This window comes from Nocardioides luteus, from assembly GCF_014648595.1.
Taxonomy (GTDB): domain Bacteria; phylum Actinomycetota; class Actinomycetes; order Propionibacteriales; family Nocardioidaceae; genus Nocardioides; species Nocardioides luteus.
In genome coordinates, this window is record NZ_BMRK01000007.1 from 56,441 (window position 1) to 112,747 (window position 56,307).

The following is a 56,307-nucleotide window of genomic DNA, read 5'->3' on the forward strand; positions in this document are numbered from 1 at the left end:
CCCCGCCCGCGCCCGCACCCCCGGCAGCGGCCTGGGGCTGGCGATCGCGGCGGAGAACGCCCGCCTCCACGGAGGCACCGTCACCGCAGCGAACGCACCCGGGGGCGGAGCGGTCTTCACCCTCCGCCTCCCGGCTGTACCGACCCCCGAGGAGGGCCGATGAGATCCGTACGCAGCACCTGCCTGGCGGCCCTCGCGCTGGCGCTCCTCACCGCCTGCGGGACGCAGACCTCCGAGGTGGAGACCGGCGCCGACGCACCGACCGGCCTCGCCGCCGGCACCTCGCTCTACTTCCTCGACGGTGACCGGCTCACGCTGCAGGTGAGGAAGACCGGCCGGCTCGGCACGATTTCCGACGCCGTCTCGTTGCTCCTCACCGGCCCCGGCGACTCCGGGCTGGAGACCGGCGTCGAGGAGGTCAGCATGACTCGCACCGAGGTCACCGTGACCTCTGGCGTGATCACGCTGCGCCTTCCGCTCGCGACGAGCGAGGTCGAGCCGCTCGGCGTCGACCAGATCGTCTGCACCGCCGCAGCCAGCCACGTCCAGGCCGGCGGCTCGCCCGACACCCGGGTGAGGCTCCTCTTCACCGACGTCGCCGACGAGGCCGGCCCGGGGCGCACCTGCCCGCTCTGACCTCACAGCTCGCTGATGTCGATCCTCGGTGTCGCCGGCTCCGGCAGGGCCAGCCAGAGGATCAGCATCGCGACCGAGACGATGGCGAAGACGACCGCCCCGCTGCGGCCACGCGCCCAGCCCGCGCGGAACCGGATCGGCGCCTCGACCAGCCGGGTGGAGACGGTCGCGACCACCAGCGCCGCACCGATCGCGGCGGCTCGCACCGCGACCGTGTCTGCACCGGCCACCACAGGGAGCAGCACGATGAGCGGCCAGTGCCACAGATAGAGGCTGTAGGAGATCTCCCCGAGCCACCGCAGCGGCCGCACCTCGAGGACGCTCGCACCGGAGTCGGCGACCCAGCCGATCAGCAGCGCGCACGCAGCCGCGTGGAGGGCGAGGCCGCCGGTGAACAGCCACCCCGTGGAGACGCCGTCGGTGAGGAACCACGTCGTCAGGATGCCGGCGATCAGGACGCCGGCCAGGGCACGGCGGGCCGGGAGGAGGCGGGTCAACCGGCGTACCGGTTCGGTGGCCGTCGCCGCGCCCAGCAACAGCGAGAACGCCCTGGTGTCCGTGCCCGTGTAGACCCGGGTCGGGTCCGCCGGGTCCCAGAGCAGGGCCATCGCGAGAGCCGACGCGACGACCCCCGCCACCGCGACCACAACCACTCTGACCTGCGCAGACACCGGGCCCCGGCCCGCGAGCACGAGGGCGAGCAGCAGCGGCCACACCACGTAGAACTGCTCCTCGACCGCGATGCTCCACAGGTGCTCGAAGACCCGCGCCTGCCCGAACGCGTCCCAGTAGCTCGCCTCCTGCGCGAGCAGGTGCCAGTTGACCAGGTCGAGCTGGCTCCACACCGCATCGCTGCGCGTGGTGCGCACCAGGTCGGCGCCGACGCCGGCGATCCCGACGCGCTGCAGCACCCACACCGTCAGCGTGACCACGACCAGCATCCCCGCGACCGCCGGGAACAACCGCCGAAGCCGCCGTCCCCAGAACCCGACGAGCGAGATCCGCCCCGCCTCCGCCTCCCGCAGCAGCAGCCCGGTGATCAGGAACCCGGAGAGCACGAAGAAGAGGTCGACCCCCAGGAACCCGCCGGAGAGGACGCCGGCATGGAAGAGGAGTACGCCGCCGATCGCGACCCCGCGCAGACCATCGAGCGCGGGCACATGTGTGGAACCAGCCATGGCGCCGACCCTGCCGACGCGCCGTCATCGCGAGGTCGCCGGAATGTCGCAGTCGTGTCGCGAGCGCTCAGGCGTCGTAGTGCCATAGTCGCGACCACGGCACGGAGGCTTTCTCACAGACGTGCACCGGAGCCCTGGCCTCCTCGTTCTCGGCCCCGGCTCGGTTGCGCAGCCGCGTCATCTCCCGGCAGCCCCGGAAGAAGCCGTCCGGGCGCTCGAAACCGACCAGCACGACCGGCGACGCGTCCGCGGGTGGCTGCTCCCAGAACCGCCACCCGTTGTGCCCGCTGTGCACCGGCACCCCGACGCCGTACCACTCCAGCGCCCCCGCCTGCCCGTAGTTGGTGGTGAAGACCACGGCCGTACGCCGTTGCTCGGCCGGCAGCCCGTCGATCACCGCCTGCACCTGAGCGACGTACTCCGGCCATCCGATCGTCGCAGCCTGGTCGTCACCGGCCGCTGCGTAGAACGACGAGGTGTACGTCGCCGCCGGCAGGACCGGCAGGTTGATCGGCCACGCTGGGATCGTGAGCAGCACCATCGCCACCGTCAGCCACCGCACCGACAGCCACCGGATCGCGGGCGCCCGCTCGGCAACGACGACCGCACCGGCCGCCACCAGCGGCGGGAGCAGCCCGGCGAGGTAGTAGCCCTTGCCGCCGGCCACCAGGAAGAACGTCGCCACCACCACGAACGCGAACCCGACCGGCCGCACCCGCGCCCACGCCGGACGCCGGAGGAGCGCGACCAGCCCGACCGCCCAGACGGGCGTGATCACCGGGCTCAGCAGGATGAGCAGCTGCACGACGTACCCGGCCCGGCCCCCGAACCCGCCGTACTCCTCACGGATGTCCCCCGACAGATCGAGCACCGGCCAGCCGTGCGCCGCCTGCCACAGAAGGTTCGGCAGCCACAGCGCGAGCGCCGTCAGTCCCGCCAGCCACGGCCACGGCGTCAGGAGCACGCGGCGGGTCGCCGGGGCGAGCGCGATCCCGACCACGATGCCGCCGAGCAGGAACGCCACCGCATGCTTGTTCTCCAGCCCGACGCCGGCCACGACCCCCGCAGCCAGCCAGAACGCGGCACTCCGCCGCCACCCGGTCGCCGTCAGCGCGTGCGCGACCAGCACCAGGATCGCTGTCCAGGCGAGCGTGTCGAATGTTGCGGTGACGAGCCAGTGACCCAACGTCATCGTCATCACCCCGACCGCCACCAGGACCGCCGTCATCAGCTGCGCCGCCCGCCCGCCGCCCAGCAGCCGCGCGAACTCGACCGCCAGCAGCACCAGCGCCGCCATCGCGAGGATGCTCCACAGCCGCAGCACCACCAGGTCGTACGCCGCGATCTCCGTCGAGACCCGCGCGAGCAGCGCCACCAGCGGCGGCTGGTCCGGATACCCCCACGCCAACCTTTGCCCCGCCGAGACGAAGTAGAGCTCGTCCCGATGCGGCCCGTATCGCGGCGCCAGCACCAGCAGCACCACGACCTGCACAACGACGACACTCCCGACGATGGGGGAGTACCGCGGCCGGCTCACGGGTCGAGGCTAGAGCGACGCCCGCCGACGCGCCTCTGAATTCGGCAAGTGGATGTAGCGGCCGACCGGACCCGAGCATCGGGGTCTTCGAATGCCGGAGCGTCTGCAGCCCGAGGCACTCCCTGGGGCTAGCATGCCGATCACCGGGGCGAACGGCTGAATCTTTACGTTTAGAACGTCGTCAACGGGGTATGAGGTCGTCGTAACCACCGCCGAGGGTCTTGGGGGCCGCATGAATGTGCAGATGATCGAAGCAGATGTCAGGAAGTCTGCTCAGAAGATCCAAGCCGCAGCGAACAACGTCAAAGGGATCGACTTCTCCGACTCGATCAGTGCGATCACCTCGGCGTTGCCGGGAAGCACGTGCATGTCTGCCGCGAACAAGCTCAAGACCGAGTTGAAGACCAATCTCGACGGCTGGGTGAAGTCGGCCAACAGCCATCACGAGCTCACCAACAATGCCGCCGACCACATCGTCGAAGCCGACCACACCAGCGAGCGGACAGGAAACCGGCTGAACCAGCAGGTGGGGCAGCGATGACCGTCACCTACGAGAAGCTGCAGAGCTGGAAGCCCGACGGTCTCAGCGACGCTGCCGACAAGTTCAACAAGCTGCGCAAGAAGCTCATCGATCAGCAGGACGAGATGGACGCCGGCAAGCCGCCGGACACCTGGCAGACCCCGAACAGCTCTGAAGCTGCCCGCGATCGCCACAAGCGACTGGTCGAAGATCTGAACGACATCGCCGCGCCGCTGTCGGCGATCGTCGCCGGTCTCGACAGCGCGGCCTCGTCGATCCGCAGCGCCAAGGAGTCTGCCAAGACCGCGTACGACGGAGCGGTCGGCAAGGGATGGACGGTCAAATTCCCTGGCGGCACCCAGGTGGAGATCGAGGACCCCACCCCGCCCGAGTCGAAGGCCCCCGGCCATCGGGGCCGGCACGTCCCCACCGGGCACCCCGAACAAGGCACGATGGATTCGTACGCGGACACGATCTCGAAGGCGCTGGCTGATGCCACCGAGGCGGAGACCGAGCTCGAGAGCGTCCTCAACACTGCTGCCGCCGGTGGGTACGACGGTGGTGACGGCGAGATCGCCGACGCCATCCCGCCCGAGATCGGCAAGATCCTCGCTTCAGGCATGGAAGATCGCGACAAGCCTGACAAGGCCGCGATGGAGCGCTTCGCCGCCTACATGAAGGAGCTCGAGGACGAGCCGGAACTCAAGCGCACGGTCCTCGACCAGATGGGGCGTGAAGGCATCGCGAACGCCTTCACGAACGCCAAGGATGCGGGCGTCGACCTGAAGCCCGCGCTCGGCGCCCCTGGTCGCGACCTGATCGAGGACTGGGTCGAGGAGGACATCAAGAACCAAGGCGTCAACGGCGACACCAACACCCTTCTCGGTGCGTACAAGAAGGACGAGACGTTCACCAAGGAGCTCTTCGAGAACGTCACGCCCGACGAGTGGGCCGACGCGATCAAGCACGAGAACGGTGAGGCGTTCAGCCGAGGCAAGATCGATGAGGCCGACCGCAAGATCTACTCGGAGTTCCTCCGGGCCGGAGGAACCGCCCTCGCCACCTACACCCAGGGTCACCCGAACCCGACCGACCTCGCGGACAAGTGGTTCAAGTCGATCACCGAAGGCGATGACGAGAATGCGTCTGCGTTGACGCTGATGATCAAGAAGGGCGGCGAGGACGGGGCGGAGTTCCAGACCGACTTCATGTACAACCTCACCGACGACGTCTACAACTGGGAGAAGAGCCACGACGGAGATCCGGTGTGGGGCCCCAAGGACGTCGGCTTGGTCGACCCCGATGCGGACGTCGAGTACTCCGCTCGTGGACGCGGGGCGTACGTGCTGCAGTCTGGCTCCGCAAACGACGGCATGGCCAACCTGCTCGGCGGGATGGCGCACTCTCCGGAGGCGGCACAGCAGTTCTTCAAGGACGGCACGCTCGACAACGGGAAGGAGGACGACCGGTTCAAGTACTTCATGCTCGATCGGACGTTCTCGGCGAGCGACAAGAGCGACGAGGGCGACGGTTTCGGGCTCGCACTCGAAGCAGCGACTGTGGGATCGCTCGAACACGGCGACCGCGAGTTCGCGAACGATCTTGCGGACCGCACTTTCGAGACCATTGCGAAGCACAGCGGCAGCGATGACGAGGGTTGGTTCGGCGAGGCATGGCACACATGGCCTGAGTTCAACGACAGCCTCGGTGCGATCGGCGCCGGTTATCGCGACGACATCTATGACGTCATGAAGGGCGCCGGAGGCAACGACCTCGAACTTTCGAAGAAAGACCTCCAGATCGTTCTGGGTGAGATGGGACGAGGTGAGGACAAGTCGGGTGTCGAGCTGCTCTCGGCATCCCTGGTCCAGGAAGGCAACCACCGGGTCGATGTCGAGCTGGAGAGGTATCTGAAGGACCACCCCAACGCGACCATGCAGGACGTCAGCCGTGAGATCGGTGGCTCGCTTGCGGCGATCAACACCGAAACCGGCGGCGTACTGGGGGACACCTTGGGTGCCTCAGTCCTCGTCGACCTGGACGACGAACAAAGAGCCGCTGAGAAGGCTGCCTTCATGCAGAAGGCTTTCAGCCTCGCGACGGGGTTCATCCCAGGGCCCGGGGACGCGGCTGTCGGAATGCTGCAAGAGGGTGCTGGAGATGTCACCAAGCATCTCGTGAAGACTTCTGTGGACACCGCCACCAGCGAGGGCCTCGACGCGATGAAGAACGCGATCGGGTCGACCCCGCCGGCGAGCTCATGGCTGGCTGGCCAAGAGGATTCCGGAGCACAGATGCTCAGCCGAAACCTGATGAACACCTATCTCGACGCCGGGCTGCTTCCGGACGACCTCGTGAAGGACATCACTGTCGAGACGGAAGAGGGCAGGATCTTCCGGCCGGACATCTACACGGCAGACGACATCAACAAGATCGAAGGGCTGTCCGAGGCTGAGCGGGACCAGCTGCGCGAGTCGTGGCGTACGTGGGACAACAGCAACCCGTCCCGGTACCTCGAGGATCTCGGTACCAACGGCCTGCAACAGTTCGACCAGCGCATCGAGGATGCAGCCAAGGATGCGAAGGAACTTTCCGATATGGATTACGACGATCGACAGAAGTGGAGGGAACAGTGATCCGGTCGAGCCTGACCGCGCTTTTGACCCTCCTGGCACTGACCCTGTGCGGCTGCGGCGAATCCGAGCCGCCTTCGACTAAGGAACCGGACATGTACTGCGGAATCTTCAGCCAGCAGCTCGTTGAAAATCTGATCGGCGACCACAAGGCGAAGACCGCCGACGAGGACCTCACGGCAGAACGTGCCACGTGTGTGTTGCATGACATGGACGCCGGAGACTCTGCGCGACCCGTCGTCAACGTGATTGCGATCCCGGTGCGTGACGAGGTCGCTCGAGACAGCGCCCAGAAGGAGAACGATGAGTTCGTCTCGATGGGCGGCGGACGCGAGGTCGACGCGGAAGCCCTTGCAGACCTCGGGAGCGGGCGCGTCGCCGTTTCTGAGTACGACGCCTTGAGCGGTCAGCGGATGACGAGTGTGAGTCTGGCGGTGATCACCGAGGGCCAGTCTCTTCGCATCATCTACAACCCGACATCGGGAGCAGCCGATGGCGCGGTCGACGCCGCGGTGGCCATCGCGAAGGACGTCGACTCGAACCTCGCTGAGCTGCAGCCGAGCGCCGAGTCGTCCACTGCTGGATCAAGAGGCGCTCCGAGCGGGACCGATGATTCCGTCGTGATCAGCGCGTCCAAGTTGGCAAGCCGACTCGGATAGGCGCCAGGGACAGGGCGCCGCCGCGAGCCTGCCGCCCGCGGGTGGATGCTTTGCGTCGGCGTGGATCTGCGCGCCTCTGTCGGTCACCTGGGATAGGTTCTCGGACGACGTGGTCCGCTCGAAACGGGTTGGAGCGGACTGGAATCGACATGATGGGAAGTCTCGGGATGTCACACCTGGACGAGGTGGAGAACGCAGGCTCGACCGGAGCGGTGGTGACGGCGCTGCCGACGGCTGCCAACCGGTCGCAGAACGGGGGACGGGCCGGCCGCATCGCGCTCGTGCTCGCTGCGGGAACCCTGACGTTCTTCGTCGCGACGCGGGTCCTCGCCGGGATCCCGAAGCTGACCCAGACCTATTACGACGCGCTCAACGGGTTCGGCGAGCGTCCGGTCATCTGGTTCGTCCTCGGCCTCGTCCTGCTCGCCTCGATCGCTCCCGTCGCGGCCTCGATCGTCCTCGGCCACCGCAGCATGGGCCGGGCGAAGGTCGCCGGGGTTCGGCCGGTGGCCTCGGCGATCGCGCTCGGCATCGGTTACACGCTCGTCGTGTTCTGGGGCGTACGCCTCATCAGCGCGATCGCCAACGCGGGCGAGCTGGGCGGTGGGTTCCGGATCTTCGTCGAGTACGTCGGCCTCTGGGCGTGACCTCTGCGTCACAGGGTGGCCCCGAGCGGATGCCGACCCTGGTCGTCGGCTCCGTGCTCGCACTGGTCTACGCCGTCGGTCTGCTGATCGCCGCGCTGTGGGGCATCGGCATGGTCCTCGAGGACGAGGGCTCGCGGCTCAGCAGCGGTGAGCAGTCGGGGTTGGTCGTCGCATGCATGGGCGCGGCCGTCTCCGTATTCGGGATCTTCTGCATCCTGCGCGGCCTGCAGCGTCAGGTCTGGGCGATCACGCTGGTGGCGACAGGGCTCGGCGTCGGCGTGCTGGTCGCGGTCGGCATCACGGTGACGATCTTCAGGGGCGACGACGACGGCGGGTTCAACTTCGGTTGGGTCTCACTCGTGGCGACGCTCGTCATGATCGCCCCGGTCGTCCTGTTGAGCATCGCGATCTCGAAGCTGCCGTCGCCGCACGATGACCAGGCCGACGGGCTCTGACTCAGTCGTCTCGACGTACGCCTGCCCAGAACCTCTCCAGCTCCGCATCGAGCTCGGCGGAGACCTGCATGGGTAGGGAGTGGGTGGTCTCGGGCCAGATCTTGACCGTCGCGTCGGGGAGCCGCTGGGCACGCTTCGCGGCGTCCTCGCCTCCGGCGAGCGACTTGTCGCTCGCGATCGCGACGTAGACCGGCATCTTCAGGTTGCGCATCTGCTCATCGGTCAGCCGCGAGGGGGTCGGCAGGTTGCCGGAGTCGAAGTGGCGGGTGCCGGCGGCGATCATTCTGGCCATCGGGTCCTCAGGGTCGACCTCGGAGTCCTCGACGCCGCCGATGCGGTTCAGTGCGTGGTCGCGCAAGGACTCCGGCAGGAAGGGGAGTGCGGCCACCGCCGACCAGGCGATCGCCCAGACGGGCAGCATGCCGAAGGTCATGATCGGTTCGAGCAGGGTCAGGCTGGCGAGCCGCTCCGGGTGGCGTACGGCGACAGCCGCCGCGAGGCCGCCACCCTGCGAGTGGCCGACGAGATGGATCCGGTCCAGATCGAGAGCATTCAGCGCCTCTTCGACCCAGCGGGCGTTGTCGGCCATGTCGCGCAGCGGCAGGGTCTGCTCCGACAGTCCGCTGTCCCCGATCGCATCGAAGGCGTAGACGGTGCGGTGAGCGAGGAAGTCGCGCAGGTTCTCACCCCACATCGGTACGCCGCTGGCCCGTCCCGGCACCAGCACGACCGGGACCTCGTCGACCGGGCGTGGGTTGACCCAGGCGTACGTCCGCACGGTGCCGAACGTGGTCTCGACGTCGCGGGTCTCGGTCGGCTGCGGCAGAGCGGCGAAGGCCGTCCGATAGGCGTCGGTGTAGGTCTGACGTCCGGCGGGGGTGCGGAAGTGGCCGACGCCAGGACCGTTCGTGGTCAGCACCATCGCCAGGCACCCGGTCGAGACGAGCGCGACGAGCGTGAGGAGGACGATCGGCCACCGCCGCCTCCTGCGTGCTCGAGACCCTTCATCGATGTCCTTGCTCATGTCGCCCCCGATGACGATGCGATCGCATTGGAATCATTACGATGCGACTGTATTGCTAAAGTGGCGCCATGCCAAGAGCCGTCGACCACGAGCAGCGCCGGTTCGAGATCGTGGCCGGGCTCTGGCAGATCGTCGCCGAGCAGGGGATCGAGGGCATCAGCCTGCGCAGCGTCGCGGCTCGCTCCGAGGTCTCGATGGGCCGCGTACAGCACTACTTCGGCACCAAGGACGCACTCGTCGTCGCCGGGATCGACCTGCTCGTGAAGCGCGCAGTGATCGAGTACGAGACCACGGCCGGACGGCCGCCGGACGAGCGTCTCCTCCACCTCTTGCTCCAGCAGATCCCGGCCACCGAAGCCGGCCGGATGGGCGTCACCGTCTGGTACGCCTACGTCGCCAAGGCCATGACCCACACCGCCGTGCGCGAGATCCTCGCGGAGGCGACCCGGGTCGGCGTCGAGGAGTGCACCCGTCACATCCAGGAGGCCGACGGCCTTCCGAAAGCCGCGGCGCGCGAGCGTGCCATCGAGCTGCTCGCCCTCTCCGACGGCCTCACCCTGCGCGTGCTCGTCGGCGACATCACCGCCGCGGAGGCCGAGGCTTCGATCCGGGACCACCGGGCCCGCCTCTAGGATCCGGACGTGGTCGAGGACGAGGATCTGGGGTCGCCGTGGAAGCCGGCGGCGCGCAGGGTGGGCTGGAGCCTGATGAGCCTCTTCAACCTGCTGTTCGGCCTGCTGCTGATGGTCGGGTTCCTCGCGCTCGACGGCGGGGAGACCGGCCCGTACCTGATCGGCGTGACCTGCGGAGCGCTGTTCGTCCTGCTCGCCGCCTACGGACAGCTGACAAAAGGCGTACGCCTCGGCCGCCGACCCGCCCACACCAGGATCAACCGTCTGGAGGGCGAGCCGGGGATCGAGATCAGGCTCCGCCGAGCGCCGGGGATCTGCGGCGAGCTGATGCTGGTGTGCTTCGTGGTGCTGCTGTGCCAGGTCGCGGGGCTCTCGTTCCGAGGAGGCAGCGCGGTGCTCGGGGTGGTGTGGACAGTGATCGCGGCGTTCTTCGCAGTCGTGACGACGGACCACCTGCTGACGATCACGGCACGCCGAGCGCTGCTGCTCACGCCCGAGAAGCTGACGGTCGAGATCGCTGGAGAGGTCGTCTCCGTGGCGTGGTCGGAGGTCCGGTTCGGTGTCTTCGAGCAGACCTCGACACACAAGGGCATCACCTCCACAAACCGGTTTCTCGAGATCACCCCTGATCACCGCGCACCGACATGGTCGAGCGCCCGCCGCCGGATGCGACTGACGCCGAAGCTTTGGCGGCAGGAGATCCTCAGGGTCGGATTCTGGCTCTTCGACCACCCGGATCGGGTGCTCGCGACCCTGAAGGCGCTGCAGAGGCGACGCGACGACGACGCCCGCCGCGTTCTCCTCTCGAACGACGCCACCCTGGCCCACCTGGTGGGTGACCTCGACGTTGCACCTCTGCCGGCCGGCCGGGTATGACGGGGAGTTCGACAGGGGTGCCCGGCCGGTAACCCCTGCCGAACTCCCCGTCGTACCCCGCCGCCCCCTCAGCCCTGGTGCACCGGGCAGCCCGGCGCGAACGTGCCGAGGTCCTCGGTGTTGAAGCCGTGGGGGTAGCTGCGGACGCGGGGCATGTCCCGGACGTACGCGGGCTTCCGCCGCGCGGGCAGCAGCGCGACCACGCGCGCCCGGGCCTTCAGGGCACCACGGGACACCGCCCGCGAGAGACGCCCCGGTTCGGGGTAGCCGAAGGCCTCCAGCAGATGCGGCTCCATCAGGGACAGGGAGAAGCGGCGGACCAGCGGGGCGAGCGGGCGGGGGTAGAAGGTGGTGAGCAGCTCGAGGGTCGCGTCGGCGACGGCGCGGCCGCCCTCGTCGTAGCCGAAGTGCTCGGCCTCGTAGGTGTCGAGCAGCTCTTCGAACTCCTCATATGTCGGCGGGATGTCCTTGATCCCCATCCGCCGACCGAGCGCCTGGTAGTAGCGCAGCGCGGCGAGCTGCTCGTCGGGCGTCGAGCGCCGCCAGCCGAACTCCTGGTTCCAGCGGCGGGGGATCACCACGAAGGTGGAGAGGACGTAGCGCATGTCGTCGTTGGAGATGTCGTACATCCGGTGCATCTGGTTGATCCGTCGCACCGCCGCCCGGCCACGAGGGCTGTCGAGGTCCTCGATCGCCGCGTCCTCCATCAGCAGCGCGGTGTCGTCGTAGCGCTTCTGGGTGTGCTCGGTGAACTGGTGCGTGTCGGCCAGCAGCCCGCCGATCGACGGCACCGCGTAGGTGCGGAACAGCGCGAAGCTGAGCGACTGCATCGTGTCCCAGGGGAACTCGTAGAGACCCAGGATCCTGGAGATCTTCTCGAAATCGGTCTCCGGGTCGAGCCCTGCCGTACGCGACTTCTTGACCATCGTGCCTCCTCGTTCGATACAGAATCGTATCGTGATCTCGGTCACTTTGGTGGCTCCCGACCGTAATGTCTTCGTCATGGAGACCTCCGGAACGCAGACGCCTCTGTCCCTCGCCGCCGCTCGTGCGATCCGGACGTACGCCGCCACGACCCGCTCCGTGATCGGCTCAGCCGAGGCCTCGGTCATCTCGTACGCAGGTCTGTGGCTCCTCCTCGCCTCGCTGGCGACCGCGTCGGAGACCGAGACCGAGGACGTGCTGGGGCTGAAGCGGGCCGACGCCCGCGCCGCCGCGCTCGCGCTCCTGGACGAGCCGCACCCGACGATCGCGGCTGCGGTCGCCGGGTGGCTGCGGCCGGGCGTCCAGCTGAACAAGAGCCTGCCGGTGGTGCTCGACCGGCTGCCCGACCAGGCCGGACTCGACGCCTGGGCCGCGGACAACACGCGCGGGCTGATCGAGCAGTTCCCGATGGAGATCGACGAGGACACGCTGCTCGTCCTCGCCTCCGCCCTGGTGGTCTCGCCGCGTTGGAGCGAGCCGCTGGAGCAGGACGAGGACGGGCTGCTCCTGCTCGAGAGCGGGTTCCAGGCGGTCGTGGACACCGAGGCCGCCGGTCCGGTCGCGGTCGCCTGCCCGCCGAGCGAGGACGGCATCTCGGTCTACTCGGTCATCGCGGCGGAGGACGTGACCGCGGCCGACGTGTGGCGCGCCTGCGACGAGGTCGTCGCCAGGATCGACGCGGGCGAGGTCCGCGACCAGACTTTCGCGGCCGACGATGAGGACGGCCACGCCTGGCAGGTCCGGGAGGTCACGGCCTACGGCAACCCCTCCGACCGCTGGCGCAGCCACCTGCCGGAGTGGCGGGCGGAGGATCTGCACGACCTCGCGGCTGCTCCCGGCGTCGCCGAGATCGCTCGCGGGGTGATGGCGGCGATCAGCGGCGACACCGAGGCGGCCTGCGTCCAGAAGGCGGTCGCGGCGTACGACCGGGAGGGCTTCGAGGCGGCCGCGGTGACCGGGATGATGATCCGCGCGGCCGGCGCCGCGCCGCGTGAGGCCACGGTCCGACAGATCGACCTGAGGTTCGACCGCCCCCACGCCGTGGTGGCGGTGGCGCGCGGGGGAGCGTGGGAGGGCATCCCGCTCTTCAGCTCGTGGGTGACCCCGGCATAATTTCCCGCATGGACGCACACCGCCCTCTTGCCGGCCGATACCGGCTCCTCGACCAGCTCGGAGCCGGCGGCATGGGGGAGGTCTGGCGGGCCCGCGACACCGTCCTCGACCGCGACGTCGCGGTGAAGCTGCTGCGTGATGTCAGTGACCCCACGATGGCCGAGCGCTTCCGTCGCGAGGCCCACTCGACGGCCCGGGTGGTCCACGACGACGTGGTCAAGGTCTTCGACGCCGGCGACGACGACAACGACGTCTTCCTGGTGATGGAGCTGCTGCCCGGCCCGACCCTGGCCACGCCGCTCGCGGAGCAGGGCGCGATGCCGGTCGACAAGGCGGTCGAGTACGCCCGCCAGGTCGCCGCCGCCCTCGGCGCCGCCCACCGGGTCGGCGTGGTGCACCGCGACATCAAGCCGGCCAACCTGATGTTCGACGGTGACGGCCGGCTGACCGTGCTCGACTTCGGCATCGCGTACGCCATGACCGGGACGGACCCCGGGCTGACCCAGACGGGCCATGTGATCGGAAGCCCCTCCTACCTCTCACCCGAGCAGGCGTCGGGAGACCCGGTCGGGCCGCCCGCCGACGTCTACTCGCTGGGCTGCGTGCTCTTCGAGATGCTCACCGGCAGGGCGCCCTACACGGCCCCGCACCCGGTCAAGATCCTCCACATGCACCTCAGCGAGCCGGTGCCGCGCGTGACCGACTTCCGCTCGGTGCCGCAGCCCCTGGCGCGCCTGCTCACGCGGATGCTCGACAAGAACCCCGCCGCCCGCCCGTCGATGGATCAGGTACGCCACGAGCTCGGCTACGTGCTCAGCGGCCGCGACCCGGACGCCACCGACCGGCTCGCCGAGCATGCCCCGCCGCGGCCGACGCAGGCGATGCCGCAGCGACCGCTCGACGAGCCGATGGCCCTGCCGGGTTCCCGCACCGGCGTCATGCCACGGCCTGCCGCCCCGCCGCCCGCCCGCGGTCCGCGCCCGGGGTCGTTGCGCAGGTTCCCGACCGGCCGCCTCCTCGGCGCGGTGGCGATCGTGATCGCCTGCCTCTTCGCCGCGTCCTGGCTCGGTTCCTACGAGCCCGCGCGGGCCGACTCCGACCAGTCCTCTCAGGGCTCTGACGGCTCCGGCAGCTCCGAGACCAACAGCGACGACGAACCCGACAGAGGCCCGGAAAAGGGCCCGCACGAGGGGCCCGGCAAGGGCCCGGGCAAGGGCCCTGACAAGGAGAGCAAGACCCTCAAGCGCCTCGACAAGCTCGACGAGTGGCGCGAGAACCTGGAGAGCTGGAACATCATCGACGAGGGTCAGTCCCAGGAGTGGGAGGGCCAGATCCAGCAGATCCGCGACCTCGTCGAGAAGGGCGAGAGCGCCAAGCGCGAGATGGAGCAGCTGCGCGACGAGTTCGACCAGCTGGGCAAGCGCGACGGCAAGGACGGCGAGAAGATCCTCGACGGCCTGCTGAAGGGTCACTGACCCCGGCGACTCGCCGTTCGATCCGCGGGAGCTCCTCCAGCGAAAGTCTCGACCGCGGGGTCGCCAGGGTGCAGACTTCGCGTCCATGACCCGACTCCAGCAGGCCCGAGCGGCAGTCTTCGTCGCCTTCGCGATCCAGGGACTGACCTTCGCGTCGTTGATCACCCGCCTGGAGTCGATCGCGACGAAGCTCGACCTCAGCGCGGGTGACGTGTTCGTGGTGCTCGGCGTGACCACCGCGGTCGGCGCGGTCGGCAGCGTCGTGGCGGGTCACCTCGCGACCCGGATCGGCAGCGCCGCCTCGCTCTCGATCATGCTCGCCGGCGCGTCCCTGGCCGCGGTCGTACCGGCCTTCGCGCCGTCGATGGCGACGCTGCTGGCCCTCATCGGGTTCTACGGGTTCTTCCTCGGCGGCGTCGACGCCTCGATGAACATGCAGGGCACGGCCACCCAGGACGCGTACGCCCGGCCGCTGATGAACGGCTTCCACGCGATGTGGAGCGCGGCGGCCGTCCTCGGCGCCGTCTACGCGACCGTGACGATCGCGCTCGGCGTACCGCTGGGTCTGGACATGATCCCCATCGCGATCGTGGGCCTGGTGGCCAACGCCGGCACGTTCCGGCTCCTGCTGCCGCCCGAGGCGGTCGACGCGGTGGAGGAGCGGACGAGCAGCACGGACGCCCCGAGGCCCCGGCTGCCCTGGCTGCCGCTCCTCCTGGTCGCGGTGCCGACGTTCGCGATGTGGTTCATCGACTCCGCCGCCTCGGCCTGGGGAGGGATCTATGTGGTCGACGGCTTGGGTGCGGTCGCCGCGGCCGGGCCGGCGATCTACGCCGGCTACCAGCTGGTGCTCCTGGCTGTGCGCCTGCCCGGGGACCGTCTCGTCGCCAGGTTCGGCCCCGAGCGGGTGATCCGGACCGGCGGGATCGTGGGCGTGGGCGCGCTCGTGCTCATCGTCGCCGCCCCGCACTGGGTCGTGGCCGCGGTCGGCTTCGCGATCCTCGGCGGCAGCCTGGCGATGGTGCCGCCGCAGTCGTTCGTCGCCGCCGCCCACATCTCCCCGGACAACGCCGAGGAGGCCATCGCCCGGGTCAACCTGGCCAACTACGCCGGCTATCTTGCAGCCGCCTCTCTGATCGCCGCGGTGGCCGAGATCTTCGGCGAGCGGTCGATGTTCGTGATCCCGCTCGCGGTCTGCGTACTGATCCCACTGATGGCCCGCCGGTTCGCCACCCGGCCGGCGCCGCAGACCGTGAAGTCGCTCTAGAAATTCACCGCCCGTTTCTTGACTCATTCAAGATTTCGCGTAGGCTCTGAGACGTGGGGAACGCGGACTACGAACAGCTGTTGAGGGGTGCCTCTCTGCGCGTCACTCGTCCGCGAGTGGCCGTCCTGGGGGCCGTCACGGAGCATGCTCACGCCGACACCGAGACGATTCTCGGCGCGGTGCGCGAGCGGCTCCCGGACGTCTCCCACCAAGCCGTCTACGACTCCCTCGCCGCCCTCTCGGCGGCCGGGATCGTACGCCGCATCCAACCGTCCGGCTCGGTGGCTCGTTACGAGACCCGGGTCGGTGACAACCACCACCACGTGGTCTGCCGCTCGTGCGGTCGCATCTCCGACGTCGACTGCGCCGTCGGCCATGCGCCCTGCCTGACGGCATCGGACGACAACGGCTTCGTCGTCGACGAGGCCGAAATCATCTACTGGGGCACCTGTCCGCAGTGCCAGGCCGCCCAGCTCGAGAACTGAGCAGCGCAGCAAGTGATCCGAACAAGATTGGATTGGAACCTAGATGTCTGAAGAGTCCGTGAGCAAGTGCCCGGTCATGAACGCCGGCCGCGTTCACCCGACCGTCGGCAGCGCCAACCAGGAATGGTGGCCGAACAAGCTCAACCTGAAGATCCTGGCCAAGCACCACCCTGCGGCCAACCCGGTCGACCCCGACTTCGACTACAAGACGGCCTTCGAGGCTCTCGACCTGGACGCCGTCAAGGCTGACATCGCCGCTGTCCTGACCGACTCCAAGGACTGGTGGCCGGCCGACTTCGGCAACTACGGCCCGTTCATGATCCGTCTCGCCTGGCACGCCGCGGGCACCTACCGCAGCCACGACGGCCGCGGTGGCGCCGGCAGCGGTCAGCAGCGCTTCGCGCCGCTCAACTCCTGGCCCGACAACGTCTCCCTCGACAAGGGCCGCCGCCTGCTGTGGCCGGTCAAGGCCAAGTACGGCCAGTCGCTGTCCTGGGCCGACCTGTTCGTGCTGGTCGGCAACGTCGCCCTGGAGACCATGGGTCTGAAGACCTACGGCTTCTCCGGCGGTCGTGAGGACGTGTGGGAGGCCGACGACGACGTCTACTGGGGCCCCGAGAAGGTCTGGCTCGACGACGAGCGCTACTCCGGCGACCGCGACCTGCAGGCTCCGCTGGCCGCGGTCCAGATGGGTCTGATCTACGTCAACCCGGAGGGCCCCAACGGTGAGCCCGACCCGATGAAGTCCGCGGTGGACATCAAGGAGACCTTCCGCCGCATGGGGATGAACTCCGAGGAGACGGTCGCGCTGATCGCCGGTGGCCACACCTTCGGCAAGACCCACGGTGCCCACCCGGACGACAAGATCGGCCCCGACCCCGAGGCCGCTCCGCTGGAGAACCAGGGCCTGGGCTGGAAGAACGGCTACGGCACCGGTGCCGGCCCCGACACGGTCACCTCGGGCCTGGAGGTCACCTGGACCTACCACCCGACCCGCTGGGACAACGAGTTCTTCCACATCCTCTACGCCTACGACTGGGAGCTCACCGAGTCCCCGGCCGGCGCCAAGCAGTGGAAGCCGAAGAACAACAGCGGCGCCGACCTGGTGCCCGAGGCCCACGGTGAGGGCAAGCGCGAGCCGCGCATGCTCACCTCCGACCTCGCCCTGCGCGTGGACCCGGAGTTCGACGCCATCTCGCGCCGGTTCAAGGACGACCAGGAGGCCTTCTCCGACGCCTTCGCCCGCGCCTGGTTCAAGCTGACCCACCGCGACATGGGCCCGAAGAGCCGCTACGCCGGCCCCGAGGTCCCCGCCGAGGACCTGCCCTGGCAGGACCCGCTCCCGAACGGCTCCGCCGCGACGGACGACGCCGCGATCGCCGCCGCCAAGAAGGCGATCGCCGAGTCGGGTCTCAGCGTCCAGCAGCTCGTCTCCACCGCCTGGAAGGCGGCGGCGACCTACCGCAACTCCGACAAGCGCGGTGGCGCCAACGGTGGTCGCATCCGCCTGGAGCCGCAGATCTCCTGGAAGGTCAACCAGCCCGAGGAGCTCAAGCCGGTCATCGCGAAGTACGAGGAGATCGCCGCCGAGACCGGTGTCTCCTTCGCCGACGTGCTCGTCCTCGCCGGTGGCGTGGGCGTCGAGCAGGCCGCGGAGGCTGCGGGCTACGACGTGACCGTGCCGTTCACGGCCGGCCGTGTCGACGCCACCCAGGAGCAGACCGACGAGGAGAACTTCGCCTGGCTCGAGCCGGTGGCCGACGGCTTCCGCAACTACGACTCCGGCTTCCTCAACCTGCCCTCGGAGTTCCTGTTCATCGACCGCGCCAACCTCCTGGGCCTCTCCGCCCCCGAGGCGACCGTCCTCACCGGTGGTCTGCGCGTGCTCGGCAACAACTGGGACGGCTCCGACCTCGGTGTCTTCACCAAGAACCCGGGCGCGCTGACGAACGACTTCTTCGTCAACCTGCTCGACTACGACCAGAAGTGGACCCCGTCCGCCGACGAGACGACCTACACCAGCACCCTCGGCTGGACCGGTTCGCGCGTCGACCTGGTCTTCGGTGCCAACTCCGAGCTCCGCGCCATCGCCGAGCTCTACGCCGGCGCCGACGCCAAGGAGAAGTTCGTGAAGGACTTCGTCAAGGCGTGGGTCAAGGTCATGGAGAACGACCGTTTCGACCTGAAGCGCTGATCTAGGCAGCTCAGCCGGTACGCCGCGGCGTACCGCCCACACGGAGGCCGGCCCCTTTCGGGGTCGGCCTCCGTCGTCATACCCGCCCGGGTAGGATCAACGGCCGCCGCAATCAGTTGCCTAGGTCAGGTGGAGCAATGGAACACCGGAGCGCCCAGCCTCCGAAGGGTCCGACCGGACCGCCGCCGTCGTGGCGACCGCCGCCACCTCCTGCCCGTCCTCCCGTCCCGCAGCCCGCTCCGCAGTCTGCCTCGCAGCCCGTTCCGCGGATCGCTGCCGAGCCGCCTCGCGTCCCGGCGCGGGCGCCCCGGCCGGGTGCTCGGCGCGCCGACCCCAAGCCCTCGGCTGCCCGGGACCTGCTGGCCAAGGCCGAGCCGGCGAAGGCCTGGGCGGCCGAGAGGTGGGCGAGCCTGCGGAGCTCGGGCTCGGGCCGCACCGGCTCGGATGGCACTGGCTCGGGCGGCCCCGGGCCGCGTACCTCTGGGGGCTGGCGCCACTGGGGCAAGATCACCGCCAAGGCGGCGCTGGTCGGCTTCCTGGCGCTCGCGCTGATCGGGTCGGTGACGGCGATCATCGCCTACAACCGGATCTCGGTGCCCGACCCCAACGCGGCCTTCGAGGTCGAGACCTCCTTCGTCTACTACGGCAACGGCAAGTCCGAGCTGGGCCGCTACCAGGAGGGCGATCAGAACCGGATCAAGCTGGAGCCCGACGAGATCCCGGACATGGTCAAGCACGCGGTGGTCGCCGCCGAGGATCGCACCTTCTACGAGAACAGCGGCGTCGACCTCAAGGGCATCGTCCGGGCCGCCTTCTCCAACACCACCGAGGGCACCGCGGGCGGTGCCTCCACGATCACCCAGCAGTACGTCAAGAACTACTACCTCAGCTCCGAGCGCTCCTACTCCCGCAAGCTGAAGGAGGCGGTCATCGCTCTGAAGCTGACCAGGCAGAAGAGCAAGGACCGCATCCTCACCGACTACCTCAACACGATCTACTTCAACCGCGGTGCGTACGGCATCGAGGCGGCTGCGAAGGCCTACTTCGCCAAGCCCACCAAGGAGCTGTCCCTGCGCGAGGCGGTCGCGCTCGCGGCGATCCTCAACAACCCGGCCGGCTTCGACCCGGCCAGCAGCTCCTTCCGGGGCGAGGAGAAGCTGCTCGGCCGCTACCAGTACGTCCTCTCCGGGATGGTCCGCCTCGGCTACCTGAAGCAGGCCGAGGCCGACGAGATCAAGGACTCGCTGCCGAGGTTCCCGGCCAAGACCGTGCCGAGCCGGCTCGGCGGCCAGCGCGGCCACGCGCTCACCCTGATCAAGAACGAGCTCCTCGCGCTCAAGGACTCTCAGGGCAAGCAGCTCTTCAGCGAGGAGAAGATCGACAGCGGCGGCCTGCGGATCACCTCGACGCTGTCCAAGAAGGTGATGAACGCGTCGGCGTCGGCGGCCAAGAAGGTGAAGCCGAAGAACCGCAAGGCGTACGTCAAGAACGACCCCGACCAGAAGAACGCGCTGCACGTGGCGACCGCCTCGGTCGACGTCGACTCCGGTGCGCTGCTCGGCTTCTACGGCGGCCAGAACTACCTCGACAGCCAGCGCAACTGGGCCGCGACCGGCGGCCACGCCGGGTCGACGATGAAGGTCTTCGCGACCGCCGCCGCGATCTCGAAGGGCTACTCGCTGAAGTCGACCTGGGCGGGCGACTCGCCGTTCACGACCTACGCCGGCTCCGAGGTCGTCAACGAGGGCGAGCAGGCCGGGATCGCCGACGGTATGGACTACGGCCAGCACATCACCATGCTCAAGGCGCTCGAGCAGTCGGTGAACACCGCCTACATCGACATGACCGAGTCGATGGGCGGGCCCGAGGCGGGCCGCAAGGCGATCTACGACACCGCGGTCGCGGCCGGGGTCGCGCCGGCCGAGGCCGACCCGAAGTTCCCCGGGATCCCGGGCGCCACCACCGACTTCGACCACAAGACCGACGACCGGATCGCGCTCGGCCGCGCCAACGTCAGCCCGATCAACATGGCCAACGCCTACGCCACGATCGCCAACGGCGGCTACCGCCACAACGTCCACGTCGTGAAGAAGGTGCGCGACCGGTCAGGCAACGTCCTCTACAGCTGGAACGCTCGCAAGAACGCCCGCCACGCGATCTCCGAGGACGTCGCCGCCGACGTGACGTACGCGATGCAGGGCGTGGTGCAGAACGGCTCGGGAAAGAAGGCGCAGAACATCGGCCGGCCGGTCGCCGGCAAGACCGGCACCGGCACCTGCACCAGTGCGCAGTACGTCTGCTCGTCGTGGTTCGTGGGGTTCACGCCACAGGTCGCCACGGCGGTCCGCTACTCGCGCGGCAGCGGCGAGGGCAAGCTCGACGGCGGTTGGATGCCGTCCTACTTCGGCGCCGACTACCCGACCGAGACCTGGGCCGCCATCATGGCCGAGGTCCTCGACGGCAAGGAGGTCGAGAGCTTCCCGGAGCCCGTCTACGTCGACGGCCAGGACCCCGAGACCGGCCACGAGGAGCAGCTGATCGCTCCGCCTGCGCCTCCCGCGCCGCCCGAGGGCGACGGTGAGCACTGCGACCCGGTCTCGGAGTTCTTCGGCACCTGTGACGGCGATGACGGTGACGACGGCGGCGGGCCTGGCGAGCCGGGCGGTCCCGGGCCCGGCGACGACTGGGGAGGCGGCAACCCCTGGGAGGGTCGTCCGTGATCTGAGACCAACGCCCGTCCATTGAGACGGGCGTTGGCGGGCACGCGCAGGTCTCGGGCACCATCCTCGGCGACGGTCACGACTGCCAGCGTCAAGCCCCGGCTTGCTGGCGGGCAACCCTCCCACGCGGTGGGGTGCTCCGGGTGACGACCAGGCCCTCGCCGAGGTGGCGCGGGCAAGCGCGTGCTCCACCGGATCGGGCCGGGGGAGCCCAGACCCTGCGAAGGACGACCCATGTCCCTGCTCCCGCTCGTCGGCTCCGACACCCAGGTCCCGCTGTTGGACGGCACCAGCGTCACCTACGCCAATCTGGACGTCGCCGCGTCCGCACCTGCGCTGCAGAGTGTGGCCGACCGGGTGGCCGAGGTGCTGCCCTGGTACGCCTCGGTGCGTCGCGGCGCCGGCTACCTCTCCCAGGTCTCCACCGCCCTCTACGAGGAGTCGCGCGCGCGGATCGGCGCCCACGTCGGCGCGCGGGCGGACGACGTCACCGTCATCACCCGCAACACCACCGACGCGGTGAACCTGCTGGCCGGCTGCGTACCCGGCCGGGTGCTCGTGCTCGACATCGAGCACCACGCCAACCTGCTCCCGTGGCGCCGGGTCGAGGCGGGCGTCACCACGCTCGCCGGCCGGCACACCCTCGCCGCCACCATCAACGCGCTCGCCGAGGAGCTCGCCCACGAGACGTACGCCCTGGTCGCGGTCACCGGGGCCTCCAACGTCACCGGCGAGGTGCCCCCGGTCGCCGAGATCGCCACCCTCGCCCACGCGCACGACGCCCGGGTCTTCGTCGACGGCGCCCAGCTGCTCGCCCACCGGCACTTCTCGCTGGCCGCCACCGGTGCCGACTACGTCGCCTTCTCCGGTCACAAGCTCTACGCGCCCTACGGTGCCGGCGCGCTCGTCGGGCGCCGCGACTGGCTCGACGTCGGCACCCCCTATCTGGCCGGCGGCGGAGCCGTCTCTACCGCCTCGGTAGTGGGGCCTGCCGAGCCTGTCGAGACCGCTCCACCGGAGGTCGAGCTTGTCGAGACCCCCGAGCCGATCGAGACCACCTGGCAGCCCGCCCCCGCCCGCCACGAGGGCGGCTCGCCCAACGTCCTCGGCGCCGTCGCTCTGGCAGAGGCCTGCACGGCTCTGGGCGATCTGACCACAGCCGAGCTGGACCGCCACGAAGCATTTTTGAGGGAGCGTCTCGTGGTCGGCCTCTCCGAGCTCGACGGCATCAGGCTGCTGCGGCTCTGGCCCGACTCCGAGGAGCCGCTCGGCGTCGTGACGTTCACCGTCGATGGCGTCGAGCCCGCCAAGGTCGCGGCCTACCTGTCGGCCGAGCACGGCCTCGGCGTACGCGACGGCCGCTTCTGCGCCCAGCCGCTCCTCAAGCGCCTCGGGCTCCACGACGGCGCCGTCCGCGCGAGCATCGGCATCGGCACCTCGGTCACCGACGTGGACCGGCTGCTCGCCGGGGTACGTGCGCTGCTCGCCGGCGAGGTCGCGGGGGAGTACGCCGTCGCCGACGGCGCCTGGACCCTCACTCACGACCCCCGCCCGATCGCCGGACCCGCCGGGCTCAACCGTCTCGCCGACACCGCCGGCTCCTGTGGCGGCCCGGAGGTCGAGCTCGTCGAGACCCGGGACTGAATCAGCCGCTCACGGTGTTAGGTCAGTGTGAGTGAACGAGTGCATGGCGAGCGGAAGGTACGCGGCGGCAAGCTGGTCGTGGTCGACGCGACCGTCTCCGCTGACACGATCGAGGACGTCGTCCTCTCGGGCGATTTCTTCCTGGAACCCGACGAGGCGCTCGAGTGGCTGAGAGCAGCGCTGGAGGGGCAGTCGGTCGACGCGTCCCTCGAGCGGCTGACCGCGGACCTCGATGCCGCCTCCCGTGGCGCCGACCTGGTCGGCTTCACCACCCGAGACATCGCCCTGACGGTGCTGCGCGCGCTCGGCCGGGCGGCCACCTGGGACGACCTCGATCTCGAGATCGTCGAGACCGGGCCGCTGGCGCCGACGATGCAGATGGCCCTCGACGAGGTCATCGTCCGGCAGGTCGCCGAGGGCCGCCGCGCCCCCAACCTGCGGTTCTGGCACTGGGCCAGCAGCGCGGTCGTGATCGGCAGCTACCAGTCGCTCGCCAACGAGGTCGACGAGGAGGCCGCCGAGCGGCACGGCATCGAGGTCGTCCGCCGCATCTCCGGCGGTGGCGCGATGTTCGTCGAGCCCGGCAACACCATCACCTACAGCCTCGCAGTGCCCGACACGCTCGTGGCCGGGATGTCCTTCCAGGAGTCCTACGCGTTCCTGGACGAGTGGGTCCTGCGCGGGCTGCAGAGCGTCGGGATCGAGGCCGCGTACGCCGGTCTCAACGACATCGCCTCGCCGGTCGGCAAGATCGCCGGCGCCGCGCAGAAGCGGATCCCCGGCGGCGTCCTGCACCACGTCACGATGGCCTACGACATCGACGCCGACAAGATGCTCGAGGTGCTCCGGATCGGCCGGGAGAAGATGTCCGACAAGGGCACGAAGAGCGCCGCCAAGCGCGTCGACCCCATCCGCTCCCAGACCGGCCTCAGCCGCGACAAGGTCATCGCCGCGCTGCTCGATGAGTTCGAGCGGAGCTTCGGGGCTGCGTACGTCGGGCTCGATCAGGCCACGATCGACGAGGCCGCCGCGCTGGTCGAGAGCAAGCACGGGACGCGCGAGTGGATCAGCCGGGTTCCTTGAGCGGGGCACTGCTCCGCGGACGGTAGATCTCGACCCGCTTCGCGCCTTCGCGGCTTCGCCGCTCAGCCGCTGCGCTCGCTCGATCTCCAATACGTTTTGAGCCCCGGCGACTTCGTCGGCGGGGCTCAAAGTATTGGACTCCGCTGCTCGGAGCGTTCCTTGGATGAGATGGGGGGGTCCTCATTCACGACCGACATCACGAGCAGCGGAGCGCCGCCAGTCTGGCACGCTCAGATGTGCCGTCGCAATAGAAGACGGGCCCTCTGAGCGTATTTTCTGTCGGTCGATCTGCAGGGCGGAACGCATGCCCTATCGAAAGTGGTCGACCAGAGGATTTGGACCGTAATTTTCGAGTCCTCGGGCCCGCTCGCACCGCGCCCCGGAACGGGTCTCGAATGACGACGAGGGCCGCCGTCGGCTACCCTTGACACATGCAGTCGTCTGTCCTGCTTCTTAGGCAGCCGCGCTGACCCGAAGGGACACACCCCGGTCACGCGGCGACCCCTCCATGTGAGGGGCCCTTCTCATTTCTAGGGCACATTCCAGAAGCAGTCTTGACGCACGAATCTCGACAAGGACGAAAGACCAATGACGCAGGAGCAGGCTGAGCAGGCGACGTACGACGTCGTGGAGCTGCAGGACAAGTGGCGCCCCATCTGGGAGAAGCTGGAGCCGTTCAAGGCCGGCCAGCGCGAGGGGGCCGAGAAGCGTTACGCCCTCACGATGTTCCCCTACCCCTCCGGCGACCTGCACATGGGTCACGCCGAGGTGACCGCGCTCCACGACGTGCTGGCCCGCTACTGGTGGCTGAAGGGCTACGACGTCCTGAACCCGATCGGCTGGGACTCCTTCGGCCTGCCCGCCGAGAACGCCGCGATCAAGCGCAACGAGAACCCGGCCGGCTGGACCTACGCCAACATCGAGACCCAGGCGGAGTCGTTCAAGCGCTACGGCATCTCCTTCGACTGGTCGCGCAGGCTGCACACCTCCGACCCGGAGTACTACAAGTGGACGCAGTGGATCTTCCTGAAGCTGTACGAGGCGGGGCTGGCCTACCGCAAGAAGTCGCCGGTCAACTGGTGCCCCAACGACCAGACGGTGCTGGCCAACGAGCAGGTCGTCAACGGTGAGTGCGAGCGCTGCGGCGCGGTGGTCACCAAGCGTGACCTGACCCAGTGGTACTTCAAGACCACGGCCTACGCCGAGGAGCTGTACAACGGCCTGGACCAGCTGCAGGACACCTGGATCGGCAAGGTCGTCAACATGCAGCGCAACTGGATCGGCCGGTCCGAGGGCGCGCACGTCGACTTCGACATCACGCTGCCTGACGGTGGGACGAAGAAGGTCACCGTCTTCACCACCCGTCCCGACACGCTGTACGGCGCGACCTTCATGGTCGTCGCCGCCGACGCCGACCTGGCCGCCGAGATCGTGGCGCCGGAGCGGGCGGCTGCGCTGGAGAGCTACCTGGAGGACGTACGCAAGGCCTCCGACATCGACCGGCTGGCGACCGACCGGCCCAAGACCGGTGTCGACCTGGGCGTGACCGCGACCAACCCGGTCACCGGCGAGCAGATCCCGGTGTGGGCGGCCGACTACGTGCTGGCCGACTACGGCACCGGTGCGGTGATGGCCGTCCCGGCCCACGACCAGCGCGACCTGGACTTCGCCAAGGCCTTCGACCTGCCGGTGCGCCGCGTCGTGGACGTGCCGGGCGCCGACAACCCCGAGGAGACCTACGTCGCGACCGTCGGTGACGGTGCGTACGTGAACTCGCTAGAGCTGGAGGGCGTCGCCGACAAGGCCAGCGGCATCCACAAGATCATCGAGAAGCTGGAGGCCGAGGGCCACGGCAAGGGCACGGTCAACTACCGGCTGCGCGACTGGCTGCTGTCGCGCCAGCGCTACTGGGGTGCGCCGATCCCGATCGTCCACTGCCCGGTCGACGGCGAGGTGCCGGTGCCCGAGGAGCAGCTGCCGGTGCAGCTGCCCGAGCTGAAGGGCGCCGACCTGAAGCCGAAGGGCGTCTCACCGCTGGCCGCGGCCTCGGAGTGGGTCAACGTCACCTGCCCGAAGTGCGGCGGGCCGGCGACGCGCGACTCCGACACGATGGACACCTTCGTGGACTCCTCGTGGTACTTCCTGCGCTACCTGTCGCCGACGGACGAGACCCAGGCCTTCTCCACCGAGCTGGCCCGCGAGTGGGGTCCGATCGACTTCTACCTGGGCGGCGACGAGCACGCCGTGCTGCACCTGATGTACGCCCGGTTCTTCACCAAGGCGCTGCGCGACATCGGCCTGATCGACTGGGACGAGCCGTTCTCGTCCTACCTGTCCCAGGGCAAGGTCATCAACGGCGGCAAGAAGATGTCGAAGTCGCTGGGCAACGGCGTCAACCTGAGCGATGTGCTGGAGCAGTTCGGTGTCGACGCGACCCGGCTGACCCTGGTCTTCGCCTCCCCGCCGGAGGACAACATCGACTGGGCCGACGTCTCGCCGGCCGGCTCGGTGAAGTTCCTGCAGCGGGCCTGGCGGCTGGCCGGCGACGTGACCTCGGAGGCCGGGGTCTCCTTCGACGACGGCGACATCGCGCTGCGGCGTACGACTCACAAGACGGTCGCCGAGGCCGAGCAACTGATCGAGTCCTACCGGTTCAACGTGGTCGTGGCCCGCCTGATGGAGCTGGTCAACGCGACCCGCAAGGCGATCGACTCGGGTGTCGGCCCGGCCGACCCGGCCGTACGCGAGGCCACGGAGACGGTCGCGATCCTGCTCTCGCTGGTCGCGCCCTACACCGCCGAGGAGATGTGGGAGCGTCTGGGGCACGAGCCGACGGTCGCGCGCGTAGCGTGGCCGACGCCGCTGCCCCACCTGCTCGTGGAGGACTCCGTGACCGCCGTCGTGCAGATCAAGGGCAAGGTGCGCGCGCGCCTGGAGGTCTCGCCCTCGATCTCCGAGGCCGACCTGGAGGCCGCCGCGCTGGCCGACCCGACGATCGCTGCCGCGATCGAGGGGCAGACCGTACGCAAGGTCATCGTCCGCGCGCCGAAGCTGGTCAACATCGTCGTGTGACGACTGATCGTCGAGAGCCCCTGGGAACGCTCCCAGGGGCTCTCTGTGCTCTGCGGAGGGATGCTGGGGGTCAGCAGCCGCCGCAGTTGTAGTAGAGGATGTCCCAGTGGTTGCCCTCGTCGGTGTAGAGGTTCCCGGAGCCGGACTTGTACTGGTAGCCCCAGCCGGAGACGTAGCCGAGGTAGGTGAAGTTGTTCTTGATGTACTTGCCGACGCAGGTGGTCTTCGAGATGTCGAGCTTGTAGCCGTTCCAGTGGCTGTAGGTGCCGCTCGAGTGGCCGGTCTCGGTGCCACCGGTGATCGTGATCGCGCAGCCGCTCGCGGACTTCAGCGTCCTGATGCCGGAGATCGTGGTCTGCCGGACCTGCTCGAACGAGGTGCAGGTGGATGTGTTGCGGTCGCTGCAGCCGCCGCTCGAGGTCCAGCCGATCCCCGCGGCGCTGAGCTGCGAGGTGGCCTGGGAGTGGGTGAGGAACGTCGCGGCCGAGGCGGACGGGGCCACGTACAGGGTGAGCGCGGCCGCGAGGGCGGCGGCAAGGGTGAGGATCCGTCGGACGGTGCGGGGCATGATGCCTCCAGGGTGCGGGGATGGGGGGGACCTGACACTAATGGCCGCTCCGGACCTGCGTACAGAAATTCCCGGGCTCCGTCGTCGGCGGAACATGTGTTTCCGGTTGCGTAGGGGCGGCCCGCTAGGCTGCGGTCATGGCCCGGGTAGCGATCGTGACCGACTCGACCGCGATGCTTCCATCCGACCTCGGGGACGCCGCGGAGCTGATCACGTCAGTGCCGCTCCAGGTGATCGTGGATGGGACCTCGTACGACGACGGTGTTGAGGAGACCTCGCCGGAAGCGCTGCTCTCGGCGCTGGATGCGCACCGGACGGTGACGACCTCGCGTCCGTCGCCCGCGCTGCTGGCGGAGGTCTACTCGAAGCTGGCCGCCGAGGGGTATGAGGAGATCGTCTCCATCCACCTCTCCGCGGAGCTGAGCGCGACGTGCGAGTCGTCGATGCTGGCTGCTCGGGAGTCGCCGGTGCCGGTGATCACCGTGGACACCAAGCTGGTCGGTCCCGGCGTCGGCTTCGCGGTGATGGCCGCCGCAAAGGTCGTAGGGCGTGGTGGGAGCGCCGCCGAGGCGCGCGACGCCGCGCTGGAACGGGTCGCCGCCACGCAGTCCTACTTCTACGTCGACACGCTCGAATACCTGCGTCGCGGTGGCCGGATCGGTGCTGCCGCCGCGCTGCTCGGCACCGCGCTCGCGGTCAAGCCGCTGCTCACCATCGAGGACGGTCGGGTCGTTCCCCACGAGCGGGTACGCACCGCCGAGCGCGCCATCGCCAGGTTGCGCGCGCTCGGGGTCGAGGCCGGTGAGGATCGCGACGCCGTCGAGGTGGTCGTGGCTCATCTGGGCAGCCCGGACCGGGCCACGGCGATGACCGAGGGGCTCTACGAAGAGCTGGACGACAAGATCAACGGCAAGATCCGCGTCGGGGAGCTGGGTGCGGTCCTGGGGGCACACGTCGGTCCGGGGTGTGTGGCGGTCGTCGTGGGGCCCTGTCTCTAGCCTCTGGTCTAGTCTTTTCGGGCCGATCACCGTCCACAGGGTCGGTTGAGGACCGGGTTCTCCACAGGGGCCTGGATCACGCTTCTGAGTGTCGGCGTCGGCGCATACCTTCGGCGTCATGCGGACCCGACCGACCTCCGAACATGCCGACGCCGTCGCCCGGCGCCTAGAGCAGCTGCGTGCCGAGATCGACCCGCCGGACGAGGACGACGGCCAGGGTGGGGAGGAGGACTGGCAGCCGCCCTGGTGGGACGGGCCGGTCGCGACCGACACCGCTGAGCTCGATCCGACGGTGCCTGTGCGTGTGCCTGTGCCTGGGCGGCACGCGTCGCGGCGCGAGGTCGTGATCTCGCCCGATGCGGTCCTACCGGAGCCGCTTCGGGGACGGGTCAGTCTCGGACCGTGGCATCTCGTCGTGGTCTCGCTGGTGCTGGTCGTGGGCCTGGCGGTGGCGTGCTGGTGGATGATCCGCGCCGACCCGGAGGTGGTGCCTGCCGCGCGGGCGGCGCCCTCTTCCTCGGCCTCTCCGCTGGTGGAGCTGCCGACCGGATCGGCGGCGCCGTCGGAGAGTGCGTCGGCCGGGACGGTGACGGTCGACGTGGAGGGCAAGGTGCCCGAGCCCGGCATCGTCGTGCTGCCCGTCGGGTCCCGGGTCGTCGATGCCGTCGAGGCCGCTGGGGGCGCGCCCCACAAGCACCTCGCCGGGCTCAATCTCGCCGCGGTGCTCACCGACGGCCAGCAGATCGTGGTCGGCGCTCCGAACGGCGGTGCACGGGTGGCAGGGCCCGGCTCGGGAGGTCCCGTTGCGGCGCCGGGGGCGGGGACGGGGGTGAGCCTCAACTCCGGCTCCGCTGAGCAGCTCGAGACGCTGCCCGGGGTAGGGCCCGTGACGGCGCAGGCGATCATCGACTGGCGCACGACCAATGGCGCCTTCTCCTCCGTCGACGAGCTGCTCGAGGTCGACGGGATCGGACCGAAGACCTTCGCCAAGCTCGAGCCCCTGGTCATGCTGTGAACGACCTGCGACTGCCTCTGCTCGGCGCCGGCGCGTGGGCGGGAGCGCTGGCCGGGCCGTTCGGGGTGACCGGGGGAATGCTCGGCGCTGTTCTCCTGGTGGTCCTGGGGTCGGTGCTCGCGGTTGCGGGCGGCTGGGCGATCCACAGACGGCGAGCGACGGCGCTCGCGCTGGTGGTGATGGTGGCGGGGGCGGCCGCGGTCGCCGGTCTGCATGCCGCCCGGGTGAGCGACAACCCGGTGGCGGACCTCGCCGAGCGACGAGCACAGGTGCGGGTGACCGCCACCGTGACCACGGACCCGAAGGAGGTGACCGGCCAGCACGCGACCTATCAGCTGCGCCGGATCAGTGTGCGGGAGATCAAGGGACGCGGGGTGGTCTACCGGCTGCGCACCCCGGTGGTCGTCCTCGGTCAGGACGGCTGGGCTGACGTCCCGCTCGGCACGACCGTGTCGACGACGGGTCGGCTGGGCCCGAGCGACTCCCATGAGGAGTCGGCGCTGCTGATCGCCGGCGCACCGCGGGTCGTGGCCGGCCCGGGGGTCTGGTGGCGAGCCTCCGACTCGCTGCGTGGATCCATCCGCGACGCGGTCGCTCACCGGCCGCCCGACCAGGCCGCCCTCGTCCCGGCGCTGGTCGACGGCGACGACACCGGGCTCTCCGACGAGCTCGCCGACGACTTCCGCACCACCGGCCTCACCCATCTGCTCGCGGTCTCGGGCACCAACCTGACGCTGGTGGTGGGGTTCATGCTGATCGTCGCGCGCTGGGCCGGGGTGCGGGGGAGAGGGCTCTATGCAGTCGGCGTGCTCGGCATCCTCGGGTTCATCGTCCTCGCACGCACCGAGCCGAGCGTCGTGCGAGCGGCGGCGATGGGTGCGGTCGGCCTGCTCGCGATGACCCACAACGGTCGACAGCGAGCGCTGCGCGGGCTCGGCGCGGCGGTGACCGGTCTGCTGCTGATCGACCCCGGGCTGGCGACGTCGGTCGGGTTCACGCTCTCCGTGCTGGCCACAGCCGGCATCCTGATCTTCGGGCCGCCGTGGCGTGACGCGATGCGGCGGTGGATGCCGCAGTGGTGTGCGGAGGCGATCGCCGTCCCCGCCGCGGCGCAGCTGGCGTGCACGCCTGTCGTCGCCGCCATCTCCGGACAGGTCAGCCTGGTCGCGGTGCTCGCCAACCTGCTCGTCGAGCCGGCGGTCGCCCCGGCAACGGTGCTGGGTCTCCTCGGCGGCCTTCTCGGGCTGGCGTGGGAGCCGCTCGGCATGGTCGCCGGCACGACCGCCACCTGGTGCGTGGCCTGGATCATCGCGGTCGCCCGCTTTGGCGCCGGCCTGCCCACCGCACAGGTCGGCTGGGGGACCGGGCCGCTGGCGCTGGGTGTGCTGGTGGCGGTCTGCGCAGGGATCGCCTTCGTGGCGCCTCGCATCCTGCGTCACCCGGTCACCGGGGTCGCCGGCTGTCTGGTGCTGCTTGCGGTGGCGCTGGTGCGGCTGCCGACACCTGCCTGGCCGCCGCCCGGGTGGGTGCTGGCGATGTGCGATGTCGGTCAAGGAGACGCGCTGGCGGTGCGTACCGGGGCGGGGAGTGCGGTCGTCGTCGACGCCGGCCCCGACCCGGACCTCGTCGACGACTGTCTCGACCGGCTCGAGATCGACCACGTCCCGCTCGCGGTGGTCACCCACTTCCACGCCGACCACGTCAGCGGCATCGAAGGTGTTTTCGCCGGCCGGCAGGTCGGTGAGGTGTGGACCTCGCGACTCCAGGATCCGGGCGAGGGCGTCCGTCTCGTGACCGAGACGGCACGTTCGGCCGGCGTCGTACCGGGCCCGGCGCCCTACGGCGCGACGGCGACCATCGGCGAGGTGAGGCTCCAGGTGCTCTGGCCGATGACGGACTCCGAGACTCGCGGGCCGGGCGACGGCTCCACCGCCAACGACGCCAGCGTGGTGCTGCTGGTCGAGTCCCACGGGCTGCGGCTGCTGCTCACCGGCGACATCGAGCCGGAGGGACAGGAGCGGCTGGCCGACGACCTGGCCGGTCTCGACGTCGACGTGCTCAAGGTGCCCCACCACGGTTCGCGCTATCAGGACCTCGACTGGCTGCGTACGCTGCGGCCGCAGGTGGCGCTCACCTCGGTCGGAGCCGACAACGACTACGGTCACCCGGCCACCGCTACCGTGCGCGGTCTCGAGACCGGGGGCACCGAGGTCTACCGCACCGACCGCGACGGCTCCCTCGCGGTCGTCGAGTCGGGAGGTGAGGCCGACGTGGTGACGCAGTGAGTGTCGGTGCCGTGTGGGAAGGTGTGAGCATGGCACGCACCGCCTCCGCCCCGAGCCCCACCGGCAATCTCTCGGCCTCCGACGTGCTGGGTCGGGTGACCCTGGTGACCGGCAAGGAAGAGTTCCTGGGGGAGCGGACGGTGGCCGCCGCGAAGGCCGCGGTGAAGGACTACGACCCCGAGGCGGAGATCTCCGAGGCGGGCGCCGCCGACCTGACGCTGGCGACGCTCGGTGAGCTGAGCGCGCCGTCGCTCTTCTCGAGCATCCGCTGCGTCGTGGTGCGCAACCTGGAGAACCTGCCCGACGAGTCTGTGGCCGGCCTGGTGGACTATGCCGGGATGCCGTCCGACGAGGTCGCGCTGGTCCTCGTCCACGGCGGCGGGCAGAAGGGCAGCGGCACCCTCGCCAAGCTTCGCAAGCTCCCGAAGGTGACCGAGCACAAGTCGGTCGAGCTGAAGGCGCGCGAGTTCGGCAGCTTCGTGAAGTCGGAGATGCGGCTCCACGGTGCGAGCCTCGACGAGGAGGGTGCCGACTTCCTGATCCAGGCCGTCGGCCAGGACCTCCGCGCCCTCTCCGCCGCGGCGAGCCAGCTCGCCAACGACAACGACGCCAAGCGGCTCGGCCTCGAGCACGTGAAGCAGTACTTCGGCGGGCGTGCCGAGGTGAAGAACTACGTCATCGCCGACGCGATCATCTCCGGCGACCGGGTCAAGGCGCTCGAGGAGATCCGCTGGGCCCTCGACACCGGCTCCTCCCCGGTCTACGTGCTCTCCGCCGTAGCCGGCCAGCTCCGCACCGTCGCCAACCACGTCGCCGGCATCCGCGACAGCGGCACCCCACCCTGGAAGCAGAAGTCCATCGCCGCCCTCGCCCGCGGCTGGTCCCGCGAAGCGGTCGGCGAGGCCCTCCGCTCCGTCGCCCGCGCCGACGCCGACCTCAAGGGCGCCGCCAGCGATCCCGCGTACACCCTCGAGCGGCTCGTCCTCACCATCGCCGCCCTCCGCCAGCGCTGACCCTCCCCGCCGAGACGGCAGTTAGGTCGGCCGAGGCGGCAGTTACGTACGCACTCGGCCGCCAGAATCGACGTCTCGATCGTCAGAACTGACGTCTCGGCCGTCCGAACTGACGTCTCGGCAAATGACGAAAGCCCCCGTCACGAGGACGGGGGCTTCGGTGGACTCACCTCAGAGGGAGGAAGCCTTCTTGGCGATGGCCGACTTGCGGTTGGCGGCCTGGTTCTTGTGGATGACGCCCTTGGAGACGGCCTTGTCGAGCTTGCGGGCAGCGACCTTGGCGGTCTCGACGGCGGTGTCCTTCTCGCCGGACTCGGCGGCGGCGTGGAACTTCCGGATGACGGTCTTGAGCTCGCTCTTGACGGCCTTGTTGCGCTCGTGCGCCTTCTCGTTCTGCTTGTTGCGCTTGACCTGCGACTTGATGTTAGCCATGGGTGAATGCTCTCCAGTGCTTCGACGTGTGGTGGTGCGAGCTCTCAATCCGGCCCCTCGGGGAAAGTGAGAGGGGAGAGGCCTACGCGAACACGCTTGCGGTCAAGATTACAGACACGTGCGGTTTGGCCTCAAATCGCCGTACCCGGAGTACCTACTGGAGGGTAGGCTGGGGTGATCTCGGTCACGAGAATTCCGGCGGAACCCCTGTTGTGGCGCGTCTCGAGCGTCTAGGGTCCCCCGCGCGGCGCCTCTCGTACACACCGTCCGTTCACCCCACGCTCACACTGCAGGCCAGGAGAATCATGCCGACCCAGTCCGAGACCGATCTCGCATTTCTCGATGACATGCCAGCGAACTTCGCGCTCCACTTCCTCAACCGGGTCAAGGCGACCCCGGACAAGGAGGCTTTCCGCTACCCGGTGGTGGGCTCGACCACCCCGGAGGGCGGGGAGGAATGGAAGTCGCTGACCTGGAAGGAGGCCAGCGACCAGGCCAGCAAGCTCGCCGCGGGGCTGGTCTCCCTCGGCCTCGAGCTCGAGCAGCGGGTCGGCATCGCGTCGACCACGCGTTACGAGTGGATCATCGCCGACCTCGCCGTGATGCTCGCCGGCGGGGCCACCACGACGGTCTACCCGACGACCAACGTCGAGGACACCGCCTACATCCTCGGTGACGCCGAGTGCCGTTTCGTCTTCGCCGAGGACGACGGCCAGCTCGCCAAGATCGCCGAGCGCGCCGCCGAGCTGCCGGAGATCGTCAAGGTGATCACCTTCGACGGTACGTCCGACGGTGAGCGGGTCATCGGGCTCGACGACCTGGCGGCGATCGGCGAGAAGTACCTGGCCGAGCACCCGGACCTGATCGAGGAGACCGCCGCCAAGATCACCGCCGACAACCTGGCGACGCTGGTCTACACCTCGGGTACGACGGGCAAGCCGAAGGGCGTACGTCTGCTCCACCGTGCCTGGGTCTACGAGGGTGAGGCCATCCGCACCCAGGACGTCCTCGGCCCCGACGACCTGCAGTTCCTGTGGCTGCCGATGTCGCACGTGTTCGGCAAGGTGCTGCTCTCGGTGCAGATCGCCTGCGGGTTCCCGACCGCGATCGACGGCCGGATGGACAAGATCGTCGACAACCTCGGCATCGTGAAGCCGACCTTCATGGGCGCGGCCCCGCGCATCTTCGAGAAGGTCCACTCCAAGATCGTGATGATGACCGAGGCCGACGGCGGCATCAAGAAGAAGCTCTTCGACGCCGCCTTCGCCAACGGCATCGCCCGTGACCGGCTGCTGCGCGAGGGCAAGTCGGTGCCGGCCTCCATCGCGCTCAAGCACGCCGTGCTCGACAAGCTGGTGCTGAGCAAGGTCCGTGACCGGTTCGGCGGCCGCGTACGTTTCTTCATCTCCGGCTCGGCCCCGCTCAACCGCGACATCGCCGAGTGGTTCCGCGCCGCGGGCATCCTGATCATGGAGGGCTACGGCTCGACCGAGAACGCCGCCGGTGCGGCGGTCGGCTCGATCAAGGAGAACAAGCTCGGCACGGTCGGCAAGGCCTTCCCGGGCAGCGAGGTCAAGATCGGCGAGAACGACGAGCTGCTGATCCGCGGCCCGCACGTGATGCCCGGCTACCACAACCTCCCCGCCGAGACCGCGAAGGCGCTCGACGCGGAGGGCTGGTACCACACCGGTGACAAGGCCTCGATCGACGACGAGGGTTTCATCACCATCACCGGGCGCATCAAGGAGCTGTTCAAGACCTCGGGCGGAAAGTACGTCGCGCCGCCGGCGATCGAGTCGAAGTTCGCCGCGCTGTGCCCCTACTCCAGCCAGTTCCTGGTCTTCGGTGCCAACCGCAACTTCGTCACGGCGCTGATCACCCTCGACCCGGAGGCCATCACCGCCTGGGGCGCGGCCAACGGCCTGGAGGGGAAGTCCTACGAGGAGATCGTCACCTCGCCGCAGGTGCGCGAGCTGATCGGCGGCTACGTGGACGAGCTCAACGCGGGCCTCAACCGCTGGGAGACCATCAAGAAGTGGGAGATCCTCGAGCACGACCTCACCGTCGAGCGCGGTGAGCTCACCCCGTCTCTGAAGGTCAAGCGCAACGTCGTGGAGAAGCGGGAGCAGGAGCGCATCGACGCGTTCTACACCAGCTGATCCCAACCTCGGCGCTCGCTCAGCCAGTCCAGACACACCTCGCCCTGCCACCGCTGCATCCTGCGGAGGTGGGGCGAGGTCGTCTTCACCGGCTGCTCTGCGGCGGCCAGGAAGTAGCCGGCGTAGAGCGCCAGCACCGAGTCGATGGCTTCCGGCGCGACGTCGGCGAGCAGGGGATGGGCGGCGAGGAACGCCTCCACGTCGAGCCCGTCACCGCGCGGCCCGACCAGCAGCAGGAGCGAGTCGATCCACCCGGCACCGAGCACCGGCCAGGTCCACTCGGTCAGCAGCACCTCGCCATCGGGCAGGATGAGGATGGTGTCGTCGCGTACGTCCAGGTGGAGCAGCGTCTCGCCGGCGGTGTGCTCCGCGAAACCCGCCGCGAGCTCGGCGGCACGATCGGAGTGCGGGTAGCCGGCGACCCGCCCCCACAGCTCCGGGTACGCAGCGTGCTCCTCGGCGAACGTCGCCCAGCCGATCCCCGGGGCCGGCGTCAGTGCCCGGGAAGCCTCGACCAGCCCCGCCGAGGCGATCTCGAGGTCAGCCGAGGTCCACGGCCGCAGCGGCTGCCGGCCCTCGACGTGCTCGAAGGCCAGGACGACCCACTCGCCGTCGTCGAACCACTTCAGCTTGGGGGCCGGGATCCAGCCGGCGAGCTTCTTCAGCTTCGCCGCCTCCTCCCGGTGGAGGGCGGCGGAGTCGCGCTGGGCCTTGGCGGAGGCCGCCTTCACGAAGTGCTGCGACCCGTCCTGGCAGGTCAGCACCGAGGCGAACCCCGGCGTGTAGCCACCCGCGTGCGACTCCGCCGAGACCACCGGCCCACCTCCGAGCCGCTTCTCGATCGAGGATCGCAGGAACGGGGGCAGGTGGGGCCACTCCAGGCGACGGGCGGTCTGCCCGTGCGGGATGTTCGTCGGGATCGCACTCACGACGCCATCCTTGTGCACGCCGCCAAGGAAGCGCCAGCGCGACTAGCGGTCCAGCGGTGGCTGATCGAGCTCCGCGGCGGGCTTGCCGGTGGCGAGGTCCCAGGCAGCGACGCCTTCCGCTGCCGATGCGGTGAAGACGGTCCTGCCGTCGGGGCTGAAGAGCACCTCGGACCGTGCCGGCACCGAACGCGTCACGTCGCGGTCTGCGCCCGAGCCGCCGAGGCCCTTGGGTGTCCACACCGACAGCATCGGCTGGGCGGTCACCACGGCCAGCGAGCTCGCGTCCGGTGAGAAGGCGACCGCGACGGCGCCGCCGCCGGGCAGGCTCTCGACGGCCTCGAACGACGTGGTGTTCCAGATGGTCGGGTAGCCCTCGGTGGTGGCGCCGGCCAGCCAGCGACCGTCGGAGCTCCAGGCCGGGCGGACGCCGCTGGCGGCAGAGATCTTGCCCGCCTCCTCGCCCGAGTCCGTCTCCAGGATCGTGACGCTGTCCCCGCCGGTGACCGCGACGAGCTCACCGTCGGGGCTGAACGAGATCGAACCGATGCCGCCCTCCAGGTCGGCGCTCGCGACCTCCTCGCCGTCCTCGACCGACCAGATGATCAGGTCGCCCTCGAGCCCCGCTGCGGCGACGAGCTCCCCGTCGGGGCTGAAGGCGATCGGCCCGACCGGGCTCGCATCGGTGACCTTCGGGTTCGGCAGCCCCTCGAGCCGCTGCACCTGCTCGCCGCCGTCGACCTCCACCAGCGCGACGTCGGAGCAGCCGACCTTCCGCGCCACCAGCGCGAGGTCGGCGCTGATCGCACCGTAGCCGTCCTTCGAGACCGTCTCGTACGCCCCGCCGGCCCTGTCCCAACGGCACATCCCCTCCGAGCAGCTGGCCACGACGTACTTCCCGTCGGGGTCCGTGACGACGGACCGGGCGTCGAGCCGCGTCGGCTCGATCGCCGCGGCGAGGCTGAACGAGCCGCCGGCTGCGGAGATGTCGCAGCCGTCCTTGTCGCGGTCGCCCGCGCACCCGGCCAGGAGCGCCGCGGCGAGCACGCCGATGAGCGGCGCGCTGAGGAGGCGGGTTCGGGGTCTCATCGAGACGGGATACGCCGGACCCGCCGCGGACGTTGCGCGACGCGTCCGCGCAGCGTCGGCGGCGAGGCCCTGCCAGGACGCGGGTACGCCGCCGGCCTCCAGGGCGTCGCGGCTGGACTCGAGCGTGCGCAGGTCCGCTTTCAGCCCGTCGCCGGCTGCCCCCGGCGGGGCCGCCTTCCGGGTCTTGACCTGGCCGAAGGTGAGCGCCATCAGACCAGGGCGGTCGCGTCGAAGTGGGCGAGGGTGCCGTCGGTGCAGACGTGTCGGTCGATGCGCTTTCCGCCGGTCTCGATGAGCTCCTGCCGGTCTGAGGTCTTCTTCAGCGCGCGGAGCAGGTCGTACTCGTCGTTGACCCGCAGCACCGTCCAGGGGTGCTCCTCGGTGCCGTCGCCGCTGTCACGGATGCTGCGCAGCGCGGCGCTCGCGACCTGGCGCTCACGGGCGGCGGAGCGCTCCTCGCCGGTGCGCTCCAGCGCGGTCGCCAGCCGCAGGTGGGCCGACGGGCTGAAGATCGCGCCGGGCATCAGCGCTCGCAGCGCGGCCGCGGCCTCGGCGTACGAGCCGTCGGTGAGAAACGTGTCGACCGCCTCGAGGTCGAGATCGACGCTGAAGTTCTCGGAGTTCCGCACCGCGCGGCGCAGCGGTCCCAGCGTCTCGGGGCCGGGGTCGTCGAGGTAGGCGGTGACGAGGTCGGCGTACGTCGTCATTTCGACTCCTTCAGGAGACGGTCGAGCTCATCGGCGGTCAGGGTGTCGAGGTAGTCGCGACCGGACCTGCGAGCGTCGGCCTCGACGGGCTGGTTGTAGTACTCCTCGAACGTGGCGCCGTTCTCGGTGCTCTGGTAGTCCTCGAAGTTGTCTTCCCACTCCTCGGCCTGCTCCTCGGTGATGCCGTCCTCCTCGTGCATGTCGAAGGGGTCGTCCTGCCATGGGAAGTGCCAGTCGTTCATGTCGTCGACCGCCTCGTGCTGCCGGGCGTGGCGCATCTCGTGGGCGACGGTGTGGAGGACGTCGGGATCCTCGAGGCGGTTCGGGTTGAGGTGGACGGTGTGGTCGCCCTCGTGCCACGAGCCGTTGGTGTTGCCCGTCTCGTCCCAGACGATGTCCTCGACCTCGACGCCATACTCCTCGGCGAGCTCCTCGATCTTCTGGTCGATGATCGCCCGCTTCTCCTGGTCGGTGAGCTGGGCCCACCGCTCGGCGACCTCGGGGGAGGCCATGCCACGCTGCTCGCGGGTGTCGTCGAGACCCTGATCGGTGCCGGCCGGGATGGCGTCGATGAGGATCATGTCGACGCGCTCGGCCTTGGCGAGGGCGTCGGTGATGTCATCGGCGATCGACTGCGCGGTGAGGCGGCGGCTCTCGCCCCACTCCTCGGCCTCGATGCGGTGGCGGAAGGTCGGCGGGGTCGCGGTGCTGGTCACCGAGCCGTCGTCGCCGACGGCGAACTCCTGGGTCTTGGCCCGGTCGAGGATGCCTTGGACCATCCGCTCGATGGCCTCGACCTCGGTCTCGGCGGTGTAGAGCGCGTTCTTCATCCGCTGCTTGTCGGAGATGTGGTCCCCCAGCTTCACGACCAGGGACATGCAGCGAACGCGGGCGGCGTCGGCGGCGAGGCCCTGCCACGACTTCGGTACGCCACCGGCCTGCAGGTCGTCGCGGCTCGACTCGAGCTTGCGCAGGTCGGCCTTGAGCCCGTCGCCGGCAGCACCCAGCGGCGCTGCCTTCCAGGTCTTGAGCTGGCCGAAGGTGGCCGCCATCAGCTGGGGCCCATGACACGGCGGCCGGCCGCGCCGGCTCCGGCGTCGGTGGTCTGGAAGTCGTGGAGCGCCTTCTCCATCTCCGAGGCGAGATCCTGCGCATCGTCGGCGGCGTCGTCGGTCTCGGACTCCCATCTCGTGCCCAGGTCTGAGAGGTATCCGACCGACTCCGCGCCGGGGATCGCTCCGCCCGCCTTGCTCAGGTGGCCCGCCGAGTCGGCCTTGCGGATGTCGCGCTCGGCATCCTCGGCGATCGTGATCGAAGTCTTCATGTCCTTGGGGACGACATGGATCTCGCTCATGGTCTGGGTGGTCCTCCTGAGCCCGGGACGGGAGACGGTCAGGCGGGACAATAACGTAGTTCGCGACGCCCCGGCGATGCATATGAGCGGGGCTCGGAGACGCCGATCCAGCGCGTCGCGTCAACCGATTTACACGCTCGGATGTCGAGGCCGTCGCACGCTACCTGGGATACGGGTGGCAGTATCTGCGGTGATGTGGCCGAGCAGGAAGACGTACGCCGCGGCGCTGCTGCTTCTCGCGGCGCCGGCGCTCTTCGGCTGCGCCGGTGAGCCCGAGTCGCCCGGTTCTTCAGGCTCGACGTCGCCCTCGGCCCGCGCCTCGACCGAGGCGGAAGCGGGCGAGAGCGGTGCGGCCAGCGCCCCGCCGCGACCGCAGGAGTCGCTGGAGGTGCCGTCGCTGCCGCCGGCCAAGGACCGCGGGATCGTCGAGGGCGGCGACATGAGCTGGCCACAGTGTCCCAAGGGGATGGGCATCAAGGAGCGGCGCACCCTCGGTCTGCCGAGGCCGCTCGACTCCGCGGAGTTCGTGATCATCGGGCTCAGCAACGGTCCGGCCTTCCGTCCCAACCCGTGCCTGGCCTCGCAGGCCGAGTGGGCCCGCGAGCGGAAGGTGATGACCTCGGCGTACGCCATCGTCTCGTTCCCCGAGCGGGCCGACCTGCGCGAGCACGGCGACGAGGGCCCCGGCGACCCGGACACCCGGATCGGCAGGCTGACCAACGTCGGCTACCAGCAGGCGAGATGGAACCTCGAGCAGATGGAGAGCGCCGGGCTGGAGTCCCCCTCGGTCTGGATCGACGTCGAGCCGGTCGCGGTCTGGGAGTGGTCCGACGACATCGCGGCCAACCAGGCGGTCGTGAAGGGCGTGGTGGCCGGCTACCGTGACGCCGGCAAGCGGGTCGGGGTCTACTCGATCGGCGGGCTGTGGACCCCGATCGTCGGCGACCTGAAGCTGCAGTTGCCCGAATGGCGTCCGGCGGGGGAGACCTCGCGCGCCGCGGCGCTGGAGCGCTGCGGCGGGGAGTGGATGTTCCAGGGCGGTGCTGCGGTGATCGTCCAGTGGCTCGAGGACGACCGCGACCGCAACGTGACCTGCCCCGGTGAGTCGGTGCAGCTGCCGCTTTGGTTCCATCAGTACTGAGCGTGGGAGGATGACCCACATCATGAGTGCTGCCCCGAAGCCCGGCTCCACGCCCCCGGCCATCATTCGCAACTTCTGCATCATCGCCCACATCGACCACGGCAAGTCGACGTTGGCCGACCGGATGCTGCAGCTGACCGGCGTGGTCGACGAGCGAGCCGCTCGCGCGCAGTACCTCGACCGCATGGACATCGAGCGCGAGCGCGGGATCACCATCAAGTCCCAGGCCGTGCGGATGCCGTGGACGGCCACCTCGGGGGAGAACGAGGGCGAGACGTTCGTCCTCAACATGATCGACACCCCCGGTCACGTCGACTTCACCTACGAGGTCTCCCGCTCCCTGCAGGCCTGCGAGGCGGCGATCCTGCTCGTCGACGCGGCCCAGGGCATCGAGGCGCAGACCCTCGCCAACCTCTACCTGGCGATGGGCGCCGACCTCCACATCATCCCGGTGCTCAACAAGATCGACCTGCCCTCGGCCAACCCGGAGAAGTACGCCCTGGAGCTCGCCAACCTCGTCGGCTGCGAGCCCGAGGAGGTGCTCCAGGTCTCGGCGAAGACCGGGCTCGGCGTCGAGGACCTGCTCAACGAGATCGTGGCGCAGACCCCGCCCCCGGAGGGCGACGCGGACGCGCCCGCACGGGCACTGATCTTCGACTCGGTCTACGACACCTACCGCGGTGTCGTGACGTACGTCCGGGTCTTCGACGGCTCGCTGAAGCACCGCGACAAGATCAAGATGATGTCGACCGGCGCCGTCCACGAGATGCTCGAGCTCGGCGTGATCTCGCCCGAGCCGGTCAAGGCCGACCACATCGGCGTGGGCGAGACCGGCTACCTGATCACGGGCGTGAAGGACGTACGCCAGTCGCGCGTCGGTGACACCGTCACCACCAACGCCCAGCCCGCCGAGGAGATGCTCGGCGGCTACGAGCACCCCAACCCGATGGTCTTCGCCGGGCTCTACCCGATCGACGGCGACCAGTACCCCGACCTGCGCGAGGCGCTCGACAAGCTGCAGCTCAACGACGCTGCGCTGACCTACGAGCCGGAGACCTCCGGCGCGCTCGGGTTCGGCTTCCGCTGCGGCTTCCTCGGCCTGCTCCACATGGAGATCACCCGCGACCGCCTCGAGCGCGAGTTCAACCTCGACCTCATCTCGACCGCCCCCAACGTGGTCTACGACGTGGTCATGGAGGACGGCACCGAGCACATCGTGACCAACCCCTCGGAGTTCCCCGAGGGCAAGATCAACGAGGTCCGCGAGCCCGTCGTCAAGGCGACGATCCTGGCGCCCTCGGACTTCATCGGCACCATCATGGAGCTGTGCCAGGCCAAGCGCGGCACCCTGCAGGGCATGGACTACCTCTCGGAAGACCGCGTCGAGATGCGCTACGTCCTGCCGATGGGCGAGATCGCCTTCGACTTCTTCGACCAGCTCAAGTCGAAGACCAAGGGTTACGCCTCGCTCAACTACGAGTTCTCCGGCGACCAGGCCGCCGACCTGGTCAAGGTCGACATCCTCCTCCAGGGCGAGCCCGTCGACGCCTTCTCCGCCATCGTCCACCGCGACGCGGCCTACAGCTACGGCGTGATGATGGCCGGCAAGCTCAAGGAGCTCATCCCGCGGCAGCAGTTCGAGGTGCCCATCCAGGCCGCCATCGGCGCCCGCGTCATCGCCCGAGAAAACATCCGCGCCATCCGCAAGGACGTCCTCGCCAAGTGCTACGGCGGCGACATCTCGCGTAAGCGCAAGCTGCTCGAGAAGCAGAAGGAAGGCAAGAAGCGGATGAAGATGGTCGGCCGCGTCGAGGTGCCCCAGGAGGCCTTCGTCGCTGCGCTCTCCACTACGCAGGCTTCTGACAAGAAGTAGGTCTGTCTGCCCCGGTGGTCGAGCTTGTCGAGACCTGAGTCTCCGGTGGTCGAGCTTGTCGAGACCACCCTGCGTGCGGACATCGGTCGACGACTGTGTTTTTCGTTCCCAGGTTCGCCGCCGACCCGATCTCTGAGTGTTTCTCGATCACGCGCCGCGTCAAGGACGCCCTTCGGGCGCCGGCTTCGCCGGCCGCTTCGCGGTCCTTGACCCGGCACCTGATCGAGAAAGATTTCCGCCAATATCGGGGCGGCGGCGAGGGGTGTGGCGCGGGCTCATGAGTCTTCGACAGAGTCGACGTCGAGTCGGGGCAGGGACCGCGCGCCACCGCTGGTCGAGCCGCCGGAGCCCCTGGGCGAAGGCGTGTCGAGACCAACACAATCCGCTCCGTGGACGATCGCCCTGAACCCCGGACACCGGAGGTCGAGCTTGTCGAGACCCCTTCGCGGACACCCCAAGCCCCCGGAGGTCGAGCCTGTCGAGCCCCCCTCCGCGGACACACCCACCCACCGGTGGTCGAGCTTGTCGAGACCCCTTCGCGGACACCCCAAGCCCCCGGAGGTCGAGCCTGTCGAGACCCCCTCCGCGGACACACCAACCCACCGGTGGTCGAGCTTGTCGAGACCACCCTCTGAACAACAGTTCAATACTCCTAAAAAGACGGCCTGACTAGGGCAAATAGGTAGCATCGCCACTCGAGTTCGCATATAATGAAACGCATGAACGAGACCCCCAACCAGCTCCTCACCGGACCACCACCAGGTGCCTCCGAAGCAGAGCTGATCGACTGGATCACCGGTCTCGAAAACCTCAAGTGCCGAGCCGAAGCGATCCAGGCCGAAGCCGCCGTACGCCTTGACGAAGCCACCCGCGCACGGCACACGGAAGCCGGCGTGCCCGCCCGGAAGGTCGGCGACGGCGTCGCCTCCCAGATCGCCCTCGCCCGCCGCGTCTCGCCGGCCAAAGGCGCGAAGCTGCTGGGACTGGCGAAGATCCTCACCTCCGAGATGCCACACACCTTCGCGCTGATGAAGGCCGGCCTGTTCTCTCAATGGCAGGCCACCATCCTCGCTCGCGAGACCGCATGCCTCTCTCTCCAGGATCGCCGAGTCATCGACCACGAGCTCTGCGCCCGCACACCAGACGGCGCTGCCCCAAAGGTCGTCACGATGGGTCTGCGGCAACTCGAGAACACCGCCAAGAAACTCGCCATCACCCTCGACCAAGCATCCGTCGTCGCCCGCGCCGCGAGCGCGGAGAAGGACCGGCGGGTCAGAGTGCGACCAGCACCCGACACGATGACCTGGCTCGGTGCAATGCTGCCGGTCAAGGACGGCGTCGCGGTCTTCGCCGCCCTCGACCAGGCAGCCAAGGCAGCCCAAGCCGCGGGCGATCAGCGCACCAGGGGCCAGGTCATGGCCGACACACTGGTCGACCGTGTCACCGGGCGCGAGGCAGGCGCGAAGCCGAAGGTCGAGGTCAAGATCGTCATGACCGCCGACTCCCTGACCAATACCGCCGACCAGCCCGCGATGGTCGAGGGTTACGGACCCGTCCCAGCCGCCTGGGCACGCGAAGCACTCGCCGACGCCGAGGTGTTCGTTCGCCGCCTGCTCACCGACCCGGCAGGTCAGCTGGTCGCGATGGAGTCGCGGTCGCGCAAGGCACCTGACGGGCTGGCCGAGTTCATCGCCATCCGCGACGAAAGCATCTGCCGGACCAACGGCTGCGACGCCCCGATCCGCAACATCGACCACATCGAACGCCACGCAGACGGCGGCACGACGAGCGCCGACAACCTTCAAGGTTTGTGTGAAAGATGCAACCAGGCGAAGGAGTCGCTCGGCTGGCGATCCAGGCCCAACCCCGACGGCAGCATCACGACCATCACCCCAACCGGTCATACCTACACCAGCCCACCACGAGACCCCTGGCGACCAGACCCGTCACCACTCTCACCAGCAGAGCGCAAGCTCCGCCGCGTACTCGTCGAGCACGTCCTCGCTGCCTGAGCGCTCAGGAGCGCACGAGCTCGACGCTGTCGAGGGTCATGTCGAAGTCGTCGAGGCGTTGGTCCAGGTCGTCGGGGCTGCGCCAGTACAGGCGGATGCCGTTGGCCTGGACCTCGACGCAGTCGGCGGGACTGCCGTCGGAGTAGGACCACCAGGTGAGGCGCTCGCCCTCTAGGCCGCCGAACAACTCGGCAGGGGTGTCGTAGGTGACGTCTTCGACGCTGTCGTCGCCGCCGATGTCCTCGAACTCCTCGAGCTCGTCGCGTTCGGCGGCGAGCGACTTCGTCTGGCCGACCTGGACGCTGAAGAAACGGTCGTCGGGGTCGTCCCATGTGCATTCGCCGTCGGGGGAGTGGTCGCTCGGGTCGACGGACTGGGAGGAGAAGCCGTCCGGTACGACCAGCTTCAGTGTGGCCGGCTTCCCGTCGACGCTCGCCGCGCACTCGGCCGCGGTGAATCCCTCGGGGGCCGAGGCCGATGAGGCTGCGAAGGGTGTGGGGGTGTCCGTCGTGACGGGGGCGGACCTGGCCCCGCCCCCACCACTTCCGCAGGCCGAGGATGTCGCAGCGACGAGGACGAGGATCGATGCAGCCCGAAAATGCATGCGGGTCAGTCCATCACAGATGACGCCGGGCCGCTGCGCTCAAGAACCGAGCAGACTCCGTACGCCGGAACTCCTGCAGCGTCGGCAGGTTGACGTCGACGGCGGTGACCGAGCGTACGGCCAGGTGGGTGCCGATCCCGACGAGCCAGGTGGTGACCGCCTCGTCACCGACCCGGGCGAGCGGTGCGGAGGATGCCAGGGAGCTGTCGAACCAGTCCTGGTCGACCCTCTCCAGCCTCGCCAGGAGGGGGTCGAGCCAGTCGGGGCCGACACCGGCGGCGCCCCAGTCGAGGAAGACGATCTCGCCGGTGGGCCGCTGCAGCAGGTTGTCGATCCGGATGTCGTAGTGAACCAGTGTGGCCATCGAGTCGCCGCCCAGCGCACGGACCCTCGCCGCCCACGACGGAGCATCGGCACGCACCCAGGCCGGCACCGGCGCCTCCGGGTGATCGGGCACGGCGTCGAGAGCCGCGGCGAACTGGCCGAAGATGTGCTGCTGGCTGGTCAGTCCCGGGTCGAGAGTGCCCCCGGCGCCGTCGACGGCCGCCCCGGTCGACCGCTCATGCAACACACCGCTGAGCTCGTCGGTCGCCTCCAGCAGCCGGTCCATCACCGCGTCGTCAGCGAGGTCGGGGTGGCTGCCCTCGACGTCCTCGAGGATGAGCGCGACCCAGTCGCCGTCGTCGTAGGAGGCTTCGAGCCGCGCCCACAGCAGGTGCTCGCCGATCAGCCCGAGGACCGTGATCTCGCGGCGGAACAGAGTGGGCGTGTCCGGGTTGAGCTCCGTCCCGACGGCCTTGACGAAGGCTCGGGTGCCGTCAGTGCACACCAGCCGCGCGGCACAGCCGGGCGACATGCCACCGACCTGGTCGGCGTACGAGACCACGGCGGAGCCGAGCGTCTCCTCGACCCAACGGGTCACGGCCGGCGGGACGTCGGCGTAGGAGATGCGTACGCCGACTGCTCGGGGTGCGGTCACGGCCGCCATCCTTCCCGCGACGGCCGGCCGGATGCCACCGGTTATGCGCAAGAACGGTCAGGCGCGGCGGCTGTGGACGCTGCTTGACTCACAGCCATGCGCACAGAACAGGTTCGATTTCCGACGGAGTACGGCACGCCCAGCGAGCTGATGGCGTGGGAGGACGTACGTGACCGGCTGGCCGAGGCGAAGCAGTTCTGGTTCGCCTTCGAGCGTCCGGGCCGGAGCCCGCACGTGACCCCGCTCGACGGGTCACGTCCGGGCCGGAGCCCGCACGTGACCCCGCTCGACGGGATCTGGTTCGAGGAGAAGCTGGTCTACGGCGGCAGTCCGGAGACGCTCCACCGGCGCCTGGCCGCCGCCCACCCGAAGGTGACGGTGAACCTGCCGGACCCGTGGAAGCTGGTCGTCGTCGAGGGCGAGGTGCGCGAGACCGGGTTCGCGCCGGAGGTCGCCGACGAGATCGCGGGACTGCTGAACGCGAAGTATCCCGAGTACGGAGAGAACGTCTTCCGGGCGAAGGACTACACCGAGGGCGTGCCGGCCGTGCACCCGCGCCGGATTCGCGCCTGGACCTCGTTCCCGAAGGACGCCACCGCCTTCGTCTTCGACTGAGCGTCCAGGGGCCGTTGTAGTCTCCCGGAGATGCACTTCACCGAGTACGACACCCGGGTAGCCGCGTACGCCGTCATCGTCGACGACGCGGAGCGGATCCTGCTGAGCTGGTTCAACGGCAACCACCGCACCGAGCCCGGCTGGACGCTGCCCGGCGGCGGCGTCGACTACGGCGAGCAGCTGCCGGCCGCGGTCGTGCGTGAGGTGAAGGAGGAGACGGGCTACGACGTCGAGGTCGGAGCGCCGCTGGCCACCAACGTCTACGTGGTGCCGTTCCAGCCGGGCCGCCGGCCCTACCAGTCCACGCGGGTCATCTTCGAGGCGCGGATCGTCGGCGGTGAGCTCGGCACGCTGGAGGTCGACGGCACCACCGACTTCGCCGAGTGGGTGACGCTCGAGGAGGCGGCGCAGGTGCCCGAGTCGGCCGCCGACATCATTCGCGTCGGGATCGAGGCGTGGCGGGCTCAGTCGGCCCGGTAGTCGCTCTGAGCGGCCGGCTGACGGCTCATCTCCAGGTAGTGCGGGCTGTGCATCAGCCCGATCACGTTGCCGAACGGGTCGGCGACGGTGGCGATCTCCCAGCCGGGCTCGCCGAGCGGCCTCGGGGCGGCGAGCCCCGTCGCACCGTGGGCGAGCAGGCGGTCGTACGACTCCTGGACGTCGTCGACGTGCCAGTGCATGATCGCGCCGGCGGGTCCGGCGGCTGAGTAGCCCTCGGGCGCGTAGCGGCGGTCGAGGAGGCCGAGCTCGTCCTGGCTGTCGCCGATGCGGAACTCGACGTAGGCCGGCTCCTCCGCGCTGGGCCGGGCGAAGTAGGGCTCGATGCCGAGAAGGTCCTGATACCAGGCGGCGGCTGCCTTCACGTCGTCGACGAGGTAGTTGATCGTGGTGAATCCGCGGAACATGGTGCCTCTTCTCTCTCGCGGTGTGACACCCATGCTTCCGGTCAAAGTGCTCATCTCATGAGCACTTTGTATGGCAATCTCGAATCATGAGGTCCCAACCATGAGGGCGGAGCGGATGATCGTCACGCTCCTGCTGCTGCAGGCGCGCGGCCGGGTGACCGCAGCCGAGCTCGCGAGCGAGCTGGAGGTCTCGGTGGCGACCGCCCGCCGCGACCTCGAGTCGCTCGCCGCCTCGGGCGTGCCCGTCTATCCGCAGCCAGGGCGGGGCGGCGGCTGGTCGCTCGTGGGTGGTGCGCGCACCGACCTGAGCGGGTTGACCGGACCCGAGTCGCAGGCGCTGTTCACCCTGGTCGGGCCTGGAGCAGGCGCCTCGCCCGAGGCCCAGCAGGCGGTCCGCAAGCTGCTCCGGGCGCTGCCGAGCCCGTTCCGAGCCGACGCAGCGGCGGCCGCGGAGGCGGTACGCCTCGACGCCGGCGCCTGGGGCGAGCAGCGCCGTTCGCGGCCTCCGGTCGTCGACGTGGTGCAGCAGGCGGTGATCGACCGGCGCCGGGTGCGCCTCGACTACACCAGCCGGACCGGCCACGTCGGGCCCACCCTGTTCGACCCGCTCGGCCTCGTCGCCAAAGACGACCTGTGGTACCTCCTGGCCATCCGCGAGGGCAGCCCCGACGTACGCACCTACCGGATGGACCGGGTCGCCTTTGTCGAGGTGACGGAGGAGCCGGTGGAGCGGCCCGCGGACTTCGACCTGGCACGCGAGTGGCAGCGGGTGGTGGCGTACGTCGAGGAGCGGCGCTCGCGGGTGCGGGCCACGGTGCTCGCGCGCAAGCGCCACCTGTGGGTGCTGCGCGACCACTTCGGCACCTACCTCGATGTCAGCGGCGACGCTCCCTCGCTCGGCGAGGACGAGCGGATCGAGGTGACCGTCGCGGCCCACACCGCCCGGTCCATCGCCGAGCAGCTGGCCGGGTGGGGATCGATGCTCGAGGTGACCGGCCCCGAGGACGTACGCCGCGAGCTGGCCCGCATCGGGACCGAGCTGGTCGCGGCGTACGCCTGAGGCTCAGTCGACCCAGTAGTTGTCGTGCAGCTTGTAGAACTCCGCCATGTCGTCCGGGCCGAGCTCGGTGCCCTCGGCGAGCTCGCGCAGCCCCTCGAAGTAGCCCTCGCGCGGTGCGCCGGGCGTGAAGTGGAGCAACATCGAGGCGGGCTCGTCGGCGACGTTGCGAAAGCCGTGCAGGCCGCCCGCCGGCACGTGCACGAAGTCGCCGGCACCGGCCGGGATCCACTCCTCGCCGTTGTAGATCTTGACCGTGCCGGTCAGCACGTAGAACGACTCGGCCACGGCGCGGTGGAAGTGCGGTCCCGGGCCGGTCTCGTTGGGGCCGAAGTGCCAGCGGTAGAGCCCGTAGTCGCCGGCGGTCGTCGCGCCGGTGGCGAGATAGTCGACCTTCACCCCGTTGGGATAGCTGAGGTCGGGGGCAGCGGAGTCGGGACGGTGGTAGGCGGAGACCTCGCCGGCCTCGCTGTGGTAGCGCTCGGGCGGGTAGGGAACGCCTCGGGTCCCCATCGACTCGGGAAGTGACATGGCCCCAACCTGCCCGATCCGGCAGGGGTTGGGAAGCGGATTAAGGTGGCTCGGGTGACGTGGCTCGAAGAGCTCGCCGAGGTGGCGCGCGACCTGCGTGAGGAATGGGCGCTGACGCCCGACGGGGAGCCGACCAACGGCCGCACCGCCCTCGTCCACCCGGTACGCACCGCCGACGGCCGGCCCACGGTGCTGAAGGTCGTCCGGCCCCACTGGGAGGCGGAGCACGAGGCGCTGGCGCTGCAGACCTGGGGCGGCCGGGGCGTCGTACGTCTGCTCCGGGCCGACCCGAGGCGGTTCGCGATCCTGCTCGAGCGGCTGCACACGGAGGATCTCTCCGGCCTCTGGGACGTGCAGGCGTGCGAGATCGTGGGCGGGTTCTACCGGCGGCTGCACGTCCCGGCCCCGCCGCAGCTGCGTACGCTCTCGGACCAGGCCGCGCGCTGGGAGCGTGAGCTCGGGGAGAAGGAGCGGCGGCTCCCGGTGCCGCCGCGGATGGTCGAGCAGGCCCGCTCGATCGCCCGCGACTTCGCCAAGGACGGGGCCACCGACGGTCGGCTGATCCACACCGACCTGCACTTCGAGAACGTCCTGCGCGGTGACCGCGAGGAGTGGCTGGTGATCGACCCCAAGCCGCTCTCCGGCGACCCGCACTACGAGGTCGCGCCGATGCTGTGGAACCGCTTCGACGAGTACGCCGGCCGGATCCGCGACGGCGTCCGGATGCGTTTCTTCGCGCTCGTCGACACCGCCGAGCTCGACGAGGACCGGGCCCGGGCGTGGGCGGTGCTGAGGCTGGTCGTCAACGTCAAGGGCGAGCTCGAGGACAACCCGACGCCCGACAAGGACTGGATCACCGCGATGATCTCGGTCGCCAAGGCCGTCCAGGACTGAGAAACCGTTCGACCCTCGTCGCGGGCTCGCGGGAGAATCAGCGCCATGCCCATCGTACGAAGCGTCAACATCGGTCCGTCCCAGCCCGCGGAGTGGGCGGGGGTGGGTGCGACCTCGATGGTGAAGACGGCCGTGCCCGGGCCGGTGCGAGTGCTTTGCGACGGCATCGTCGACGACACCCAGACCGACCGCCGCTTCCACGGCGGCGAGGAGCAGGCGGTCTACGCCTTCGCGCGCGAGGACCTCGACCTGTGGGGCTCGCGGCTGGGTGCGAGGCTCCGCGACGGCCAGTTCTCGGAGAACCTCACCACCGAGGGGATCGACATCAACGAGGCTCTGGTGGGGGAGCAGTGGCGGATCGGGACGGTGCTGCTGCAGGTCTGCAGCGTGCGTACGCCCTGCAACGACTTCAAGAGCTGGATGGGCCTGAGCGGCTACGACAACACCGGGTGGGTCAAGAGGTTCGCGGCGGAGTCGCGGCCAGGGCCCTATCTACGTGTGCTCGAGGAGGGGCAGCTGCAGGCCGGTGACGAGATCGTCGTCGTCCACCGTCCCGACCACGACATCACCGTCTCGACGCTCTTCCGGGCGCTCAACATCGACCGCAGCCTGCTCCCGAGCCTCCTCGGGATCGAGGGGCTCGGGGACAAGCCGCGGGCGAGGGCGGAGAGGTACGTCGCGGCCCGGTCCTAGGGTCCGCAGGGCTGTCCGTCGCAGCCGCTCAGATAGAGACCGTCGGGGGAGACGCCCTGGATCTTGAGCTTGTCCAGCTGGTCCTCGCTGAGCGTCCCGAGCGGGATCAGCGCGACAGCCACGTTGTCCTCGGTGATCGTCGCGTCGAACCGCTTCTCGCCGACCCAGAACCAGGCGGACTCCACCGACTCGTTGCCGAGCGACCGCGTCACCCGGATCCCTTCAGCGGTCTCGGTCCACGTGGTGGTCGGCGCCTCGCGCTGGACGTCACCGGGCTCCGGGTGGACCAGGTTGCCGTCCGCGTCGTGGGCGCGGAACGTCGCCGACCCGGTGGCGACCGGGTGGTCGGTCCAGGCGACCGCGACGCCGTTGACGATGGTCGCCGGGAAGTCCTCGCCGCTCGAGGTGAAGACCACCTCGGTGACGCCCAGCTCCTCGGGGACGGGAACCCAGAAGTACGTGCCAGCGCCGCTGGGTCCACGGGCGAAGCCCTCCCACGGTCCGGTCTCGGCGAAGGCACCCCAGACCTGGTGGTGGCCGTAGGCCTCGGCAAGGTCAGGCTCGCTGTCGGGATCCGGGTCGGCGGTCTGCGGCGTCGAGCAGGTGACCTCGTAGTCGGGTCCGTCGAAGTACGCCATGACCGTCGGCCCGCGCTTCTCGGCGAGGAACGGCCAGGTGCCAGCCGGGATCCGCTCGGCTTCATCGGGGTCGACGGCATTGCCCGCCTCGGGGAACTCGGCCCACAGGGACACGATGTCAGCCCAGGCGGTCTTCAGGCACGCCTCGCTCAACGTGTCGAGCTCCTCGGGCGTGAGGTTGGTCGGGTCGCCCGACCAGTCGACGGGGGCCTTCTGCCCGGGCGCGGACGTCATCGACGGTTCCGGGGTGGCGATGTTCGAGTCGATCAGCCGGTCGGGGACCGCGACGTACGCCATGACCCCGGCGGCTGCGAAGGCGGCGACCGCGGCGACCGCCTTGGTGCCGCGCCGGCGGCGCCGCATCCAGTCGCCCCGGCGCAGGACCTCCTCGGCGGGTACGTCCAGGGTCCGGCGGCTGCTGGTGCGCAGCAGGCTCTCGATGTCGTTCATGACAGCATCCCTTCGGGGTCGGTCAGCTGCAGCCGCAGGTTGTTGAGTGCGTGATGGAGCGAGGCGGAGACGGTGCCGCGGGCGATGCCGAGCTCCTGCGCGGTCGTCTCGGCGTCGAGGTCGAGGAAGTAGCGCAGCGCGACCACCTGCCGTTGTCGCGGGGGCAGCCGGCGTACGGCCTCCAGCAGGTGGTGGTCGGTGTCGAGGTCGGAGCCGTGGTGGGGCAGCGGCTCGGGGGCGTCGGGGACGGTCAGCTCGCGGCGGCGCTTGCGCCACCAGGAGATGTCGACGTTGATCGCGGTGCGCACCACCCAGGCGGCCGGGGACCCGGCCAGCCGGACCGTCGGCCAGCGCGACCAGGCTCGGGCGAACGCCTCGGCGGTCGCCTCCTCGGCTCGCGCCGGATCCATGCCGGTCGCGATCGCCGCGCGCAGGCAGCGGTCCTTGGCACCGACGTAGAAGTCGGCGAACTCTTCTCGGCTCACGCCTGCTTGACGCACGGCAGCCATTATCGGTTTAGCCGCGACCTGCTTTAAGTGGTTGACGGTTTCGACGGGTCTGGCGAGACTCACTCCCAAACAACTCTTGGGAGGTCCGATGGACGAGAAGCTCTCGCTGCTGCGGGCGGCCGGGCACCCGCTGCGGCTCCGCATGCTGTCGCTGCTGACCGGGGTGGAGCTCTCCGCCGCGGAGGTTGCGCGAGAGCTCGACCTGACCCATGCCAACGCCTCGTACCATCTGCGGCTGCTCGAGAACGCCGGGCTGCTCGTGATCGCGGGCGAGGAGCGCATCCGGGGCGGGGTAGCCAAGCGCTACCGCTACGCCTGGCGGCAGGACCCCGACGCGGGCCCGCCATCCCCGGAGGACGACGAGGTGCACACCCGCGCGATCGCCGAGGAGCTCGTACGCCGCCGCCGGCTGCGCGCGGACGGCCCGGCGATCGTCTCCGACGCGGAGATGTGGGTCGAGCCCGAGATCTGGCAGCGGGTCCACGATCTCGTCCAGGAGGCCAGCGGTCTGCTCCACGACAACGCTCGCCCGCCGCGTACGGAGGGCACGATCCACGTGAACCTCACCGCGTCGGCCTTCGTGATGGGGGACGGGGAGTGAGCGTCAAGGAGAGTCTCTTCGTCCTGAAGGACCGCGACTTCGGGTGGTTCTTCGCGTCCCGGTTCGTGAACATGGCCGGTTCGTCGATGTCCCACGTGGCGCTCGCGTTCGCGGTGCTGGAGGTCACCGACTCGGCCTCGGCGCTGGGCTACGTGATCGCTGCGCACACCATCCCGATGGTCGTCTTCCTGCTGATCGGCGGGGTGATCGCCGACCGGTTCCCGCGGCGGCTGGTGCTGCAGGTGAGCAACGTCGCCTCCGCCGCGACCCAGGCGGCCGCGGCGACGCTGGTGATCACCGGCCACGCCGAGATCTGGCACCTGGTCGTCCTGGAGGCGGTCAACGGCACCACGATGGCGATGGCCTTCCCGGCGATGCAGGGGATGGTGCCGCAGCTGGTGCCGAAGAAGGACCTGCAGCCGGCCAACCTGCTGCTCTCGATGACGCGCAGCACCCTGACGATCCTGGGTCCTTCGGTGGCGGCAGCGCTGGTCGTCGGCGTCGGTGCGGGCTGGGCGCTGGCGGTCGACTCGCTGGCCTGGCTGCTCGCGGCGCTCTTCCTGCTGCCGGTGCGGATCCCGTCGCGGTCGGCGGATGCGGAGAAGACCTCGGCGATCGAGGACCTGCGCGCGGGATGGACCTACTTCCGCACCACGACCTGGCTGTGGGTCGTCGTGGTCGCCTTCATGATCCTCAACGCGATGCAGTCCGGCGGGCAGCAGGTGCTCGGCCCGGCGTACGCGAAGTCCTCCTCGATCGGAGTCGAGGGCTGGGGCCTGGCCAACTCGGCTCTCGCGGCCGGGATGCTCGTCATGACCATCGTGCTGATGCGAGGCACGATCCGGCGTCCGCTGCGGGCGGGGATGTTCGGCATCATGGCGTTCTCGCTGCCCTTCTTCGTGCTCGCGTTCTGGCCGGAGACGGTGCCGCTTGTGCTGGCGATGGCCATCGCGGGCGCCGGCATCGAGGTCTTCAGCCTCGGCTGGAGCCTGGCGATGCAGGAGAACGTCCCCGAGGAGATGCTCTCTCGCGCCTACTCCTATGACGCGCTCGGCTCGTTCATCGCGATGCCGGTCGGGCAGCTGCTCTACGGTCCGTTGGCGGGCTGGTTCGGGGCGCGGCCGGTCTTCCTGGTGAGCGGCGTGCTCTACGTGTTGGTCTGTCTGGCCACGCTCGCGGTGCCCTCGGTGGTTAGGCTGCAACGCGTCGAGCAACCTGCCACCGAAGGAACGCCCGTATGAGTCTCAACACCGCCGTCGTCGACGAGCTGTTCCAGCAGCGCTTCGAGGAGAAGCTGACCCCTGGCCTGGCCTACGGGGTCGTACGCGGCTCCGAGCTGGTCCACTCCGGGGCTTTCGGCGCGACGACCGAGGGCGGTCCCGCGCCGACCGCGGAGAGCTCCTTCCGGATCGCGTCGATGTCGAAGTCGTTCACGGCAGCCGCGGTGCTGCTGCTGCGCGACCGCGGTCAGCTCGACCTCGACGAGGCGATCGCGCAGTACGTGCCCGAGCTCGTCGATCAGGCGCCCTACTCCGCCGACTCGCCGGCGGTGACGCTGCGGCTGCTGCTCTCGATGTCGGCCGGGCTGCCGACCGACGACCCGTGGGGCGACCGGCAGGAGTCGCTCTCCTACGACGCCTTCGGCACCTTCCTCGACGGTGGCTTCACGACCGGGCGGGAGCCGGGGGTCGGGTTCGAGTACTCCAACCTCGGCTACGCGCTGCTCGGGCGGGCGATCGAGAACGTGGTGGGTGGTGACTCCCCTGAGGGAGCGAACCGGGACTTCGTCGAGCACGAGCTGCTGGCGCCGCTGGGGATGACCTCCTCGGCCTACGCGCCCGAGGCCGTGCCCAACCGGGTGCCCGGCCACGTACCGGCGCTCCATCCGGCGTGGGCGGGCGACCGGCTCGAGGGGCCGAGGACCTGGACCGCGCTGGAGCCGGTGCCGTCCGGCTCCTTCGCGGCGATGGGCGGCCTGCACTCCTCGGTGGCCGACCTGGCGCGGTGGGTCGGTGGCTTCCTGGGTGCCTTCACCTCGGCCGCCGACGGCCACCCGCTCTCGAAGGCGTCGCGGCGGGAGATGCAGCAGCTGCACCGGTTCGGCTCGGTGTCGGCCTCGCTGGGCTTCGACGGCCCCGAGGCCGGGGTCGGGGCGATGGCCACCGGCTACGGCTACGGCCTGATGATCGACCACGACAGCCGGCTCGGGCAGTTCGTCCACCACTCCGGCGGCTACCCCGGCTACGGCTCGCGGATGGTCTGGCACCCCGCCACCGGGCTCGGCGTGATCACCCTGTCCAACAGCACCTACGCCGGAGCCTCGCCGACCGCGATGGCCGCGCTGCGCTCGCTGGTCTCCGCGGAGCTGGCCGAGGGCGGTCCCTACCGGTTCTCCACGGTGGTCAAGGGCCTGCGCCCGCGGCTCGACTCGGCGCTGGAGGCCGCGGTCGAGCGGCTGCGTACCTTCGACCCGGCGGGCTCCGAGGTCTTCGCCACCCCGTCGCTCTTCGCCGACAACGTCGAGCTCGACGCCCCCGACGCCGCCCGGCGCCAGCAGATCACCCAGGCGCGCGCGAAGGTCGGGCTCCCGCTGGGCGGTGCGCCCTACGGCTACTTCTCCCGGGCGATGGGCGTCGCGCTGGCCGTGGTGCCGGCCGAGAAGGGCCGCTACGACATCGAGGTCATGCTCTCGCCCGAGGCCGAGCCGCGGATCCAGACGATGCGGATCAACGCGGTGCCCGACGCTCCTGAGGATGTCGTCGCCGCCGCTCGGGCCGCCCTCGAGGAGAACACCCCGGTCATCTGCGCCCTCCGCGCCTTCGGCGACCCCGAGCTCATCACCACGCCGCTGACCGGTGACGGCTCCTCGAAGGCCGACTTCCTCGTCGTGGCCGGTGCGACCCACTGGAAGATCTCGGTCGCGAAGTCCACCGCGACGGTCACCGCCCTCCCCACCTCCGACAACCCCCGCCTCACCTACCTGGCCTCCGCCCTCCGCACCTGACCCACCCGCCGAGACGTCAGAAATCGACGCCGAGCGGGCAGAAATAGACGCCGAGTGGGCACTGAATTTCTGTGCCCTCACTGACCTCTCGGGGTCGATTTTCGACGTCTCGGCGTCAAAAACTGACGTCTCGGCGGGTTGCTCTGTTCGAACAAATGTTCGATACTCATTGGGTGGGAGTGGTTGCGGGGATCGATCGACATCAGAGGCTGGCTCAGATCGAGCAGCTTCGGTCGAAGGTGCGCCGGCTGGAGCAGAAGCCGGGCATGGGCGCGGAGCTGGCCACCCACGCGGCGCTCGGTGGGGTGGTGCAGCTGCGGGCCGGTGGGACGTACGCGGCCGACTCGCTGTCGCTGGCGATGCTGCTGATGGCGGGGCCCTCGGCGGCGGGGGAGTGGTCCGCCGTCGTCGGGGTGGAGGA

The 56,307-nt window shown here is 69.6% G+C and carries 52 protein-coding genes and 1 riboswitch (2 of these 53 only partly in view); of the genes, 35 read left to right on the top strand and 17 right to left on the bottom strand.

Annotation, left to right across the window (positions count from 1 at the left end; translation table 11 throughout):
• Both IEY81_RS10610 and IEY81_RS10615 read left to right on the top strand, forming a co-directional pair.
• Positions 1-163, top strand: partial view of an ATP-binding protein gene (locus IEY81_RS10610; protein WP_189118456.1) — the end only. 1,280 nt of this gene lie to the left of the window's left edge; the window shows 163 of its 1,443 coding nt (coding positions 1,281-1,443); its start codon lies off the left edge, out of view; it ends in the stop codon at positions 161-163.
• Positions 160-636, top strand: a complete 477-nt coding sequence (locus IEY81_RS10615; protein ID WP_189118457.1) for a GerMN domain-containing protein — start codon at positions 160-162, stop codon at positions 634-636. Before IEY81_RS10610 ends, IEY81_RS10615 begins: the two co-directional genes overlap by 4 nt.
• A 2-nt stretch (positions 637-638) precedes the next feature.
• Here IEY81_RS10615 and IEY81_RS10620 read toward each other — a convergent pair whose 3' ends face one another.
• Both IEY81_RS10620 and IEY81_RS10625 read right to left on the bottom strand, forming a co-directional pair.
• Positions 639-1,814 carry an acyltransferase family protein gene (locus IEY81_RS10620; protein WP_189118458.1) on the bottom strand — a complete coding sequence of 392 codons (1,176 nt, stop codon included), beginning with the start codon at positions 1,812-1,814 and terminating at the stop codon, positions 639-641.
• A 67-nt stretch (positions 1,815-1,881) separates the two neighbouring features.
• Positions 1,882-3,351 carry a glycosyltransferase family 39 protein gene (locus IEY81_RS10625; RefSeq protein ID WP_189118459.1) on the bottom strand — a complete coding sequence of 490 codons (1,470 nt, stop codon included), beginning with the start codon at positions 3,349-3,351 and terminating at the stop codon, positions 1,882-1,884.
• Positions 3,352-3,595: 244 nt separating this feature from the next.
• Here IEY81_RS10625 and IEY81_RS10630 point away from each other — a divergent pair, with 244 nt between their 5' ends.
• The 5 genes from IEY81_RS10630 to IEY81_RS10650 all read left to right on the top strand — a co-directional run bounded on the left by IEY81_RS10630 (position 3,596) and on the right by IEY81_RS10650 (position 8,265).
• Positions 3,596-3,892: a hypothetical protein gene (locus IEY81_RS10630; RefSeq protein WP_189118460.1), complete on the top strand. Its 297-nt coding sequence runs from the start codon at positions 3,596-3,598 to the stop codon at positions 3,890-3,892.
• Positions 3,893-3,996: 104 nt separating this feature from the next.
• A complete protein-coding gene (locus tag IEY81_RS10635; RefSeq protein ID WP_189118461.1) occupies positions 3,997-6,507 on the top strand; it encodes a hypothetical protein in 2,511 nt (836 codons plus the stop codon).
• Positions 6,504-7,163 carry a hypothetical protein gene (locus IEY81_RS10640; protein ID WP_189118462.1) on the top strand — a complete coding sequence of 220 codons (660 nt, stop codon included), beginning with the start codon at positions 6,504-6,506 and terminating at the stop codon, positions 7,161-7,163. The genes IEY81_RS10635 and IEY81_RS10640 overlap by 4 nt, the downstream gene beginning before the upstream one ends.
• Positions 7,164-7,330: 167 nt before the next feature.
• Positions 7,331-7,810: a hypothetical protein gene (locus IEY81_RS10645; RefSeq protein WP_189118463.1), complete on the top strand. Its 480-nt coding sequence runs from the start codon at positions 7,331-7,333 to the stop codon at positions 7,808-7,810.
• On the top strand, positions 7,807-8,265 hold the full coding sequence (locus IEY81_RS10650) for a hypothetical protein (protein ID WP_189118464.1): 459 nt from the start codon (positions 7,807-7,809) through the stop codon (positions 8,263-8,265). The genes IEY81_RS10645 and IEY81_RS10650 overlap by 4 nt, the downstream gene beginning before the upstream one ends.
• Position 8,266: 1 nt before the next feature.
• On the opposite strand, the gene IEY81_RS10655 is transcribed toward IEY81_RS10650, so the two are convergent.
• Entirely contained in the window at positions 8,267-9,289 is a 1,023-nt protein-coding gene (locus IEY81_RS10655) for an alpha/beta fold hydrolase (RefSeq protein WP_189118465.1), read from the bottom strand.
• Between the two features lie 68 nt (positions 9,290-9,357).
• On the opposite strand from IEY81_RS10655, the gene IEY81_RS10660 reads away from it, so the two are divergent.
• Positions 9,358-9,921, top strand: coding sequence for a TetR/AcrR family transcriptional regulator (locus tag IEY81_RS10660; protein WP_189118466.1), 564 nt, complete (start codon positions 9,358-9,360; stop codon positions 9,919-9,921).
• A gap of 9 nt (positions 9,922-9,930) precedes the next feature.
• Positions 9,931-10,797 (top strand): hypothetical protein, encoded by an 867-nt coding sequence (locus tag IEY81_RS10665; protein ID WP_189118467.1) that lies wholly within the window; start codon positions 9,931-9,933, stop codon positions 10,795-10,797.
• Positions 10,798-10,865: 68 nt separating this feature from the next.
• Here IEY81_RS10665 and IEY81_RS10670 read toward each other — a convergent pair whose 3' ends face one another.
• On the bottom strand, positions 10,866-11,723 hold the full coding sequence (locus IEY81_RS10670) for an oxygenase MpaB family protein (protein WP_189118468.1): 858 nt from the start codon (positions 11,721-11,723) through the stop codon (positions 10,866-10,868).
• A gap of 76 nt (positions 11,724-11,799) precedes the next feature.
• On the opposite strand from IEY81_RS10670, the gene IEY81_RS10675 reads away from it, so the two are divergent.
• From IEY81_RS10675 to leuS, 9 genes are all read left to right on the top strand, one after another.
• Positions 11,800-12,894: a serpin family protein gene (locus tag IEY81_RS10675; protein ID WP_189118469.1), complete on the top strand. Its 1,095-nt coding sequence runs from the start codon at positions 11,800-11,802 to the stop codon at positions 12,892-12,894.
• 8 nt (positions 12,895-12,902) lie between these two features.
• Complete coding sequence (locus tag IEY81_RS10680; RefSeq protein ID WP_189118470.1) at positions 12,903-14,369, top strand: protein kinase domain-containing protein; 1,467 nt, start codon at positions 12,903-12,905, stop codon at positions 14,367-14,369.
• Between the two features lie 85 nt (positions 14,370-14,454).
• A complete protein-coding gene (locus tag IEY81_RS10685; protein WP_189118471.1) occupies positions 14,455-15,636 on the top strand; it encodes an MFS transporter in 1,182 nt (393 codons plus the stop codon).
• A gap of 53 nt (positions 15,637-15,689) precedes the next feature.
• Positions 15,690-16,121, top strand: a complete 432-nt coding sequence (locus IEY81_RS10690) for a Fur family transcriptional regulator (protein ID WP_189118472.1) — start codon at positions 15,690-15,692, stop codon at positions 16,119-16,121.
• Between the two features lie 43 nt (positions 16,122-16,164).
• On the top strand, positions 16,165-18,315 hold the full coding sequence (katG, locus tag IEY81_RS10695) for a catalase/peroxidase HPI (RefSeq protein WP_189118473.1): 2,151 nt from the start codon (positions 16,165-16,167) through the stop codon (positions 18,313-18,315).
• Between the two features lie 137 nt (positions 18,316-18,452).
• Positions 18,453-21,035, top strand: a complete 2,583-nt coding sequence (locus tag IEY81_RS10700) for a transglycosylase domain-containing protein (RefSeq protein ID WP_229787680.1) — start codon at positions 18,453-18,455, stop codon at positions 21,033-21,035.
• Between the two features lie 74 nt (positions 21,036-21,109).
• A riboswitch (SAM riboswitch) is annotated at positions 21,110-21,223 on the top strand.
• A gap of 46 nt (positions 21,224-21,269) precedes the next feature.
• The gene (locus tag IEY81_RS10705; RefSeq protein WP_189118474.1) at positions 21,270-22,679 is read left to right on the top strand and encodes an aminotransferase class V-fold PLP-dependent enzyme; all 1,410 of its coding nucleotides are present in this window, start codon (positions 21,270-21,272) and stop codon (positions 22,677-22,679) included.
• Positions 22,680-22,706: 27 nt separating this feature from the next.
• The gene (lplB, locus tag IEY81_RS10710) at positions 22,707-23,762 is read left to right on the top strand and encodes a lipoate-protein ligase small subunit (RefSeq protein WP_306341455.1); all 1,056 of its coding nucleotides are present in this window, start codon (positions 22,707-22,709) and stop codon (positions 23,760-23,762) included.
• A gap of 588 nt (positions 23,763-24,350) precedes the next feature.
• On the top strand, positions 24,351-26,834 hold the full coding sequence (gene leuS, locus IEY81_RS10715; RefSeq protein WP_189118475.1) for a leucine--tRNA ligase: 2,484 nt from the start codon (positions 24,351-24,353) through the stop codon (positions 26,832-26,834).
• Between the two features lie 70 nt (positions 26,835-26,904).
• Here the strand turns inward: leuS and IEY81_RS10720 are convergent, their stop codons facing one another.
• The gene (locus IEY81_RS10720) at positions 26,905-27,402 is read right to left on the bottom strand and encodes a hypothetical protein (protein ID WP_229787682.1); all 498 of its coding nucleotides are present in this window, start codon (positions 27,400-27,402) and stop codon (positions 26,905-26,907) included.
• Positions 27,403-27,539: 137 nt separating this feature from the next.
• Between IEY81_RS10720 and IEY81_RS10725 the strand changes: the two genes are divergently transcribed.
• The 4 genes from IEY81_RS10725 (at position 27,540) to holA (ending at position 32,713) form a co-directional block, all read left to right on the top strand.
• Complete coding sequence (locus tag IEY81_RS10725; RefSeq protein WP_189118476.1) at positions 27,540-28,400, top strand: DegV family protein; 861 nt, start codon at positions 27,540-27,542, stop codon at positions 28,398-28,400.
• Between the two features lie 118 nt (positions 28,401-28,518).
• Positions 28,519-29,415, top strand: a complete 897-nt coding sequence (locus tag IEY81_RS24190; protein ID WP_229787684.1) for a ComEA family DNA-binding protein — start codon at positions 28,519-28,521, stop codon at positions 29,413-29,415.
• A complete protein-coding gene (locus tag IEY81_RS10735; protein WP_229787686.1) occupies positions 29,412-31,700 on the top strand; it encodes a ComEC/Rec2 family competence protein in 2,289 nt (762 codons plus the stop codon). The genes IEY81_RS24190 and IEY81_RS10735 overlap by 4 nt, the downstream gene beginning before the upstream one ends.
• A 29-nt stretch (positions 31,701-31,729) precedes the next feature.
• Positions 31,730-32,713 (top strand): DNA polymerase III subunit delta, encoded by a 984-nt coding sequence (holA, locus tag IEY81_RS10740; RefSeq protein ID WP_189118477.1) that lies wholly within the window; start codon positions 31,730-31,732, stop codon positions 32,711-32,713.
• 171 nt (positions 32,714-32,884) lie between these two features.
• Here the strand turns inward: holA and rpsT are convergent, their stop codons facing one another.
• Complete coding sequence (gene rpsT / locus IEY81_RS10745; RefSeq protein ID WP_189118478.1) at positions 32,885-33,145, bottom strand: 30S ribosomal protein S20; 261 nt, start codon at positions 33,143-33,145, stop codon at positions 32,885-32,887.
• Between the two features lie 347 nt (positions 33,146-33,492).
• On the opposite strand from rpsT, the gene IEY81_RS10750 reads away from it, so the two are divergent.
• Positions 33,493-35,304, top strand: coding sequence for an AMP-dependent synthetase/ligase (locus tag IEY81_RS10750; protein ID WP_229787688.1), 1,812 nt, complete (start codon positions 33,493-33,495; stop codon positions 35,302-35,304).
• Here the strand turns inward: IEY81_RS10750 and IEY81_RS10755 are convergent.
• From IEY81_RS10755 to IEY81_RS10775, 5 genes are read right to left on the bottom strand one after another with little or no spacing between them, the layout of a single operon-like run.
• A complete protein-coding gene (locus IEY81_RS10755; RefSeq protein WP_189118480.1) occupies positions 35,292-36,233 on the bottom strand; it encodes a protein kinase family protein in 942 nt (313 codons plus the stop codon). The genes IEY81_RS10750 and IEY81_RS10755 overlap by 13 nt on opposite strands.
• 42 nt (positions 36,234-36,275) lie before the next feature.
• Positions 36,276-37,529: a WD40 repeat domain-containing protein gene (locus IEY81_RS10760; RefSeq protein WP_189118481.1), complete on the bottom strand. Its 1,254-nt coding sequence runs from the start codon at positions 37,527-37,529 to the stop codon at positions 36,276-36,278.
• A complete protein-coding gene (locus IEY81_RS10765) occupies positions 37,529-38,026 on the bottom strand; it encodes a DUF4919 domain-containing protein (RefSeq protein WP_189118482.1) in 498 nt (165 codons plus the stop codon). The genes IEY81_RS10760 and IEY81_RS10765 overlap by 1 nt, the downstream gene beginning before the upstream one ends.
• On the bottom strand, positions 38,023-39,078 hold the full coding sequence (locus IEY81_RS10770) for a hypothetical protein (protein ID WP_189118483.1): 1,056 nt from the start codon (positions 39,076-39,078) through the stop codon (positions 38,023-38,025). Before IEY81_RS10770 ends, IEY81_RS10765 begins: the two co-directional genes overlap by 4 nt.
• Positions 39,078-39,380, bottom strand: coding sequence for a hypothetical protein (locus IEY81_RS10775; protein WP_229787690.1), 303 nt, complete (start codon positions 39,378-39,380; stop codon positions 39,078-39,080). Before IEY81_RS10775 ends, IEY81_RS10770 begins: the two co-directional genes overlap by 1 nt.
• Positions 39,381-39,555: 175 nt before the next feature.
• Between IEY81_RS10775 and IEY81_RS10780 the strand changes: the two genes are divergently transcribed.
• The 3 genes from IEY81_RS10780 (at position 39,556) to IEY81_RS10790 (ending at position 44,406) form a co-directional block, all read left to right on the top strand.
• Complete coding sequence (locus IEY81_RS10780; RefSeq protein WP_229787692.1) at positions 39,556-40,521, top strand: glycoside hydrolase family 25 domain-containing protein; 966 nt, start codon at positions 39,556-39,558, stop codon at positions 40,519-40,521.
• Between the two features lie 22 nt (positions 40,522-40,543).
• The gene (gene lepA / locus IEY81_RS10785) at positions 40,544-42,394 is read left to right on the top strand and encodes a translation elongation factor 4 (protein ID WP_189118485.1); all 1,851 of its coding nucleotides are present in this window, start codon (positions 40,544-40,546) and stop codon (positions 42,392-42,394) included.
• A gap of 719 nt (positions 42,395-43,113) precedes the next feature.
• Complete coding sequence (locus IEY81_RS10790; protein ID WP_189118486.1) at positions 43,114-44,406, top strand: HNH endonuclease; 1,293 nt, start codon at positions 43,114-43,116, stop codon at positions 44,404-44,406.
• Between the two features lie 4 nt (positions 44,407-44,410).
• Here IEY81_RS10790 and IEY81_RS10795 read toward each other — a convergent pair whose 3' ends face one another.
• Both IEY81_RS10795 and IEY81_RS10800 read right to left on the bottom strand, forming a co-directional pair.
• A complete protein-coding gene (locus IEY81_RS10795) occupies positions 44,411-45,010 on the bottom strand; it encodes a hypothetical protein (RefSeq protein ID WP_189118487.1) in 600 nt (199 codons plus the stop codon).
• 13 nt (positions 45,011-45,023) lie between these two features.
• Positions 45,024-45,989: a phosphotransferase family protein gene (locus tag IEY81_RS10800; protein ID WP_189118488.1), complete on the bottom strand. Its 966-nt coding sequence runs from the start codon at positions 45,987-45,989 to the stop codon at positions 45,024-45,026.
• 96 nt (positions 45,990-46,085) lie between these two features.
• Between IEY81_RS10800 and IEY81_RS10805 the strand changes: the two genes are divergently transcribed.
• Together IEY81_RS10805 and IEY81_RS10810 are read left to right on the top strand one after the other, a co-directional pair.
• A complete protein-coding gene (locus IEY81_RS10805; protein WP_189118489.1) occupies positions 46,086-46,604 on the top strand; it encodes a hypothetical protein in 519 nt (172 codons plus the stop codon).
• A 30-nt stretch (positions 46,605-46,634) separates the two neighbouring features.
• Positions 46,635-47,084, top strand: a complete 450-nt coding sequence (locus tag IEY81_RS10810; RefSeq protein WP_189118490.1) for an NUDIX domain-containing protein — start codon at positions 46,635-46,637, stop codon at positions 47,082-47,084.
• Here the strand turns inward: IEY81_RS10810 and IEY81_RS10815 are convergent.
• Entirely contained in the window at positions 47,069-47,509 is a 441-nt protein-coding gene (locus tag IEY81_RS10815; RefSeq protein WP_189118491.1) for a VOC family protein, read from the bottom strand. The genes IEY81_RS10810 and IEY81_RS10815 overlap by 16 nt on opposite strands.
• Positions 47,510-47,609: 100 nt before the next feature.
• Here IEY81_RS10815 and IEY81_RS10820 point away from each other — a divergent pair, with 100 nt between their 5' ends.
• On the top strand, positions 47,610-48,569 hold the full coding sequence (locus IEY81_RS10820; protein ID WP_189118492.1) for a helix-turn-helix transcriptional regulator: 960 nt from the start codon (positions 47,610-47,612) through the stop codon (positions 48,567-48,569).
• Positions 48,570-48,572: 3 nt separating this feature from the next.
• Here IEY81_RS10820 and IEY81_RS10825 read toward each other — a convergent pair whose 3' ends face one another.
• Positions 48,573-49,097 carry a cupin domain-containing protein gene (locus IEY81_RS10825; protein WP_229787694.1) on the bottom strand — a complete coding sequence of 175 codons (525 nt, stop codon included), beginning with the start codon at positions 49,095-49,097 and terminating at the stop codon, positions 48,573-48,575.
• A gap of 54 nt (positions 49,098-49,151) precedes the next feature.
• Here IEY81_RS10825 and IEY81_RS10830 point away from each other — a divergent pair, with 54 nt between their 5' ends.
• Both IEY81_RS10830 and IEY81_RS10835 read left to right on the top strand, forming a co-directional pair.
• A complete protein-coding gene (locus tag IEY81_RS10830; RefSeq protein WP_229787696.1) occupies positions 49,152-49,991 on the top strand; it encodes an aminoglycoside phosphotransferase family protein in 840 nt (279 codons plus the stop codon).
• Between the two features lie 45 nt (positions 49,992-50,036).
• Complete coding sequence (locus IEY81_RS10835; RefSeq protein WP_189118493.1) at positions 50,037-50,684, top strand: MOSC domain-containing protein; 648 nt, start codon at positions 50,037-50,039, stop codon at positions 50,682-50,684.
• Here IEY81_RS10835 and IEY81_RS10840 read toward each other — a convergent pair.
• Complete coding sequence (locus IEY81_RS10840; protein ID WP_189118494.1) at positions 50,681-51,772, bottom strand: hypothetical protein; 1,092 nt, start codon at positions 51,770-51,772, stop codon at positions 50,681-50,683. The two genes, IEY81_RS10835 and IEY81_RS10840, sit on opposite strands and share 4 nt — an antisense overlap.
• Complete coding sequence (locus IEY81_RS10845) at positions 51,769-52,272, bottom strand: sigma-70 family RNA polymerase sigma factor (protein WP_229787698.1); 504 nt, start codon at positions 52,270-52,272, stop codon at positions 51,769-51,771. Before IEY81_RS10845 ends, IEY81_RS10840 begins: the two co-directional genes overlap by 4 nt.
• A gap of 97 nt (positions 52,273-52,369) precedes the next feature.
• Between IEY81_RS10845 and IEY81_RS10850 the strand changes: the two genes are divergently transcribed.
• The 4 genes from IEY81_RS10850 to imuA' form a co-directional block, all read left to right on the top strand.
• The gene (locus IEY81_RS10850) at positions 52,370-52,882 is read left to right on the top strand and encodes an ArsR/SmtB family transcription factor (RefSeq protein WP_189118496.1); all 513 of its coding nucleotides are present in this window, start codon (positions 52,370-52,372) and stop codon (positions 52,880-52,882) included.
• Complete coding sequence (locus tag IEY81_RS10855; protein WP_189118497.1) at positions 52,879-54,123, top strand: MFS transporter; 1,245 nt, start codon at positions 52,879-52,881, stop codon at positions 54,121-54,123. Before IEY81_RS10850 ends, IEY81_RS10855 begins: the two co-directional genes overlap by 4 nt.
• Positions 54,120-55,886, top strand: coding sequence for a serine hydrolase domain-containing protein (locus IEY81_RS10860; protein WP_189118498.1), 1,767 nt, complete (start codon positions 54,120-54,122; stop codon positions 55,884-55,886). Before IEY81_RS10855 ends, IEY81_RS10860 begins: the two co-directional genes overlap by 4 nt.
• 173 nt (positions 55,887-56,059) lie before the next feature.
• Positions 56,060-56,307, top strand: partial view of a DnaE2-dependent mutagenesis accessory factor ImuA' gene (gene imuA' / locus IEY81_RS10865; protein ID WP_229787700.1) — the beginning only. The gene runs 442 nt beyond the window's last position; the window shows 248 of its 690 coding nt (coding positions 1-248); the start codon lies at positions 56,060-56,062; its stop codon lies beyond the right edge, outside the window.

What these genes read in the sequence shown, in the direction of transcription:
- leuS (WP_189118475.1), top strand. Translation starts at nt 24,351, where the DNA reads ATGACGCAGGAGCAGGCTGAGCAGGCGACGTACGACGTCGTGGAGCTG.
- IEY81_RS10635 (WP_189118461.1), top strand. Translation starts at nt 3,997, where the DNA reads ATGGACGCCGGCAAGCCGCCGGACACCTGGCAGACCCCGAACAGCTCT.
- IEY81_RS10725 (WP_189118476.1), top strand. Translation starts at nt 27,540, where the DNA reads ATGGCCCGGGTAGCGATCGTGACCGACTCGACCGCGATGCTTCCATCC.
- IEY81_RS10810 (WP_189118490.1), top strand. Translation starts at nt 46,635, where the DNA reads ATGCACTTCACCGAGTACGACACCCGGGTAGCCGCGTACGCCGTCATC.
- IEY81_RS10825 (WP_229787694.1), bottom strand. Translation starts at nt 49,097, where the DNA reads ATGTCACTTCCCGAGTCGATGGGGACCCGAGGCGTTCCCTACCCGCCC.
- IEY81_RS10670 (WP_189118468.1), bottom strand. Translation starts at nt 11,723, where the DNA reads ATGGTCAAGAAGTCGCGTACGGCAGGGCTCGACCCGGAGACCGATTTC.
- IEY81_RS10680 (WP_189118470.1), top strand. Translation starts at nt 12,903, where the DNA reads ATGGACGCACACCGCCCTCTTGCCGGCCGATACCGGCTCCTCGACCAG.
- IEY81_RS10770 (WP_189118483.1), bottom strand. Translation starts at nt 39,078, where the DNA reads ATGGCGGCCACCTTCGGCCAGCTCAAGACCTGGAAGGCAGCGCCGCTG.
- IEY81_RS10645 (WP_189118463.1), top strand. Translation starts at nt 7,331, where the DNA reads ATGTCACACCTGGACGAGGTGGAGAACGCAGGCTCGACCGGAGCGGTG.
- lepA (WP_189118485.1), top strand. Translation starts at nt 40,544, where the DNA reads ATGAGTGCTGCCCCGAAGCCCGGCTCCACGCCCCCGGCCATCATTCGC.
- IEY81_RS10820 (WP_189118492.1), top strand. Translation starts at nt 47,610, where the DNA reads ATGAGGGCGGAGCGGATGATCGTCACGCTCCTGCTGCTGCAGGCGCGC.
- IEY81_RS10630 (WP_189118460.1), top strand. Translation starts at nt 3,596, where the DNA reads ATGATCGAAGCAGATGTCAGGAAGTCTGCTCAGAAGATCCAAGCCGCA.
- IEY81_RS10660 (WP_189118466.1), top strand. Translation starts at nt 9,358, where the DNA reads ATGCCAAGAGCCGTCGACCACGAGCAGCGCCGGTTCGAGATCGTGGCC.
- IEY81_RS10760 (WP_189118481.1), bottom strand. Translation starts at nt 37,529, where the DNA reads ATGGCGCTCACCTTCGGCCAGGTCAAGACCCGGAAGGCGGCCCCGCCG.
- rpsT (WP_189118478.1), bottom strand. Translation starts at nt 33,145, where the DNA reads ATGGCTAACATCAAGTCGCAGGTCAAGCGCAACAAGCAGAACGAGAAG.
- IEY81_RS10620 (WP_189118458.1), bottom strand. Translation starts at nt 1,814, where the DNA reads ATGGCTGGTTCCACACATGTGCCCGCGCTCGATGGTCTGCGCGGGGTC.
- holA (WP_189118477.1), top strand. Translation starts at nt 31,730, where the DNA reads ATGGCACGCACCGCCTCCGCCCCGAGCCCCACCGGCAATCTCTCGGCC.
- IEY81_RS24190 (WP_229787684.1), top strand. Translation starts at nt 28,519, where the DNA reads ATGCGGACCCGACCGACCTCCGAACATGCCGACGCCGTCGCCCGGCGC.
- IEY81_RS10765 (WP_189118482.1), bottom strand. Translation starts at nt 38,026, where the DNA reads ATGACGACGTACGCCGACCTCGTCACCGCCTACCTCGACGACCCCGGC.
- IEY81_RS10705 (WP_189118474.1), top strand. Translation starts at nt 21,270, where the DNA reads ATGTCCCTGCTCCCGCTCGTCGGCTCCGACACCCAGGTCCCGCTGTTG.
- IEY81_RS10790 (WP_189118486.1), top strand. Translation starts at nt 43,114, where the DNA reads ATGAACGAGACCCCCAACCAGCTCCTCACCGGACCACCACCAGGTGCC.
- IEY81_RS10675 (WP_189118469.1), top strand. Translation starts at nt 11,800, where the DNA reads ATGGAGACCTCCGGAACGCAGACGCCTCTGTCCCTCGCCGCCGCTCGT.
- katG (WP_189118473.1), top strand. Translation starts at nt 16,165, where the DNA reads ATGTCTGAAGAGTCCGTGAGCAAGTGCCCGGTCATGAACGCCGGCCGC.
- IEY81_RS10835 (WP_189118493.1), top strand. Translation starts at nt 50,037, where the DNA reads ATGCCCATCGTACGAAGCGTCAACATCGGTCCGTCCCAGCCCGCGGAG.
- IEY81_RS10700 (WP_229787680.1), top strand. Translation starts at nt 18,453, where the DNA reads ATGGAACACCGGAGCGCCCAGCCTCCGAAGGGTCCGACCGGACCGCCG.
- IEY81_RS10795 (WP_189118487.1), bottom strand. Translation starts at nt 45,010, where the DNA reads ATGCATTTTCGGGCTGCATCGATCCTCGTCCTCGTCGCTGCGACATCC.
- IEY81_RS10775 (WP_229787690.1), bottom strand. Translation starts at nt 39,380, where the DNA reads ATGAGCGAGATCCATGTCGTCCCCAAGGACATGAAGACTTCGATCACG.
- IEY81_RS10815 (WP_189118491.1), bottom strand. Translation starts at nt 47,509, where the DNA reads ATGTTCCGCGGATTCACCACGATCAACTACCTCGTCGACGACGTGAAG.
- IEY81_RS10685 (WP_189118471.1), top strand. Translation starts at nt 14,455, where the DNA reads ATGACCCGACTCCAGCAGGCCCGAGCGGCAGTCTTCGTCGCCTTCGCG.
- IEY81_RS10655 (WP_189118465.1), bottom strand. Translation starts at nt 9,289, where the DNA reads ATGAGCAAGGACATCGATGAAGGGTCTCGAGCACGCAGGAGGCGGCGG.
- IEY81_RS10840 (WP_189118494.1), bottom strand. Translation starts at nt 51,772, where the DNA reads ATGAACGACATCGAGAGCCTGCTGCGCACCAGCAGCCGCCGGACCCTG.
- IEY81_RS10720 (WP_229787682.1), bottom strand. Translation starts at nt 27,402, where the DNA reads ATGCCCCGCACCGTCCGACGGATCCTCACCCTTGCCGCCGCCCTCGCG.
- IEY81_RS10805 (WP_189118489.1), top strand. Translation starts at nt 46,086, where the DNA reads ATGCGCACAGAACAGGTTCGATTTCCGACGGAGTACGGCACGCCCAGC.
- IEY81_RS10750 (WP_229787688.1), top strand. Translation starts at nt 33,493, where the DNA reads ATGCCAGCGAACTTCGCGCTCCACTTCCTCAACCGGGTCAAGGCGACC.
- IEY81_RS10615 (WP_189118457.1), top strand. Translation starts at nt 160, where the DNA reads ATGAGATCCGTACGCAGCACCTGCCTGGCGGCCCTCGCGCTGGCGCTC.
- IEY81_RS10860 (WP_189118498.1), top strand. Translation starts at nt 54,120, where the DNA reads ATGAGTCTCAACACCGCCGTCGTCGACGAGCTGTTCCAGCAGCGCTTC.
- IEY81_RS10850 (WP_189118496.1), top strand. Translation starts at nt 52,370, where the DNA reads ATGGACGAGAAGCTCTCGCTGCTGCGGGCGGCCGGGCACCCGCTGCGG.